The 56,931-nt window shown below is 56.7% G+C and carries 52 protein-coding genes, 1 pseudogene and 1 other annotated feature (2 of these 54 running past the window's edge); of the genes and pseudogenes, 27 read left to right on the plus strand and 26 right to left on the minus strand.

Annotated elements, in window-relative coordinates:
- Positions 1-952: pseudogene (trpD, locus tag CKF42_RS21310) on the minus strand (bifunctional anthranilate synthase glutamate amidotransferase component TrpG/anthranilate phosphoribosyltransferase TrpD) (it extends 643 nt beyond the left edge of the window).
- Complete coding sequence (locus tag CKF42_RS04020; protein WP_009089949.1) at positions 952-2,517, minus strand: anthranilate synthase component 1; 1,566 nt, start codon at positions 2,515-2,517, stop codon at positions 952-954. Before CKF42_RS04020 ends, trpD begins: the two are co-directional and overlap by 1 nt.
- Positions 2,518-2,540: 23 nt before the next feature.
- Positions 2,541-2,642: a sequence feature (Trp leader region), on the minus strand.
- Positions 2,643-2,795: 153 nt separating this feature from the next.
- Here CKF42_RS04020 and CKF42_RS04025 point away from each other — a divergent pair.
- Together CKF42_RS04025 and CKF42_RS04030 are read left to right on the plus strand one after the other, a co-directional pair.
- Complete coding sequence (locus tag CKF42_RS04025; protein ID WP_111207585.1) at positions 2,796-3,680, plus strand: PHP domain-containing protein; 885 nt, start codon at positions 2,796-2,798, stop codon at positions 3,678-3,680.
- Between the two features lie 12 nt (positions 3,681-3,692).
- On the plus strand, positions 3,693-4,313 hold the full coding sequence (locus CKF42_RS04030) for an L-threonylcarbamoyladenylate synthase (protein WP_111207586.1): 621 nt from the start codon (positions 3,693-3,695) through the stop codon (positions 4,311-4,313).
- A 10-nt stretch (positions 4,314-4,323) separates the two neighbouring features.
- Here the strand turns inward: CKF42_RS04030 and CKF42_RS04035 are convergent, their stop codons facing one another.
- On the minus strand, positions 4,324-4,971 hold the full coding sequence (locus CKF42_RS04035) for a serine protease (protein ID WP_111207587.1): 648 nt from the start codon (positions 4,969-4,971) through the stop codon (positions 4,324-4,326).
- A 780-nt stretch (positions 4,972-5,751) separates the two neighbouring features.
- Between CKF42_RS04035 and rluB the strand changes: the two genes are divergently transcribed.
- A complete protein-coding gene (rluB, locus tag CKF42_RS04040) occupies positions 5,752-6,642 on the plus strand; it encodes a 23S rRNA pseudouridine(2605) synthase RluB (RefSeq protein WP_058958472.1) in 891 nt (296 codons plus the stop codon).
- A gap of 53 nt (positions 6,643-6,695) precedes the next feature.
- Here the strand turns inward: rluB and cobO are convergent, their stop codons facing one another.
- Both cobO and CKF42_RS04050 read right to left on the minus strand, forming a co-directional pair.
- On the minus strand, positions 6,696-7,286 hold the full coding sequence (gene cobO, locus CKF42_RS04045; protein WP_111207588.1) for a cob(I)yrinic acid a,c-diamide adenosyltransferase: 591 nt from the start codon (positions 7,284-7,286) through the stop codon (positions 6,696-6,698).
- Entirely contained in the window at positions 7,286-8,047 is a 762-nt protein-coding gene (locus tag CKF42_RS04050) for a YciK family oxidoreductase (protein ID WP_046102053.1), read from the minus strand. Before CKF42_RS04050 ends, cobO begins: the two co-directional genes overlap by 1 nt.
- 173 nt (positions 8,048-8,220) lie before the next feature.
- Between CKF42_RS04050 and sohB the strand changes: the two genes are divergently transcribed.
- Entirely contained in the window at positions 8,221-9,267 is a 1,047-nt protein-coding gene (gene sohB / locus CKF42_RS04055) for a protease SohB (protein ID WP_009089960.1), read from the plus strand.
- 28 nt (positions 9,268-9,295) lie between these two features.
- Here the strand turns inward: sohB and CKF42_RS04060 are convergent, their stop codons facing one another.
- The gene (locus CKF42_RS04060) at positions 9,296-9,544 is read right to left on the minus strand and encodes a YciN family protein (RefSeq protein WP_009089962.1); all 249 of its coding nucleotides are present in this window, start codon (positions 9,542-9,544) and stop codon (positions 9,296-9,298) included.
- Positions 9,545-9,916: 372 nt separating this feature from the next.
- Between CKF42_RS04060 and topA the strand changes: the two genes are divergently transcribed.
- From topA to acnA, 4 genes are all read left to right on the plus strand, one after another.
- On the plus strand, positions 9,917-12,514 hold the full coding sequence (gene topA / locus CKF42_RS04065) for a type I DNA topoisomerase (protein ID WP_111207589.1): 2,598 nt from the start codon (positions 9,917-9,919) through the stop codon (positions 12,512-12,514).
- A gap of 184 nt (positions 12,515-12,698) precedes the next feature.
- Positions 12,699-13,673, plus strand: coding sequence for an HTH-type transcriptional regulator CysB (cysB, locus tag CKF42_RS04070; protein WP_009089966.1), 975 nt, complete (start codon positions 12,699-12,701; stop codon positions 13,671-13,673).
- Between the two features lie 495 nt (positions 13,674-14,168).
- The gene (locus CKF42_RS04075; RefSeq protein ID WP_009089968.1) at positions 14,169-14,327 is read left to right on the plus strand and encodes a YmiA family putative membrane protein; all 159 of its coding nucleotides are present in this window, start codon (positions 14,169-14,171) and stop codon (positions 14,325-14,327) included.
- Positions 14,328-14,927: 600 nt separating this feature from the next.
- The gene (acnA, locus tag CKF42_RS04085) at positions 14,928-17,609 is read left to right on the plus strand and encodes an aconitate hydratase AcnA (RefSeq protein ID WP_009089971.1); all 2,682 of its coding nucleotides are present in this window, start codon (positions 14,928-14,930) and stop codon (positions 17,607-17,609) included.
- 243 nt (positions 17,610-17,852) lie between these two features.
- Here acnA and ribA read toward each other — a convergent pair whose 3' ends face one another.
- Positions 17,853-18,446 carry a GTP cyclohydrolase II gene (gene ribA / locus CKF42_RS04090; RefSeq protein ID WP_033783243.1) on the minus strand — a complete coding sequence of 198 codons (594 nt, stop codon included), beginning with the start codon at positions 18,444-18,446 and terminating at the stop codon, positions 17,853-17,855.
- Positions 18,447-18,672: 226 nt separating this feature from the next.
- On the opposite strand from ribA, the gene pgpB reads away from it, so the two are divergent.
- The 5 genes from pgpB to yciH all read left to right on the plus strand — a co-directional run bounded on the left by pgpB (position 18,673) and on the right by yciH (position 22,290).
- Entirely contained in the window at positions 18,673-19,431 is a 759-nt protein-coding gene (gene pgpB, locus CKF42_RS04095; protein WP_009089974.1) for a phosphatidylglycerophosphatase B, read from the plus strand.
- Between the two features lie 134 nt (positions 19,432-19,565).
- Positions 19,566-19,874, plus strand: a complete 309-nt coding sequence (locus tag CKF42_RS04100) for a LapA family protein (RefSeq protein WP_046101909.1) — start codon at positions 19,566-19,568, stop codon at positions 19,872-19,874.
- A gap of 6 nt (positions 19,875-19,880) precedes the next feature.
- Positions 19,881-21,050 (plus strand): lipopolysaccharide assembly protein LapB, encoded by a 1,170-nt coding sequence (gene lapB / locus CKF42_RS04105; protein WP_111207590.1) that lies wholly within the window; start codon positions 19,881-19,883, stop codon positions 21,048-21,050.
- Positions 21,051-21,247: 197 nt separating this feature from the next.
- Entirely contained in the window at positions 21,248-21,967 is a 720-nt protein-coding gene (gene pyrF / locus CKF42_RS04110; RefSeq protein WP_199559855.1) for an orotidine-5'-phosphate decarboxylase, read from the plus strand.
- Entirely contained in the window at positions 21,967-22,290 is a 324-nt protein-coding gene (yciH, locus tag CKF42_RS04115; RefSeq protein ID WP_009089980.1) for a stress response translation initiation inhibitor YciH, read from the plus strand. Before pyrF ends, yciH begins: the two co-directional genes overlap by 1 nt.
- Before the next feature lie 77 nt (positions 22,291-22,367).
- On the opposite strand, the gene osmB is transcribed toward yciH, so the two are convergent.
- Complete coding sequence (gene osmB / locus CKF42_RS04120; protein WP_003853848.1) at positions 22,368-22,583, minus strand: osmotically-inducible lipoprotein OsmB; 216 nt, start codon at positions 22,581-22,583, stop codon at positions 22,368-22,370.
- 347 nt (positions 22,584-22,930) lie between these two features.
- Here osmB and araD point away from each other — a divergent pair, with 347 nt between their 5' ends.
- A complete protein-coding gene (araD, locus tag CKF42_RS04125; protein WP_009089984.1) occupies positions 22,931-23,629 on the plus strand; it encodes an L-ribulose-5-phosphate 4-epimerase in 699 nt (232 codons plus the stop codon).
- A gap of 357 nt (positions 23,630-23,986) precedes the next feature.
- Positions 23,987-24,853, plus strand: coding sequence for a crotonase/enoyl-CoA hydratase family protein (locus tag CKF42_RS04130; protein ID WP_009089985.1), 867 nt, complete (start codon positions 23,987-23,989; stop codon positions 24,851-24,853).
- 12 nt (positions 24,854-24,865) lie between these two features.
- Here the strand turns inward: CKF42_RS04130 and pdeR are convergent, their stop codons facing one another.
- From pdeR to CKF42_RS04155, 5 genes are all read right to left on the minus strand, one after another.
- A complete protein-coding gene (pdeR, locus tag CKF42_RS04135) occupies positions 24,866-26,851 on the minus strand; it encodes a cyclic di-GMP phosphodiesterase (protein WP_009089987.1) in 1,986 nt (661 codons plus the stop codon).
- A gap of 159 nt (positions 26,852-27,010) precedes the next feature.
- The gene (locus CKF42_RS04140) at positions 27,011-27,301 is read right to left on the minus strand and encodes a YbdD/YjiX family protein (protein WP_111207591.1); all 291 of its coding nucleotides are present in this window, start codon (positions 27,299-27,301) and stop codon (positions 27,011-27,013) included.
- Positions 27,294-29,363 (minus strand): carbon starvation CstA family protein, encoded by a 2,070-nt coding sequence (locus tag CKF42_RS04145; RefSeq protein ID WP_111207592.1) that lies wholly within the window; start codon positions 29,361-29,363, stop codon positions 27,294-27,296. The genes CKF42_RS04140 and CKF42_RS04145 overlap by 8 nt, the downstream gene beginning before the upstream one ends.
- 199 nt (positions 29,364-29,562) lie before the next feature.
- Positions 29,563-31,497: an exoribonuclease II gene (locus CKF42_RS04150; RefSeq protein WP_046101902.1), complete on the minus strand. Its 1,935-nt coding sequence runs from the start codon at positions 31,495-31,497 to the stop codon at positions 29,563-29,565.
- Between the two features lie 110 nt (positions 31,498-31,607).
- Complete coding sequence (locus CKF42_RS04155; protein WP_009089994.1) at positions 31,608-33,911, minus strand: FdhF/YdeP family oxidoreductase; 2,304 nt, start codon at positions 33,909-33,911, stop codon at positions 31,608-31,610.
- Between the two features lie 261 nt (positions 33,912-34,172).
- On the opposite strand from CKF42_RS04155, the gene CKF42_RS04160 reads away from it, so the two are divergent.
- The 3 genes from CKF42_RS04160 (at position 34,173) to CKF42_RS04170 (ending at position 38,355) form a co-directional block, all read left to right on the plus strand.
- Positions 34,173-35,759 carry a PTS transporter subunit EIIC gene (locus CKF42_RS04160; RefSeq protein WP_111207593.1) on the plus strand — a complete coding sequence of 529 codons (1,587 nt, stop codon included), beginning with the start codon at positions 34,173-34,175 and terminating at the stop codon, positions 35,757-35,759.
- 161 nt (positions 35,760-35,920) lie between these two features.
- Entirely contained in the window at positions 35,921-37,465 is a 1,545-nt protein-coding gene (locus tag CKF42_RS04165; protein WP_009089998.1) for a methyl-accepting chemotaxis protein, read from the plus strand.
- A gap of 167 nt (positions 37,466-37,632) precedes the next feature.
- Positions 37,633-38,355 (plus strand): YoaK family protein, encoded by a 723-nt coding sequence (locus CKF42_RS04170; RefSeq protein ID WP_111207622.1) that lies wholly within the window; start codon positions 37,633-37,635, stop codon positions 38,353-38,355.
- 80 nt (positions 38,356-38,435) lie between these two features.
- Here CKF42_RS04170 and CKF42_RS04175 read toward each other — a convergent pair whose 3' ends face one another.
- Positions 38,436-38,660, minus strand: a complete 225-nt coding sequence (locus CKF42_RS04175) for a hypothetical protein (RefSeq protein WP_111207594.1) — start codon at positions 38,658-38,660, stop codon at positions 38,436-38,438.
- Positions 38,657-38,803 carry a DNA polymerase III subunit theta gene (locus tag CKF42_RS04180; RefSeq protein WP_233501023.1) on the minus strand — a complete coding sequence of 49 codons (147 nt, stop codon included), beginning with the start codon at positions 38,801-38,803 and terminating at the stop codon, positions 38,657-38,659. The genes CKF42_RS04175 and CKF42_RS04180 overlap by 4 nt, the downstream gene beginning before the upstream one ends.
- A gap of 797 nt (positions 38,804-39,600) precedes the next feature.
- Here CKF42_RS04180 and CKF42_RS04185 point away from each other — a divergent pair.
- Positions 39,601-40,497, plus strand: a complete 897-nt coding sequence (locus CKF42_RS04185; protein WP_033736237.1) for a LysR family transcriptional regulator — start codon at positions 39,601-39,603, stop codon at positions 40,495-40,497.
- Between the two features lie 27 nt (positions 40,498-40,524).
- On the opposite strand, the gene CKF42_RS04190 is transcribed toward CKF42_RS04185, so the two are convergent.
- The 7 genes from CKF42_RS04190 to sapA form a co-directional block, all read right to left on the minus strand.
- A complete protein-coding gene (locus CKF42_RS04190) occupies positions 40,525-41,637 on the minus strand; it encodes an oxidoreductase (RefSeq protein WP_111207596.1) in 1,113 nt (370 codons plus the stop codon).
- Positions 41,638-41,854: 217 nt separating this feature from the next.
- Entirely contained in the window at positions 41,855-42,643 is a 789-nt protein-coding gene (gene fabI / locus CKF42_RS04195) for an enoyl-ACP reductase FabI (RefSeq protein ID WP_009090006.1), read from the minus strand.
- Positions 42,644-42,783: 140 nt separating this feature from the next.
- On the minus strand, positions 42,784-43,587 hold the full coding sequence (gene sapF / locus CKF42_RS04200; RefSeq protein WP_009090008.1) for a putrescine export ABC transporter ATP-binding protein SapF: 804 nt from the start codon (positions 43,585-43,587) through the stop codon (positions 42,784-42,786).
- A 1-nt stretch (position 43,588) separates the two neighbouring features.
- The gene (gene sapD, locus CKF42_RS04205; protein ID WP_009090009.1) at positions 43,589-44,584 is read right to left on the minus strand and encodes a putrescine export ABC transporter ATP-binding protein SapD; all 996 of its coding nucleotides are present in this window, start codon (positions 44,582-44,584) and stop codon (positions 43,589-43,591) included.
- A complete protein-coding gene (sapC, locus tag CKF42_RS04210; RefSeq protein ID WP_009090011.1) occupies positions 44,585-45,475 on the minus strand; it encodes a putrescine export ABC transporter permease SapC in 891 nt (296 codons plus the stop codon).
- Positions 45,462-46,427: a putrescine export ABC transporter permease SapB gene (sapB, locus tag CKF42_RS04215; RefSeq protein WP_009090012.1), complete on the minus strand. Its 966-nt coding sequence runs from the start codon at positions 46,425-46,427 to the stop codon at positions 45,462-45,464. Before sapB ends, sapC begins: the two co-directional genes overlap by 14 nt.
- Positions 46,428-48,050 carry an ABC transporter substrate-binding protein SapA gene (sapA, locus tag CKF42_RS04220; RefSeq protein ID WP_111207597.1) on the minus strand — a complete coding sequence of 541 codons (1,623 nt, stop codon included), beginning with the start codon at positions 48,048-48,050 and terminating at the stop codon, positions 46,428-46,430. It lies immediately after the preceding gene.
- 170 nt (positions 48,051-48,220) lie between these two features.
- On the opposite strand from sapA, the gene CKF42_RS21430 reads away from it, so the two are divergent.
- On the plus strand, positions 48,221-48,352 hold the full coding sequence (locus CKF42_RS21430; protein WP_255420958.1) for a hypothetical protein: 132 nt from the start codon (positions 48,221-48,223) through the stop codon (positions 48,350-48,352).
- A gap of 61 nt (positions 48,353-48,413) precedes the next feature.
- Here CKF42_RS21430 and pspF read toward each other — a convergent pair whose 3' ends face one another.
- Positions 48,414-49,415 carry a phage shock protein operon transcriptional activator gene (gene pspF, locus CKF42_RS04225; protein WP_111207598.1) on the minus strand — a complete coding sequence of 334 codons (1,002 nt, stop codon included), beginning with the start codon at positions 49,413-49,415 and terminating at the stop codon, positions 48,414-48,416.
- A 165-nt stretch (positions 49,416-49,580) separates the two neighbouring features.
- Between pspF and pspA the strand changes: the two genes are divergently transcribed.
- From pspA to CKF42_RS04255, 6 genes are read left to right on the plus strand one after another with little or no spacing between them, the layout of a single operon-like run.
- Positions 49,581-50,246: a phage shock protein PspA gene (pspA, locus tag CKF42_RS04230; RefSeq protein WP_009090020.1), complete on the plus strand. Its 666-nt coding sequence runs from the start codon at positions 49,581-49,583 to the stop codon at positions 50,244-50,246.
- A 35-nt stretch (positions 50,247-50,281) separates the two neighbouring features.
- Positions 50,282-50,509, plus strand: a complete 228-nt coding sequence (gene pspB / locus CKF42_RS04235; RefSeq protein ID WP_009090021.1) for an envelope stress response membrane protein PspB — start codon at positions 50,282-50,284, stop codon at positions 50,507-50,509.
- Positions 50,506-50,856, plus strand: coding sequence for an envelope stress response membrane protein PspC (pspC, locus tag CKF42_RS04240; protein ID WP_009090023.1), 351 nt, complete (start codon positions 50,506-50,508; stop codon positions 50,854-50,856). Before pspB ends, pspC begins: the two co-directional genes overlap by 4 nt.
- A gap of 53 nt (positions 50,857-50,909) precedes the next feature.
- On the plus strand, positions 50,910-51,158 hold the full coding sequence (gene pspD, locus CKF42_RS04245; RefSeq protein WP_009090024.1) for a phage shock protein PspD: 249 nt from the start codon (positions 50,910-50,912) through the stop codon (positions 51,156-51,158).
- Positions 51,139-52,536, plus strand: coding sequence for a YcjX family protein (locus tag CKF42_RS04250; protein WP_111207599.1), 1,398 nt, complete (start codon positions 51,139-51,141; stop codon positions 52,534-52,536). Before pspD ends, CKF42_RS04250 begins: the two co-directional genes overlap by 20 nt.
- Positions 52,533-53,594: a YcjF family protein gene (locus tag CKF42_RS04255; RefSeq protein WP_111207600.1), complete on the plus strand. Its 1,062-nt coding sequence runs from the start codon at positions 52,533-52,535 to the stop codon at positions 53,592-53,594. The genes CKF42_RS04250 and CKF42_RS04255 overlap by 4 nt, the downstream gene beginning before the upstream one ends.
- A gap of 45 nt (positions 53,595-53,639) precedes the next feature.
- Here the strand turns inward: CKF42_RS04255 and CKF42_RS04260 are convergent, their stop codons facing one another.
- The 3 genes from CKF42_RS04260 to CKF42_RS04270 are packed head-to-tail and all read right to left on the minus strand — an operon-like array spanning position 53,640 to position 56,414.
- A complete protein-coding gene (locus CKF42_RS04260) occupies positions 53,640-55,058 on the minus strand; it encodes a hypothetical protein (RefSeq protein WP_111207601.1) in 1,419 nt (472 codons plus the stop codon).
- Positions 55,059-55,107: 49 nt separating this feature from the next.
- Positions 55,108-56,058 (minus strand): glycosyltransferase family 2 protein, encoded by a 951-nt coding sequence (locus CKF42_RS04265; protein ID WP_111207602.1) that lies wholly within the window; start codon positions 56,056-56,058, stop codon positions 55,108-55,110.
- Positions 56,055-56,414: a GtrA family protein gene (locus CKF42_RS04270; RefSeq protein WP_111207623.1), complete on the minus strand. Its 360-nt coding sequence runs from the start codon at positions 56,412-56,414 to the stop codon at positions 56,055-56,057. Before CKF42_RS04270 ends, CKF42_RS04265 begins: the two co-directional genes overlap by 4 nt.
- Positions 56,415-56,643: 229 nt before the next feature.
- Here CKF42_RS04270 and tyrR point away from each other — a divergent pair, with 229 nt between their 5' ends.
- Positions 56,644-56,931 carry the start of a transcriptional regulator TyrR gene (gene tyrR, locus CKF42_RS04275; RefSeq protein WP_058957869.1) on the plus strand. 1,278 nt of this gene lie beyond the right edge of the window, so only the first 288 of its 1,566 coding nucleotides appear in the window; its start codon is at positions 56,644-56,646; its stop codon lies off the right edge, out of view.

A 56,931-nucleotide genomic window follows, 5' to 3' on the forward strand; every position in this document is an offset into this window, starting at 1 on the left:
GAGCCTGATTTGCTGGAGACGCTGCGGTTGCCGTGCTTCGCCACCTTCAGACCGCAGGTCGCCGCCACCAGGGCGCTGGCAGTGGAGATATTGATGCTGTTGCTGCCGTCGCCGCCGGTGCCCACGATATCGGCAAAGGTATAATCCGGGCGCGGGAAGGGGCGGGCATCTTCCAGCAGCGCGGTCGCCGCCCCGGCAATCTCTTCCGGCGTTTCGCCCCGCACCTTCATGGCGATTAAAGCGGCGGCGAGCTGCGTCGGTTCCAGTTGGCCGGTGATAATGGCGCTGAACAGCTGATGACTCTCAGCCTGATTCAGCGTCTGCGCCTGGTAAAGTTTTTCCAGTGTCTCTTGCATAGTCATTCTCCCTGTTACTTCGCCAGCGCCCAGGCCAGCGTCTGCTCAAGCAGACGCGCGCCCTGAGAAGTCAGAATGGATTCAGGATGGAACTGGAACCCGCACACCCGGTCGGTCTCATGACGCACCGCCATCACCATCCCGTTGAAACTGGCGTTGACCGTCAGCTCATCCGGCGTGTTGCTGCCCACCAGTGAGTGGTAGCGCGCCACCGGCAGCGGATTGCTCAGGCCGGCAAACATCGCCTCACCGTCGTGGTCAATAGAGGAGGCTTTGCCGTGCAGGATCTCACCAGCCTGACCCACGTGGCCGCCGTAGGCTTCAACGATCGCCTGATGCCCCAGGCAGATGCCGATAATCGGCAACCGTCCCCGCAGCACCCGCAGTAACTCCGGCATACAACCGGCATCTTTTGGCGCGCCGGGGCCGGGCGAGAGCATCAGCACCGGGTCTTCCATCCGCTGCAGCTGCTCAATTAAGAGCTCCGCAGGCAGGTTGTTGCGGTAGATCACCACGTTATGACCAAACGTCCGCAGCTGATCAACCAGGTTATAGGTAAATGAATCGATGTTATCGAGCAGCAGAATATCGGCCATCAGAAGATCTCCTTGCAGTGATGGGCAGTCGCGATAGCGCGCAGAACGGCGCGGGCTTTGTTACGGCTCTCATCCGCTTCAGCCTGCGGATTGGAGTCCAGCACCACACCGGCGCCCGCCTGGACGGTGGCCACGCCTTCTTCAACGTAAGCCGAACGGATCACGATGCAGGTATCGAGATCGCCGTGAGCCGTGAAGTAGCCCACCGCACCGCCGTAGCTGCCGCGGCGGGTGCGTTCCGCCCCGGCTATCAGCTGCATGGCGCGCACCTTCGGCGCACCGCTCAGGGTGCCCATGTTCATACAGGCGCGATAGGCATGCAGCACGTCAAGGTCGTCACGCAGCGTGCCCACAACGCGGGAGACCAGATGCATGACGAAGGAGTAACGGTCTACCTTAGTCAGGTCTGCCACGTAACGGCTGCCCGGCACGCAGATACGCGCCAGATCGTTGCGCGCCAGATCCACCAGCATCAGGTGTTCCGCCAGCTCTTTATGGTCGGTTCGCATCTCCAGCTCAATACGGCTGTCGAGATCGCGATCCAGCGAGCCATCCGCATGGCGGCCACGCGGGCGGGTACCGGCGATTGGGTAGATCTCAATCTGACGCGAGATGGCGTCATACTTCAGTGAACTCTCCGGCGAGGCACCAAACAGCGAGAAATCCTGATCCTGCATAAAGAACATGTAGGGGCTGGGATTGCTGTTCTTCAGCGTGTCATATGCCGCCAGCGGTGAAGGGCATGGCAGCGAGAAACGGCGTGAAGGGACGACCTGGAAAATTTCTCCGATGCGAATCGCCTGCTGCATGCTGCGCACCACGTCGCAATACTCTTCATCACTCTGGCTGGTGGTCAGCGTCATCTGCTCCACCTTTTGTACCGGTAGTACAGGTGCGGGCTGAAGCATCTGGCCATGCAACTGCTCAATGCGGCGCTGCAGGCGCTGGAATTCGCTGGTGGACGGACAGAACAGACTGGCCTGCAGACGTGCGCTGCGGCTCTGGTGATCGATCACCAGTAAGGTCTCGGCCAGGTAGAAGCAGTAGTCGGGGCAGCGCTGCTGATTATCCAGCGCCGGCAGGGTTTCAAAACCGGCAACCAGATCATAAGCAAACAGACCGCCCAGCAGCACCGCTTCCCGTTCGTCGGCAGGGGCGTTAACCAGTTGCGGAATCAGACGCAGCGCGTCAAACACCGACAGGGCCTTGAGGCGGGAATCTTCATCCTGCTGCTGATCGCTGCTCTGCGGGAACGTCAGGACACGGCCATCGGGACGCACCTGATTCATCACTGACGCGGGCAGGGCTTCATCCAGCAGCGGCAGCAGGGCGCGGCCATTTTCTGACAACGCCTGCACGGTGACTTCGCTGCCCAGTGCGCTGACGCGCAGCGCACTGTCGACGATCAGCAGGCTTTTCAGGTTGCGCTTGCTGTCGATATCAGCGGATTCGAGCAGCAGGGTTGCCGGACGTGCGCCGCACAGCTGGTGAAACACTGCGGCCGGATCTTCGCGGTAGGGCGCGGTGCCGGTAATCAACTTCACTGTAGGTTTCGCATTTGGCATGATGATTTCTCTGAATTTCGCTCAAAAAAAAGCCCGCTCGGTGGCGGGCTCAGGTATCTGCACAGCGTTTACGCAAAATGTGCACGACCGTGTCGCCCGGTTTCGGGAACATCGCGCCAGCCATGTAAATGCGTAATTGTAATCGCCATGATGAAATACCCGTTGCGTGTGAACTTGTGTACTAGTTAACGGGTTCGGGGCGGAAATGTCAATACACTTTTTCACTGAGCGTTAAAATCGTTATCATGCTGGCCGGTTTAGTTTAAGCAGGAGTTCTCTTGAGCGATATCGCCCGTTTCCCGGTTTATGATCTACACAGCCACACGCGCGCCTCCGATGGTTTACTGATGCCCGCCGTGCTGGTGCAGCGCGCGGTAGAGATGCGGGTTGGCGTTCTGGCGATCACCGATCACGACAGCGTGGACGGGGTGGACGAGGCGCAGCAGACCGCCCGTGACCAGGATCTGCCGATAAAAGTGCTGGCCGGTGCTGAGATTTCTACCCTGTGGGAGAATCATGAGATCCATATCGTGGGGCTGAACATCGATATTCATCATCCGGCGATGGTGACTTTTCTGGCGGGGCAACTGGCCTGCCGGCAGCGGCGCGCGGAAGAGATTGGTGAGCGGCTGGCGAAGGCACGTATTCCCGACGCGCTGGCGGGGGCAACCCGACTGGCCGGGGGCGGCATCATTACCCGCGGACACTTTGCCCGCTTCCTGATAGAGCAGGGCAAAGCCGGTGACATGGCCCAGGTTTTCAAAAATTACCTGGCGCGAGGCAAAACCGGCTACGTGCCGCCACAATGGTGTACAATTAAACAAGCCATTGATGCGATTCATCATTCTGGTGGCTGCGCCGTGCTGGCTCATCCGGGCCGGTATGGTTTATCGGCGAAGTGGCTGAAACGGCTGATCGCCCACTTCCGCGAAGCGGGGGGCGATGCCATGGAAGTGGCACAGTGCCAGCAGCCACCCAATGAGCGCACGCAACTGGCGCAGTACGCCAGAGAGAATGACCTGGCCGCATCGCAAGGTTCAGATTTTCATCAACCCTGCCCGTGGATTGAGCTGGGCCGCAAACTCTGGCTGCCCGGCGACGTTGAGCCGGTCTGGGAACGCTTTCCGGACCTCGCTCCCGCAGTGGCAATCACGGAAAGGTGACACGAGGTTTCTATGAGTCAACTGTTTCATATTCATCCGGACAATCCGCAGCCGCGCCTGATCAACCAGGCGGTCGACTACCTGAACAAAGGCAGCGTTATCGTCTATCCCACCGATTCCGGCTATGCGCTGGGCTGTCGGCTGGAAGAGAAGGGCGCGATGGAGCGTATCTGCCGTATCCGTCAGCTCGATGGCCGCCACAATTTCACCCTGATGTGCCGTGACCTCTCTGAGCTGTCGGTCTATTCTCAGGTGGGAAACTCGGCCTTTCGCCTGCTGAAAAACAACACGCCAGGTAACTACACCTTTATTCTCAAGGCGACCAAAGAGGTGCCGCGCCGTCTGATGAACGAAAAGCGTAAGACCATCGGTCTGCGTGTGCCGTCCAATCCGGTGGCGCTGGCGCTGCTGGAAGCCCTGAATCAGCCGATGATGTCGACCTCGTTGATCCTGCCGGGCAACGATTTTACGGAATCCGATCCGGAGGAGATTCAGCACACCATTGGCAAGCTGGTCGATCTGATCATCGACGGCGGAACGCTGGGGCAGCAGCCGACCACGGTGGTCGATCTGACCACCGATACGCCGGAAATTGTGCGTGAAGGTGTGGGTGATACCCGCCCGTTCCTGTAATCAATCCGGCTCAGACACCGCGCGTCGGTGTCGGGGCCAGATTTGACTGCAACCAGCTTTTAAACTGGCCGTAGGGAATATAAAGTGAAACGTCTTTCAGGATCACTTTCCCGTTACGGCCATTTTTAATGGCATCGGAATAACCGACAATCACGCCGCTCAGCGTTTCATCGCGGTTATAAACACCGCCGCCCGACATTCCCTGAACCACGCCTGCATTAGAGGCCATCGCAATACAGGGACTTTTATTCCATTTATTCCGAATAGCCGTGCGGGCTAAATTCACCCCCGTCGACTCTACCGGCATCGCGGAAATAAAGCTGTATCCGTACATTTTAACGGGATCGCCAATCTCACCACTGCGGAATTTCGCCAGGGTGGTGGCATCATTCTTGTGATAAATAATCGCAAGGTCGCAATAGGGATGATAAGACTTCACGCGCTGCACGGCGGTTTTGGCGACGTGCGCTGCGGTAAGGCTATATTCAGGCGTCAGTGGAATGCTGGTGCCCAGTGTGCCGAAACCGAGGATCGTCGGGATGCCGGTCACGCTCATATCTACGTGCTGCATCGCCGTACGACTGTACTCAGTGTGGCCCACGGAACACCCGCTCAGCACCAGTGCAGCCAGCACCGGGCACAGAAACAGGTTTCTCATGATGGCATTCTTTATTCCGGCATGTCGGAAAATCCCTGGTGAAGACTTATGACATGCAAGCAAGGTTCATCAGTGAACCGTATTAACGCAACAATTCCGGATGCGCCGGTTTATTGGATTATCTGAAAACACGATTTTTATTAACGAATAACAAAGGGCCGTACTGTTATGATGCAGGACCATGAAATTTCAGGTGCTGCTTTTTTATTGTGCTGCTGAGAGAAAGTGTATCAGCTTAATAGTGTCAGACAATTTATTAAAGCTAATAAGAATTAAATACCCCTGAAAATAGGGTTTTAACAGAATCTGCATTAGGAATAATCTTACCTGGGCCGTTTATTTGGCTTATCGAGCTGACTAAAGATAATTTTACGGTTTTTTATTCTTCCTTTGAGAGAGAAGCCAGAGGATTAGATTCGCTGATAAATCTCTGGAAGTTTAAGATAGTGTTAAGTTTTTGATCGCTGCGGCCTCTTTTTACAGCCCCGCCAGTGTTTAAAAAATTTAATTTTCTTCAGCTATAAAGTTTTCGCTAATGCCGTTTTATTCAGTATATTTCCTTAACTGAGTCTGCTGTTATTTTAATCAGGCATGTAAATAATGAGGAATATCATTATCCGGTCTCTATGCTTTTTTATCGGCTATTTACAGAAGGAGAAAGGGCGTTACATCGGGGTTAAATGCCTGTATAATGGGCCAAAGTTAATAGGTTAACCTGTTGATAAAGAAAGAATTATCACCCTGCCATGACGCCTGGGAAGGCGACAAAGAGGAAGCTCAATGAGCGAAAAGTTACAGAAAGTCTTAGCGCGTGCCGGTCATGGCTCGCGTCGTGAAATCGAATCAATGATTGCCGCTGGCCGTGTCAGCGTCGACGGAAAGATCGCCACCCTGGGCGACCGTGTCGAAAGCAGCAAATCCCTGAAAATCCGTATTGATGGCCATCTGGTTTCGATTGCTGAATCAGCAACCGAAGTCTGCCGCGTGCTGGCCTATTACAAACCAGAAGGTGAACTCTGTACCCGCAGCGATCCTGAAGGGCGCCCGACGGTCTTCGATCGCCTGCCGCGTCTGCGCGGTTCACGCTGGATTGCCGTCGGCCGTCTGGATGTGAACACCTGTGGTCTGATGCTGTTCACCACGGACGGTGAGCTGGCGAACCGTCTGATGCATCCCAGCCGTGAAGTGGAACGTGAATATGCGGTGCGCGTCTTTGGCCAGGTGGATGATGATAAAATTCGTCAGCTGAGCAAGGGCGTTCAGCTGGAGGATGGCCCGGCTGCGTTCAAAACCCTGCGTTTTGGCGGCGGAGAAGGGATCAACCAGTGGTATAACGTGACCCTGACCGAAGGACGTAACCGTGAAGTGCGTCGGTTATGGGAAGCGGTCGGTGTCCAGGTCAGCCGTCTGATGCGCGTTCGCTATGGTGATATTACCTTACCGAAAGGCCTGCCGCGCGGCGGCTGGACGGAGCTGGATCTGCCGGCGGTAAACTATCTGCGTAACCTGGTGGAGATGGATGATGAGACGGTGACCAAACTGGTCGTTGAGAAAGATCGTCGTCGCACCAAAGCAAACCAGATCCGTCGTGCGGTAAAACGCCACAGCAAAGTCAGCTCGACCCCTCGTACGCCGCGCCGCAATCCGGGCAGCAAACGCAATTCCGGTTAATTATGCCGGCAGGATAAAAAAACGCAGCCTCCGGGCTGCGTTTTCTTTTTCTGTCACCAGTCGATACCCTGCTGGGCCTGTATACCGGCATCAAAGGCGTGCTTAACCGGGCGCATCTCCGTTACGGTATCGGCCATCTCAGTCAGGATGCGGTGACAGCCGCGTCCGGTAATAATGACGCTCTGCTGCGCCGGGCGCTGCTGCAGCGCGGCGATCAGCGCCTCCAGCGGCAGATAACCCATGCTCACCATATAGGTAATTTCGTCCAGTACCACCAGATCGATCTGCGCATCCGCCAGCATCCGCTGGGCATGCTGCCAGACTGCCAGACAGGCGGTGGTGTCCGTCTCACGGTTTTGCGTCTCCCAGGTGAAGCCGGTGGCCATAACCTGAAATTCCACCCCGTGCTGCTCCAGCAGGTTTCGCTCGCCGTTCGGCCAGTCACCCTTGATGAACTGGACCACCGCCACGCGCTTGCCATGGCCGGTGGCGCGCAGTGCCGTGCCGAAGGCCGCGGTTGTTTTGCCTTTGCCGTTGCCGGTAAACACCATCAGAATGCCGCGAACCGCTGTCGCGGCGGCGATACGCGCATCCACCTGCTCTTTCAGGCGCTGCTGACGCTGCTGATGACGATCGTCAGCCACTATTCCGCGGCTCCGGGTTTTCTGCCCGGCTGCGCATCGAAGCTCATCCCGGTTTTGCGGCGGCTGTCATCGCCCATCAGATAGAGATAGAGCGGCATCAGATCGGCAGGCGTTTTCAGTTTATTTGCATCTTCCTGCGGGAAGGCGCTGGCGCGCATTTTGGTTCGCGTGCCGCCCGGATTGATACAGTTCACCCGCAGCGACTGGCTCTTATACTCATCCGCCAGCACCTGCATCATTCCTTCCGTTGCAAATTTAGAGACCGCATAAGCGCCCCAGCCTGCACGACCGGTGCGGCCCACGCTGGAGGTGGTGAATACCAGCGAACCCGCCTCTGACTTCAGCAGCAGCGGCAACAGGGCCTGAGTCAGGAAGAAAGTCGCATCCAGATTGACATCCATCACCTGACGCCAGATCTGCGGATCGAGTTCAGCCAGCGGCACGATTTCACCGAGCAGACCGGCATTATGCAGCACGCCGTCGAGACGCGGAAACTGTTGCGCCAGCTGGTCGGCAACCTGCTGGCAGCGTTCTGGTGTGGCCTCGGCCAGGTCCAGCACCACCTGGTGAGCAGGACGTTTATTGAGTTGATTGATCGACGTTCTGACCCGTTCGAGTTTTTCCGGGTTGCGGCCCATCAGGATCACTTCTGCGCCATAGCGGGCATAGGTCAGCGCCGCTTCCTGGCCGATGCCATCTGACGCGCCCGTGACCAGAATAATACGATGATTGAGCAGGTCACTTTTCGGTTGATAATGCACAGCGGGGTCCTCCGGCGAAAACAGCATGATTCCGCTTTATGCCTGAATTTACGAATGGGTGCAATCGCCAGCCCGCGCAATCTGTGCCAGCTGCTGGCATTTCAGGCGACGAGGCAGGGTAAAACGGCTAAACTGGCGAACTGTTTTTGATTCTTTTTTACTAAGGCGACCTGATGGATTTTATTTCAACGTATGGACTCTTTTTAGCGAAAGCGGTGACGCTGGTGGTTGCGGTCGCGGCGATTGTCATGATTGTGATGAATGCGGCACTGCGTAAACGCTCGCAAAGTGGTCAGCTGCGCCTGACCCATCTGGGTGATGACTATCAACAGATGAAAGAAGATCTGCAGCTGGCAAAAATGAAACCGCAGGCGCAGAAGGTCTGGCTGAAAAACCATAAAAAGAGCGAAAAGCTGAAAGCCAAAGCGGAAAAGCAGGCGGCGAAGCAGGGCGCGCGCGGGGGTGAGAAGCCGACGCTTTATGTGCTTGATTTCAAAGGTAGCATGGATGCCAGTGAGGTCACGTCGCTGCGTGAAGAGATTTCAGCCGTGCTGGCGGTGCAGCAACCGGGCGATGAAGTGCTGCTGCGTCTGGAAAGCCCTGGCGGTGTGGTGCATGGCTATGGTCTGGCCGCGTCACAGCTGCAGCGTCTGCGCGACCACGGGCTGCGCATCACCGCGGCCGTGGACAAAGTGGCAGCCAGCGGCGGATATATGATGGCCTGTGTGGCCGATCGCATTGTGGCGGCCCCGTTCTCCATTATTGGTTCAATCGGTGTGGTGGCCCAGATCCCTAACTTCAACCGTCTGCTGAAGCGCAATGACATCGATATCGAGCTGCACACGGCCGGTCAGTACAAGCGAACGCTGACGCTGTTTGGCGAGAACAGCGAAGAAGGGCGGGAGAAATTCCAGCAGGATCTCGACGAAACGCACCTGCTGTTCAAGCAGTTTGTGCATCAGATGCGCCCGTCGCTGGATATTGATAAGGTCGCGACCGGTGAACACTGGTATGGCCGCCAGGCGCTTGATCTGGGGCTGATTGATGAGATCGGCACCAGCGATGATTTAATCATCCGCCAGATGGATCAGTTCAACGTGCTGGGGGTGCACTTCGCCCGCCGTCGTAAAATGATGGATCGCTTTACTCAAAGCGCGGGCTCGGTGGCAGAGCGTCTGCTACTGAAACTCTGGCAGCGCGGCGAAAAGCCGCTGCTGTGATGCGAAACCCGGCCTGTGCCGGGTTTTTTTATTCCAGGTGATAGTGCGGCGACAGGACCACCGCCAGATGTTTGAAGACGTTAAACACCGCTGTGGTTTTAGCCGTCGGCAATCCCTGATCGTCGAGAAAAAACGGGCCGCGAAAAACCAGCACATCACCCTGCTGACTGACGTCATCCGCCTGCATGCCCGCTAAATAATCATCATGTTCTTTAATCAGGGCGTTGGCCTTTTCCAGCAAAGCCTGGCGGGAAATAGCCTGGGTCGGTGTCTGCATTTATTTGCTCCTTTTTTGACAGCACTCGAATCCTTTCTATATTACTGACGAGTCTGCTGGCATGACAACCCGCCCTGACCGATGAAAACCTGGCGTAACGACGGGCTGAATGCTAATTAAGTTGCGTAACAGATTTTATCAGGTAGAGTGTGGGCGATTCCGATTTCAGGGATTTTGCACCAGGATGTGCGAAGAGTTCAGATGGAAAAATCATGCTTTATCATGCAGTTGCATTTAGCCGGATCATCTGTTCTGAGATTGACCCCTCCGCCTTGAAATGTTAGACAGGCGCAGCAATATTGAACCCGATGGGTTTTTGGGCATCCAATCCTCTCCCGTTAAGCAGGATGTTTTCATTAGGTAAAGGTAAATATGGGTAAAGCACTCGTTATTGTTGAGTCCCCGGCAAAGGCCAAAACAATCAATAAATATCTGGGCAATGACTACGTGGTGAAATCCAGCGTGGGTCATATCCGGGATCTGCCGACCAGTGGTTCAACCGCAAAGAAAAGTGCTGACGCCTCGACAGATAAGAAAGTCAAAAAAGTTAAAAAAGATGAGAAAGCCGCCCTCGTCAGCCGCATGGGTGTTGACCCCTATCATGGCTGGGAAGCGGATTATCAGATCCTGCCCGGCAAAGAGAAGGTGGTGGCAGAACTGAAGGCGCTGGCCGCCAATGCTGACCACATCTATCTCGCAACCGACCTTGACCGCGAAGGGGAAGCCATTGCCTGGCACCTGCGGGAAGTGATCGGAGGCGATGACTCACGCTTCAGCCGCGTGGTGTTCAACGAAATTACCAAAAATGCGATTCGTCAGGCGTTTGAAAAGCCGGGCGAACTCAATATCGACCGGGTCAATGCTCAGCAGGCGCGCCGCTTTATGGACCGCGTGGTGGGCTACATGGTGTCACCGCTGCTGTGGAAAAAGATCGCCCGTGGCCTCTCAGCCGGTCGTGTGCAGTCAGTGGCCGTTCGCCTGGTAGTGGAACGTGAACGTGAAATTAAAGCCTTTGTTCCCGAAGAGTACTGGGAAGTTAATGCCGCGCTGACCACGCCAAACGGCGATGAGCTGTCGATGGATGTGACACACCGAGGCGACAAGGTGTTCCGCCCGGTCAACCGTGACGAAACTTACGCCGCAGTGGCGCTGCTGGAAAAAGCGCGCTTTGAAATTGTGGATCGTGAAGATAAGCCGACCAGCAGTAAGCCGGGTGCGCCCTATATCACCTCGACGCTACAGCAGGCGGCCAGCACCCGTCTGGGCTTTGGCGTTAAAAAGACCATGATGATGGCGCAGCGCCTCTATGAAGCGGGTCACATCACTTACATGCGTACCGATTCGACCAACCTGAGTCAGGATGCGGTGGCCATGGCGCGGGGCTACATCGAAAACAACTTCGGTAAAAAATATCTGCCAGACAGCCCCGTCACTTACGCCAGCAAAGAGAACTCTCAGGAAGCGCACGAAGCGATTCGTCCTTCCGATGTGGAAGTCGTGGCGGAAAAACTGAAGGATATGGAAGCGGATGCGCAGAAGCTCTATCAGCTGATCTGGCGTCAGTTTGTCGCCTGCCAGATGACCCCGGCCAAATATGATTCCAGCACCATCACGGCCGCCGCCGGTGAGTTTAAACTCAAAGCAAAAGGCCGCATTCTGCGCTTCGACGGCTGGACTAAAGTGATGCCTGCGCTGCGTAAGAACGATGAAGATCGCACGCTGCCTGCGGTCAGTGTGGGGGATAGCCTCGACCTGCAACAGCTGCTGCCGGGTCAGCACTTCACCAAGCCACCGGCACGCTTCAGCGAAGCCTCGCTGGTGCGTGAGCTGGAGAAGCGCGGTATCGGCCGTCCGTCGACCTACGCCGCCATTACCTCGACCATTCAGGACCGTGGCTATGTCCGGGTAGAAAACCGCCGTTTCTATGCGGAAAAAATGGGTGAAATCGTCACCGATCGTCTGGAAGAGAACTTCCGCGAGCTGATGAACTACGATTTCACCGCGCGCATGGAGGACAGCCTGGACCAGGTCGCCAATAACCAGGCGAAATGGAAAGCGGTGCTGGACCACTTCTTCAGCGACTTTACCGAGCAGCTTGAAAAAGCTGAAAAAGATCCTGAAGAGGGCGGCATGCAGCCCAATCAGATGGTGCTGACCTCGATTGACTGTCCGACCTGTAGTCGTCCGATGGGGATCCGCACCGCCAGTACCGGTGTCTTCCTGGGCTGTTCCGGCTATGCGCTGCCCCCGAAAGAGCGCTGCAAGCAGACCATCAACCTGATTCCGGAAAACGAAGTTCTGAACATTCTGGAAGGGGACGATGCCGAAACCAACGCCCTGCGTGCCCGTCGTCGCTGCCAGAAGTGCGGCACAGCGATGGACAGCTACCTGATCGACAATGAACGCAAACTGCACGTCTGTGGTAATAACCCGGAGTGTGATGGGTACGAAATCGAGAAAGGCGAGTTCCGCATTAAGGGTTATGACGGCCCGGTCGTAGAGTGCGAGAAGTGCGGTTCGGAGATGCATCTGAAGATGGGACGCTTTGGCAAGTACATGGCGTGTACCAACGAAGAGTGTAAAAACACCCGCAAAATTCTGCGCAGTGGGGAAGTGGCGCCACCGAAAGAAGATCCGGTGCCGCTGCCTGAGCTGGCGTGTGAGAAGTCAGATGCCTACTTCGTGTTGCGCGACGGGGCAGCGGGCGTCTTCCTGGCAGCCAATACGTTCCCGAAATCGCGCGAAACGCGTGCGCCACTGGTGGAAGAGCTGCTGCGCTTCAAAGATCGTCTGCCTGAGAAGCTGAAATATCTGGCAGATGCGCCAGTCGCCGATCCGGAAGGGAATAAAACGCTGGTGCGGTTCAGCCGTAAGACTAAGCAGCAGTATGTCTCATCAGAAAAAGAGGGTAAAGCCACCGGCTGGTCAGCCTTCTTTGTTGATGGCCAATGGCAGGAAGCGAAAAAGTAATCTTATCAGGCCAGCATTCGCTGGCCTTTTTCTGAGCCTTATATCAATCCGTTCTATTCTCACACTTAAACTGATATAGTTGTTATAGCATTTCCGACCTTTCCTGATGCATAGCCTTTCTTCACCCTTGCGACTGTCGGTCAAGCGGGGATGCGACTCTGTAACTTACCAGGACAAAACAGATATGAAATTACAGCAGTTGCGCTATATCGTCGAAGTCGTGAACCATAACCTCAACGTCTCTTCGACGGCGGAAGGTCTCTATACCTCGCAGCCCGGCATCAGTAAGCAGGTCCGGATGCTGGAAGATGAACTGGGTGTGCAGATTTTTGCCCGGAGCGGGAAACATCTCACGCAGGTCACGCCAGCCGGGGAAGAGATCATTCGTATTGCGCGTGAAGTGCTCTCCAAAGTGGATGCCATTAAATCGGTTGCCGGTGAGCACACCTGGCCCGATAAAGGCTCGCTCTATGTGGCGACCACCCATACCCAGGCGCGCTACGCGCTGCCCGGCGTGATCAAAGGCTTTATCGAACGCTATCCACGCGTCTCTTTGCATATGCATCAGGGATCGCCGACCCAGATTGCCGAAGCCGTTTCCAAAGGCAATGCCGATTTTGCCATTGCCACCGAAGCGCTGCATCTCTATGACGATCTCATCATGCTGCCGTGCTACCACTGGAATCGGGCGATTGTGGTTACCGCCGATCACCCGCTGGCCGGAAAAGGGCAGGTGACCATTGAAGAGCTGGCGGAGTATCCACTGGTGACTTACACCTTTGGCTTTACCGGGCGGTCAGAACTGGATACCGCATTCAATCGCGCCGGGTTAACACCCCGCATCGTCTTTACCGCAACCGACGCAGACGTCATCAAAACCTATGTCCGTCTGGGGCTGGGTGTCGGCGTGATCGCCAGTATGGCGGTTGACCCGGTGTCCGATCCCGATCTGATTCGCATTGAAGCCGCGGATATCTTTACCAACAGCACCACCAAAATAGGCTTCCGTCGCAGCACCTTCCTGCGCAGCTATATGTATGATTTCATCCAGCGTTTTGCCCCGCACCTGACGCGTGACGTGGTGGATACCGCCGTTGCGCTCCGCTCTAATGAAGACATTGAAGCGATGTTTAAAGATATCAAGCTGCCGTTTAAATAGGGTTTACCCCCTGCGCGACAACATAAGGCTGCCTGGTGCAGCCTTTTTTGTTGCCAGCCTTTAGCGCCAGATGAGACTGAAAGTTTTTATGATTTTTTTGTAAATGAAACATTGATCACATGTTTTCCGGTTCGGCTTTCTTAAATGCGAATCACAACACATTTTTAACTATGTCACTTTGCGACATGCCAGGATTATTCCCATACTCCAGTTAACCGCCTATGTTGGAAGCCAGTAAACATCAGGCTCTGGGGTTTGCTCTTTAGTTTTAAATGGATCTGAAATGGAATTAACTCAAATTGATTAGTGCTTCATTTAATTAAAGAGTGGTTCCGCTGTTAATGATTTCTGGCGTTATTTAAGACTATTGATTAATACCGTTAATCGTTTTACTCAATAAAAATAACTGGATTTTTGGCCTTAACGCGTTTAGGATTCCTCCTAAATCTTAATCGTTGTTATCAATCATTTTGTTGAGAGTGATTATCAGAAACTATGAATACACGACTGACTGTAGAACCGGGTTTCCCGGTAAAAAGCACCAAGGTTGAGCGTACTGGTAACACCCGTCGCAAAGCCTGGTTAACCGTATTCGCTGCCTCTGCGCTGTTCTGGGTGGTTGTCGCGTTAATGATTTGGCGTATCTGGGGCTAAAGCCATGTGGGCAAACACACTCAGCCATAAACGTTCTCTGACGGCGCGTCAGACCAAGCCGGTCAGCTGCAAAGCGAAAGAGCCGCTTGCAAAGGACGAGAAAGTGTCTATCCCCGAGTCATGGGATTTGAGTGATAACCAGCGACTTTTTATTGAGTCGTTTTTGCAGCCTGAAACTAAATAACGTTGTCTGACTCTCTTTAGTCACCGCTCTTTTATTACCGGACATTCCGGCGGGCTTTTTTAAATGCCCCTTTCCACATCCAGTACGACCCAAGGGTGTCGCCAGAGTAAGGTGACCGCAAAAAACTTTTACGCCCGATTCCGGCGAAGGAGTGAACCAAATGAATATGATTAAAATGTCCTGGCTTAGCGCGTATGCGTTCTCCTTTGCGTTCTGGTCTGCGGCGGTGTGGATAACGCTTTAATCTGAATTACCTCCCCTTTTTATGATGCCTCGTGATTTTCACGGGGCATTTTCGTTTATGGGCGATTGTAGCAATTTGTGTTGTAATCAAAACGTTAACGAATTTGTGGACTATCTTTAACATAAACCTTTGTCTCTCTAAGGTTTAAAGACCATGAATGAAAGGAGGAGCTATGTCGTCTACCCTACGCGAGCAGAGTCAGGAAATACTGCAGGTCGACAGCAAAAAATATCATATCTTCAGTCTTCCCCGCGCTGCTCAACACCTCGGCAATATCGATAACCTGCCGAAATCGCTCAAAGTTCTGCTGGAAAACCTGCTGCGCTGGCAGGATGGCGACTCCGTCACCGCGGAGGATATCCAGGCGCTGGTTGACTGGCAAAAAGAGGCGCATGCCGATCGCGAAATTGCCTACCGGCCAGCCCGTGTTCTGATGCAGGATTTTACCGGCGTGCCGGCCGTCGTTGACCTGGCCGCCATGCGCGAAGCGGTGAACCGGCTGGGCGGCGACGTCGCGAAGGTGAACCCCTTGTCGCCGGTCGATCTGGTGATCGACCACTCCGTGACGGTTGACCATTTTGGCGACGATGATGCGTTTGAAGAGAACGTCCGGCTGGAGATGGAGCGTAACCATGAACGCTACGTCTTTCTCCGCTGGGGGCAAAAAGCGTTCGATAAATTCCGCGTCGTGCCGCCGGGCACCGGTATCTGTCACCAGGTGAACCTGGAGTATCTCGGCAAGGCAATCTGGCATGAGACCCTGAACGGTGAAGAGTATGCCTGGCCCGATACGCTGGTCGGTACGGACTCCCACACCACCATGATCAACGCGCTGGGCGTGCTGGGATGGGGAGTAGGGGGGATAGAGGCCGAAGCGGCCATGCTCGGTCAGCCGGTTTCTATGCTGATCCCGGATGTGGTTGGGTTTAAGCTGACCGGCAAACTGCGTGCCGGCATCACGGCAACCGACCTGGTCCTGACCGTGACCCAGATGCTGCGTAAGCACGGTGTGGTCGGCAAATTTGTTGAGTTCTATGGCGATGGCCTGGCCGATCTGCCCCTGGCTGACCGCGCCACCATTGCCAATATGGCACCCGAATATGGTGCAACCTGCGGATTCTTCCCGGTGGATGATGTCACCCTGAGCTACATGACGCTGACGGGGCGTGATGCTGAGCAGGTCGCGCTGGTGGAGGCCTATGCCAAAGCGCAGGGCCTGTGGCGTCATGCCGGGGATGAGCCGCGCTTTACCAGCTCTCTGGCGCTGGATATGAACGACGTGGAGTCCAGCCTCGCCGGACCCAAACGTCCGCAGGATCGGGTGTCGCTGGGAGATGTGCCTGCCGCGTTTGATGCCAGCAACGAGCTGGAAGTGAACCAGGCGCAGAAACCCCATAAAAATGTCACCTATACCGACAGTGATACCGGGCTGACACATACCCTCTCCGACGGTGCCGTGGTAATCAGTGCAATCACCTCCTGTACCAACACCTCTAACCCCAGCGTGTTGATGGCGGCCGGTTTACTGGCGAAGAAAGCGGTTGAGCGCGGCCTGAAACGTCAGCCGTGGGTCAAAGCTTCCCTGGCTCCCGGTTCTAAAGTGGTGTCAGACTATCTGGCCGTGGCACAGCTGACCCCGTGGCTGGATAAGCTGGGCTTCAACCTGGTCGGCTATGGCTGCACCACCTGTATTGGCAACTCCGGGCCGCTGAAAGATGAAATCGAGTCCGCTATCAAAGCAGGCGATCTAACCGTCGGGGCTGTCCTCTCCGGTAACCGCAACTTTGAAGGCCGCATTCATCCGCTGATCAAAACCAACTGGCTGGCGTCACCGCCGCTGGTGGTGGCGTATGCACTGGCGGGTAATATGAAGATCAACCTGCAGACGGAACCGCTGGGCAAGGATCAGCAGGGCCAGCCGGTCTACCTGAAAGATATCTGGCCGACCCCGGAAGAAATTGCCACGGCGGTGCAGCAGGTCACCAGCGATATGTTCCATAAAGAGTACGCTGAAGTCTTCGACGGCACGCCGGAGTGGCAACAGATCAAAGTCAGCGAGGCGGCGACTTACGACTGGGACGAAGGGTCAACCTATATCCGGCTGTCGCCTTTCTTTGATGATATGGAGAAAGAGCCGAAGCCGGTGCAGGATATCCGCGGCGCGCGGATCCTTGCCGTGCTGGGTGATTCCGTTACCACTGACCATATCTCGCCAGCGGGCAGCATCAAAGCGGAGAGTCCGGCCGGACGCTATCTGCTCTCTCACGGCGTGGAGCGCACCGACTTTAACTCCTATGGTTCGCGGCGCGGTAATCATGAGGTAATGATGCGCGGTACCTTTGCCAATATCCGTATCCGCAACGAGATGGTGCCGGGTGTGGAGGGCGGTTATACCCGACACTATCCGAGTGGCGAACAGCTGGCCATCTATGATGCGGCGATGAAGTATCAGGCGGACGGTGTCCCGCTGGCCGTGATCGCCGGCAAAGAGTATGGCTCCGGTTCAAGCCGCGACTGGGCGGCAAAAGGGCCGCGTCTGCAGGGGGTCAGGGTCGTCATTGCTGAATCGTTTGAACGTATTCACCGTTCAAATCTGATTGGTATGGGTATCCTGCCACTGGAATTCCCGCAGGGCGTGACCCGCAAAAGCCTGGGACTGACGGGCGAAGAGCGCATCGACGTGGAAAATCTGCAGGCCCTGACGCCAGGCTGCAGCGTTAAAGTGACACTGACCCGCGCCGATGGCAGCAAGGAAGAGCTGGATACCCGCTGTCGCATCGACACCGGTAATGAGCTGACCTATTACCGCAACGACGGCATCCTGCATTACGTGATTCGCAACATGCTGAACTGAGTGACAAAAAAGCCGGGGAAACCCGGCTTTAATTTGCTGAAGAGCAAGTTCCAGTCTGCTGTAAGACCGGAGCGGCACAGGGAAGACGGTCAGATCGGAAAGTCGCTTAAGCCATCCATGGCCGCTCGGCCCGCGCCGTCCCTGGCGCGGGACGCTTTCCTCTTCTGACCGTCTTCCCTGCGCTTTACGTTAGCCATGGCGGTCAGGCTCGCCCGGATGTGGCTTCGTCAGCGCACTCAGTCCTTACGACTTTGGCAGCAGATGTCCCATCTTCTCGGCTTTAGTGTCGAGATAGTGCGCATTTTTCGGGTTACGACCGACAACCAGCGGCACACGCTCCACGATATTGATCCCGGCTTCGCTGAGGATCTCCACTTTGCGTGGGTTGTTGGTCAGCAGGCGCACTTCATTCACGCCCAGCAGTTTGAACATGTCGGCACACAGGGTAAAGTCGCGCTCATCAGCGGCAAAGCCAAGCTGATGGTTCGCCTCGACAGTATCGTAACCTTTATCCTGCAGCGCATAGGCGCGGATCTTATTCAGCAGACCGATATTACGGCCTTCCTGACGATGATAGAGCAGGACGCCGCGACCCTCTTCTGCGATGGCGTTAAGGGCGGCTTCCAGCTGAAAACCGCAGTCGCAACGCAGGCTGAAGAGTGCGTCGCCAGTCAGGCATTCGGAGTGAACGCGCGCCAGTACCGGCTCATTATCGTTGATATCGCCAAAGACCAGGGCAACATGGTCATGTCCGGTTGCCAGTTCTTCAAAACCAACCATCAGGAAATCTCCCCATGGCGTGGGCAGTTTGGCTTCTGCCACCCGTTTAAGCTGCATGTGACTCTCCAGAACCTTCAGAGGATGCACTATCATCATGATAGTGCACAGGCCAGTGTGGCCTGACAAACGTGCAATATTGTGCCACAACCCTGAGTCGGGCTGGTAATCTCTCATACCAATTGCATTGATAAAGCACAATTATCCAATCTGCAACAGGTATGTTATTCTTTTTTAAGCTAAAGTTATGCATGCTTTGTGACCTGACACCGGGATAAGGGAAGAGATGTTTAAGATTTCGCGCCGTACCACCCTGGGAATGCTGCTGCTGCTAATCATGCCCGTTACCGTCTGGCTTAGCGGCTGGCGCTGGCAACCCGGCGAAAGTAACGCCCTGCTGAAAACGCTGTTCTTCATGACCGAAACGGTCACCAGCCCGTGGGGCATTGTCACCAGCGTGCTGCTGAGCGCCTGGATGCTCTGGTGCCTGCGCTTTCGCCTGAAGCCGGCGATCCTGCTGCTGCTGATCATGAACGCCACTATTCTGGCGGGGCAGTACACCAAATCTTTCATCAAAGAGCAGATCCAGGAGCCGCGTCCCTATGTCATCTGGCTGGAACAGCATCACGGACTGGATGAAAAAACCTTTTATGAACTGAAGCGCAAACAGCGTGGTGAGATGGTAACGTCGCTGATCGCCGATGAGACGCAGATACCCGGCTGGCTGAAACGGCACTGGGCTTTTGAAACCGGTTTTGCCTTTCCATCAGGCCATACGATGTTTGCGGCCAGCTGGGCGCTGCTGGCCTTAGGGCTGCTCTGGCCGCGCCGTCACTATAAAACAGTAGTGGTGATCTTTCTCTGGGCCACGGGCGTCATGGCGAGCCGGATGCTACTCGGCATGCACTGGCCTCGCGATCTGGCGATGGCCACCGTGATCTCCTGGATACTGGTGACCCTGGCGACCTGGCTGGCCCAGCGCGTCTGCGGCCCGCTCACGCTGCCACCTGAAGAGCAAAAAGAGGTGGCACAGCGGGAGCCCTGATTGTAATTCCCCGCTAAGACCCCATATTATTGATCGGTCTTGCGCAAAAGCGACTCGGCCAATGCTGCTGGGAGCAGCATTTTTGCTGTAGTTTTGGCATAATTCTACCTGACAACCTCACAACAGGACGCACTGTGAAATATTTGCTGATTTTTTTAGTGGTACTGGTCATTTTCATTGTTTCCGTCACCTTAGGCGCGCATAACGACCAGGTCATTACTTTTAACTATCTGCTGGCGCAGGGTGAGTTCAGCATCTCGACCTTACTGGCATCACTGTTTGGCGCAGGGTTTGTCCTCGGCTGGGTCATCTGCGGCCTGTTCTGGTTACGTACCCGCGTCGCACTGGCGAATGCCAACCGTAAAATCAGGCGTATGCAGACGCAGATTGAACAGAGCACCGCGCTGGCGACCACGCCATCCTCTCCGGCCGGCCGGGAATAATCCCCGATGCATGAATTGCTGTTTCTGTTACTGCCGGTTGCGGCTGCGTATGGCTGGTATATGGGCCGCCGCAGCGCGCATCAGGATAAGCAACAGGAAGCCAACAGACTCTCGCGTGAATATGTTGCTGGCGTAAACTTCCTGCTTTCCAACCAGCAGGACAAAGCGGTCGACCTCTTTCTGGATATGCTGAAAGAGGACAGCGGCACCGTAGAAGCACACCTCACACTGGGCAATCTGTTCCGGTCGCGTGGCGAAGTAGACCGCGCCATCCGAATCCATCAGGCTTTAATGGAAAGTGCCTCTCTGAGCTACGAGCAGCGTCTGCTTGCCGTGCAGCAACTGGGCCGGGACTACATGGCGGCAGGCCTGTACGACCGTGCCGAAGATATGTTTAAACAGCTTACCGATGAAACCGACTTTCGGGTGGGGGCGTTGCAGCAGCTGCTGTTAATCCATCAGGCCACCAGCGACTGGCAGCAGGCGATTGAAGTGGCAGAGCGGCTGGTTAAGCTCGGCAAAGAGAAACAGAAAGGCGAAATCGCTCATTTCTACTGTGAACTGGCGTTGCAGGCGATGAGCAGCGACGACCTGGATCGTGCCATAAGCCTGCTGAAGAAAGGGGAGGCGGCCGATCGCAACAGTGCCCGCATCTCCATCATGATGGGCCGTATCCTGATGGAAAAAGAGGATTTCGCCCGTGCGGTGGGGCATCTGCAGCGGGTGCTGGATCAGGATAAAGAGCTGGTCAGTGAAACACTGGCGATGCTGGAAACCTGCTACCAGCGACTCAACCAGCCTGAAACCTGGGCGGCGTTTCTGCAGCGCTGCGTCGATGAGAACACCGGTGCGGCAGCGGAGCTCTATCTCTCCGATATTGTTGAGCAGCAGCAGGGTTCAGAGGCGGCCCAGAACTACATCAGTCGTCAGTTGCAGCGTCATCCCACCATGCGGGTGTTCCATCGCCTGATGGATCTCAACCTGCTTGAAGCCGAAGATGGCCGTGCCAAAGAGAGCCTGATGGTGTTGCGTGACATGGTGGGTGAACAGATTCGAACCAAGCCGCGCTATCGCTGCCAGAAGTGTGGTTTTACCGCTCATGCGCTCTACTGGCACTGCCCATCCTGCCGCACCTGGTCTTCCGTTAAGCCTATCCGGGGACTCGACGGCCAGTAATCCGGCCGACGCTGTCCGGTGCTTATCAGCGCATTGTAGTTACAACATACTATAGGGGTGAACTGACGCCGGGGACAGGCAGCCGTGCATTTATTGCCTGGCAGAGGGGCACGGCGATTGTGATGCTCCGGAGCCGCAGGTAGAATGCTTGCCGTTTGTCTATTGCGCCTGCGGGTGCCTACTGCAGAGGAAATGCCATGCCTTCACCCCACCACGTGACCGCCTCGCCGATTCTGGTAGCGCTGGATTATCATGACCTCGACAGCGCATTGCGTTTTGTCGACCAGATCGACCCCCGCAGTTGCCGCCTGAAGGTGGGCAAAGAGATGTTTACGCTGTTTGGCCCGTCGCTAGTCAGAACCCTGCAGCAGCGCGGCTTTGAGATCTTCCTCGACCTGAAATTTCACGATATTCCTAACACTACCGCGCATGCTGTGGCGGCTGCGGCCGATCTCGGTGTCTGGATGGTCAACGTCCACGCCAGCGGCGGGGCGCGGATGATGAATGCGGCGCGTGAAGCGCTGGTTCCTTATGGCAACGATGCCCCCTTGCTGATTGCGGTCACCGTTCTGACCAGCATGGATGCCGACGATCTGAAAGGGCTGGGCATCACGCTCTCGCCGGCTGAGCAGGCGGAGCGACTGGCGAAACTGACTCACGCCTGCGGGCTGGATGGCGTCGTCTGCTCCGCGCAGGAAGCCGTTCGCTTTAAAGAAGTGATGGGCAACGACTTCGCGCTGGTCACGCCGGGGATTCGTCCGGCAGGCAGTGAGGCAGGCGATCAGCGCCGCATCATGACGCCTCAGCAGGCGAAGCAGGCAGGCGTGGACTATATGGTTATTGGTCGTCCGATTACCCAGGCGGCCGATCCGGCTGCCGCACTGCAGGCAATTCTGCACTCTCTGGAGATACGCTAATGGCCAATGATAATCCACTGGTTTACTCAACCGACAGCGGCCGAATTACCCAGCCGCAGCCGAAAGCGGAACGCCCCAAAGGGGATGGCATTGTGCGCATCCAGCGTCAGACCAGCGGCCGTAAAGGCAAAGGGGTCTGCCTGATTAGCGGGATTGACCTGGATGATGCGGCACTGGCACTGCTGGCGGCGGAGCTGAAAAAGAAGTGCGGCTGTGGCGGATCCGTTAAAGAGGGTGTGATCGAGATTCAGGGCGATAAACGCGATCTGCTGAAAAGTCTGCTGGAAGCCAAAGGCATGAAGGTGAAACTGGCGGGCGGCTGATAAAAAATCGGGCTACAGACGTAGCCCGATTGTAACGCAGATGCTTAGCGTAGCCGATTATAGTTTTAATAAGGTCCTTAGTGGACCTGATGACCGATAATACCACCCACGGCGGCGCCGCCGACTGTTCCGAGTGCGCTACCATTGGTCAGAACTGAACCCCCAATTGCACCCGCACCCGCGCCAATCGCGGTGTTACGGTCACGTTTGGACCAGTTAGAGCAGCCGCTCAGTGCGACGGCTAAGGTGGTCGCCAGTACAACGGCAGTGATTCGTTTCATTGTTGTTGTCATACACTTCTCCTTTGATGTGCTCACAGAGGCAACACTCTTAGTATAGCTCCGATATTGACTCAGCCCGCTTGTGCCGCATCATTGCCGCGTCCGTGACGGCATCGAAATGTGATCACCATGGACAAACCGTTTGTAGCGGATGAGTAGCCATGCTGTCCCAACAGGTCCATGCATTGCCGGAGAGAATTTTAATCGTTCTGCGGAAATTCCGAAGATAGAAAATTCTTAAATCACGGCACATTTTTGCATTCACAGCCATTCCTTCTGCGTTTATAGCTAATCGCTCCATAACCCTTTGGCGGCCAACTCCGCAAAATTCAGGGACGATTGTCAGCAGGAGAAGAGGCATGCTGGAACACCTTAAACAACAGGTTCTGGAAGCGAATCTGGATCTACCCAAATACAACCTGGTGACCTTCACCTGGGGCAATGTCAGCGCGATTGACCGCGAACAGGGCCTGCTGGTGATTAAACCCTCCGGCGTGCGCTACGAGGTCATGAAGCGCGACGACATGGTCGTGGTCGATCTCACGACGGGCGAAGTGGTGGAGGGCGACAAGCGTCCCTCATCGGACACCGCGACGCACCGGGCGCTCTATCTCGCCTGGCCAGAGGTGGGTGGCATCGTCCATACCCATTCACGGCATGCGACGATCTGGGCGCAGGCAGGACGACCGATTCCCGCCTGGGGAACCACCCATGCCGATGATTTCTACGGAGAGATCCCCTGTACCCGCTCCATGCGCAGCGAAGAGATTCAGCACGATTATGAGTGGAACACCGGAGAGGTGATTATCGAGACCTTTGCGCAGCGTGGCCTGTCTCCCTCCGCGATTCCGGCGGTGCTGGTCAACTCGCATGGCCCGTTTGCCTGGGGGAAGGATGCCCACGCGGCTGTCCACAGCGCCGTCGTGCTGGAGGAGGTGGCCTACATGGGCTTATTCAGCCAGCAGCTGACGGCAAACCTGCCGCCCATCCAGCAACCGCTGCTTGACCTTCACTACCTGCGAAAGCACGGCGAAAATGCCTGGTACGGGCAGAAATAATCATCAGGACGCTTCGGCGTCCTTTTTTTTATCGGCTTTACGCCGGGTGGCACGTTCTCTGTTCTGTTTTTTTCTGACTTTTCAATAGACGAAACCTGCGGCCACCCCTTTTTAAGACGACTGCCGGATGACTGCACGCCGGTCCGCTTTATCTATTCAGTGCGCGTTAAGCATCGGCCTGGTGCTGCCTGACCGCATGCTGACAATGTGTAACGTGCCTAATCTATTTCTGACGAGCCTGTCAGGGATCACTCTGGATTTTGTGTTGTAAATCAATCTCTCATTTGGTCTGGCCTCACTCTGCATTACGCTGATGTCGCGTATTAAACGCATCAAATATAAACAGAGGATGAGACAATGACAGTAATTAACCAACCCACTTGCAGATTATTTACCGAAGCCGGCAACACCACGCAGTTAGTCGCCTATTACGAAGAAGGGCGTCGGACGATGTGGATGATGCTGCGTGCGCAGCCGCGCCCGAGTTTCAACCATGAACTGATTGAGGAGATCATGAATCTGAGCTACGCCGCACAGCGTTCTGGTCTGCCCATCGATTTCTGGGTCACCGGGTCACTGGTGCCGCAGATGTTCAACGCCGGTGGCGATCTGCGCTTTTTCGTCGAGTGCATCCGCAATAACCGCCGTGAGGCGCTGCGGGCCTATGCCCGTGCCTGCGTGGACTGCATCCACTCGGCGGCGCGCGGATTTGATACGGGGGCGGTAACGCTGGCGATGATCGAGGGAAGTGCCCTGGGCGGAGGATTCGAAGCGGCGCTGGCGCATCACTTCATTCTGGCGCAAAACAATGCGCGGATGGGGTTCCCGGAAATCGCCTTTAACCTGTTCCCTGGCATGGGCGGTTACTCGCTGGTGGCACGTCGCTCCGGCATGAAACTGGCCGAGGAGTTAATCTGTGAAGGGGAGTCCCACAGTGCAGAGTGGTATGAAACGCGCGGTCTGGTGGACAAAGTCTTCCAGCCGGGCGACAGCTACCGTGCTACCCGCACCTTTATCGATACCTTACGGCCGAAGCTGAATGGCGTGCGGGCGATGCTGAAAGCGCGTCAGCGCGTGCTGCAGTTGTCACGCGCCGAGCTGATGGATATTACCGAGGATTGGGTCGATTACGCCTTTACGCTCGAACCTAAAGACATTGCTTACATGGAACGCCTGGTTCAGTTACAAAACCGCCACAGCGCATCACTGCGTAAAGCGGGATAACCGGACTCAGCGTTAAACGCGGGCAGGATGCTTAGCCAGCCAATGCCCAAATTGCTCCGCGGGCATTGGTTTTGCGTAGTAGTAACCCTGACGCCCATCCACACCACTTTTGAGAACAAACGACTCTTCATCCGGGGTTTCAATGCCTTCCGCGATGACCTGCAAATCGAGCGCTTTGGCAACGGCGACGATGGCGCGCACCAGCGACTGGGAAACCGGCTGCGTACTAATATTGCGGATAAAGCTCTGATCGAGCTTGATGGCATTAATCGGCACACGGGCCAGCTGCGACAGCGAGGAGTAACCGGTGCCGAAGTCATCAAGATGAATCTTCGCGCCCAGATCCTGAAACTGCTTCATCAGCTTCAGCGCCTCGGTCTCATTCTCAATCAGGCAGCTTTCAGTCAGCTCGATGTCGATGGGGCAGTCGGTAAGCCCCGCCTCATGCAGCGCCTGTTTCAGGTCGGTGTAGATGCTTTGATCGATCAGCTGGCGGGCTGAGACGTTCACGGCGACGCGCAGAAAAATGCCCTCCTGGCGCCAGGCAATGATCTGCTTCAGCACGTTGAGCATCACCCAGCGGCCCAGCGGCACAATCAGTCCCGACTCTTCGGCATAGGGAATGAAATCGGCCGGCGAGACCAGGCCCCGTTCCGGTGAGTTCCAGCGAACCAGGGCTTCCGCACTGCGGACTTCGCCATCGCTGTCGATTTTGGGCTGGTAGTAGACCAGCAAGTGGTCGAGTTCCAGCGCCTTGCGCAGATTGGTGTCCAGCCAGAGGTATTCAAAAACCCGCTGGTTCATCTCGGCGGCAAAAACGCAGAATTTGCCGCGACCGTTCTCTTTGGCGTGATACATCGCGGTATCCGCATTACGAATCAGGCTTTCACGATCTTCGCCATGCAGCGGCGCGAACGCGATGCCGATTGAGCAGCCGCTGTAGACTTCGATCAGGCCGATACGGAACGGCTGACGCAGCCGCTCCAGAATGCGTGAGGCCATCGCCTCCAGCGCGGCCTGGCTGGTGTGCTCGGCCAGCACCACAAACTCGTCACCGCCCAGCCGGCCCAGCGTCTGATCTTTGCCCAGACAGCTCAGGATCGCCAGCGACACCGCCTGCAGGAGCTGGTCGCCAAACATATGGCCGTAGGCGTCATTCACTTTCTTGAAATTATCGAGATCCAGGTAAACCACACCGGTCTCATCTCCCCCGGAACGCTCCAGCGCCAGGCTAATCTGTTGATGGATGGCGTTACGATTGGGTAAACCGGTCACCGTATCGGTGTTAGCCAGTACCCGGAGCCGTTCCTGAGCCCGACGCTCCTCGGTGATGTCGGTCCCGGAACAGATGAGGAAAATTTCATTTTTGCCACTGCCGCTGTGAACAAACTTATTACGAAACAGAAAGAGTCGCTGGCCTTTGCGGGTTTTGACCCAGCGTTCGACCTCATAGGAGTTGCCGTCGCGAAAGAAGCCCGCGATGTTGCGGCGCGACTGGGACGCTTCCTGTTTGGTCATAAAGAGCTGGAAGACGTTGCGGCCAATCACCTCATGCTCATTCAGGCCGGTATATTCTTCACTGAGGCGGTTAAAACGCTGAATATTGCCGCGCTGGTCGAGGATGACAATCACCGAATTGGCTTCAGAAACCACCTGTTCGGCGAAAGAGAGTCCCAGCGTTAAATCGCGTGCAACCGCCGAGGTGTCGCCCCAGGCGGAGGCGGTGCCAGCCCAGGATGCCTGGTTCACTTTACGCCCGACAAAATGCATAGGCACATCAATGCCTTGTAAGGTCATGGTCAGGTTAATGCTTGACGTGATGACGGGCATCGCGCGAATCATCGCGGCCTGGCCGGGGGTCAGCGGCAGGGCGATATTGGTCTGTGACGACTCATCTTCAGCAAAATGTAGCGCATCGCTGTCCGCGGTCAGACGCCAATGAGGGCTGGTTGTACCAAACAGGGTGTACAACAAGGTTTGCCCTTGTTCATCGGTCATGGAAACTTCCTCCGGGAAGTGCTCTGCAGGCGTTATCTCATTATTTTAGCAACAGTATTCATCATCTGACGCCAGCACAAGATGCAAACCAAATATATTTTTCCATCCAGATAAGAATGGCACAAAAAAGCCCCGACGGTGCGGGGCATTAAGCGATGATCAGCAGGGACATTTCCCCAGTTTTCCCGCCTGACTCGGGAAGCGCGCATCCAGACAGTAACGGTGGAAATCGCGCTCGTTCATTGTCGGCTGGCCAGGATGATGCTGCCGCATATGCTGCAGATAGTTTTCATAATCCTGTACCCCGACCATTAAGCGAAAGCACTGCTGCAGGCCGCGCCAGAAGCCGCGCCAGCTGAACGCGACAGGAGCAGAGGCGGTAAGGGGATGACAGCCGATAATCTGCCATTTCCCCTGCGGCCGCTGGAACTGATGAATCGCATCAGACATGGCGCACCTCCTTGTTACGCAGCGCCACCGATGACTCATGGGTGGTTGGCGTGTCACTGCGCAGCGCCTTGCGGATAACAAAGAACGCGGCGATCAGCATCGTCACGGCCACCAGCATAAAAAAGGCACACAGCGCCGCGTTGATCTGATTGCTGAACACGATGGTCTGCATGTCCGCCACGCTTTTTGCCGGGGCGATGATCACGCCGTCCTCCACGCCTTTGCGGAACTTGCTGGCCTGCGCCAGGAAGCCGATAGCGGGTTTCTCATGAAAGATTTTCTGCCAGCCTGCGGTCATGGAGGTGATAAACAGCCAGACGGTGGGCAGGATGGTGACCCAGGCGTAGCGCTGCTTTTTCATCTTGAACAGCACGACGGTGCCGAGGATCAACGCCATCGACGCCAGCATCTGATTACCGATACCGAACAGTGGCCAGAGCGTATTAATGCCGCCCAGTGGATCCACCACGCCCTGATAAACAAAGAAGCCCCAGCCCGCAACGGCGACGGTGGTGCCCGCCATATTACCCAGCCAGGAACGGTTGTTCGCCATGGAAGGCACCACGGTGCCCACGAGATCCTGCACCATAAAACGGCAGGCGCGGGTGCCGGCATCGACCGCAGTCAGGATAAACAGCGCTTCAAACAGGATGGCGAAGTGGTACCAGAACGCCATCATCGCCCGGCTGTTAAAGATCTCGGTGATGATATGGGCCATCCCCACGGCGAAGGTTGGCGCACCGCCGGCGCGCGACAGAATTGAACCTTCGCCCACGTCACGGGCGATGCCGCTCAGCATTTCAGGCGTCACCACAAAGCCCCAGCCGTTAATCACCTGTGAGGCGCTCTCCACGGTGGTACCAATCAGCGCCGCTGGCGAGTTCATGGCAAAGTAGACGCCGGGGTCCAGCACCGAGGCGCAGATCAGCGCCATAATGGCCACAAAAGATTCCATCAGCATCGCGCCGTAGCCAATAAAGCGGATATGGCTTTCGCGCTCCACCAGTTTAGGCGTGGTGCCGCTGGACACCAGCGCATGGAAGCCTGAGATCGCGCCACAGGCGATGGTAATAAACAGGAAGGGGAACATCGCCCCGGAGAAGACCGGGCCGGTGCCGTCGATAAAGCGGGTCACCGCCGGCATTTTCATCTCCGGCATGGCAAAGACAATGCCCACCGCCAGGCCGACAATCACGCCGATTTTGAGAAAGGTCGAGAGATAGTCACGCGGTGCCAGCAGCAGCCAGACCGGCAGCACTGAGGCGATAAAGCCGTAGATGACCAGCACCCAGGTCAGCGTGGTGCCTTTCAGGGTGAAGAAGGGGCCCCAGTAGGGGTGTTGCGCCACATCGCCGCCATAGATAATCGCCGCCATCATCAGCACAAAGCCAATCAGCGATACCTCCGCGATTTTACCCGGACGGATAAAGCGCATGTAGAGACCCATAAACAGCGCAATAGGAATGGTGGCGGCTATCGTAAACAGCCCCCACGGACTGTTAGCCAGCGCCTTCACCACCACCAGCGCCAGCGCCGACAGGATAATGATCATCACGCCCAGCGCGCCGAGCATGGTCACCACACCGGCAAACGCGCCGAGCTCCTGACGGGCCATCTCACCCAGCGAACGACCATCCCGGCGGGTTGAGATAAACAGGATCAGGAAATCCTGAACCGCGCCCGCCAGCATTACTCCCACAAGGATCCAGATAGTACCGGGCAGAAAGCCCATCTGCGCCGCCAGAATCGGCCCGACCAGGGGGCCGGCACCGGCAATCGCCGCAAAGTGATGACCGAACAGCACCCATTTATTGGTCGGGACATAATCCAGCCCGTCGCTCAGCCGCTCGGCCGGGGTCATCCGGCGATCGTCCAGCTCGAAGATATTACGGGCAATAAACAGGCTGTAGAAACGATACGCGATGCTGTAACAGGCGACAGCGGCTATCACCAGCCAGACTGCGTTGACGTGTTCGCCGCGGCTGAGGGCCAGCATGGCAAAAGCGCCTGCGCCGATTAACGCCACCACTAACCAGATCGCGCTGGTTTTGACGTTTTTCATGACTAACTCCTTGTAGGGATCGAGAGGAAGGCGATCGAAAACAACGAGTTAAACTTAATGTAATGGAATGTAAGTGAAAGTTAATCAGTGGAGAAGTGTGAAGCGGGGTACAAATATAACCTGTTTGCAACCTGAACGGGGGCGGGAACGGGCGGGATAACCAAAGTTATCCCGCCAGATGGCATAAGTCAGCCGGAACTCAGACGGCGGGACGCGCCACGACGCTGCGGGTTTCCATGCGGACTTCGGCGATGGTGACATCAATCACGTCAGTCACACGGTAAACCACCTCGCCTTTAATCTGAACGCTGCCATTCTCCTGGCTGCAGACCATCTCATCACGCACCGCGTGAATGAACGGAGCAGGGATAAAGGCCACCGCGCCATACTCCAGCAGACGAACACGCATACCGCCGCGTGACACGTCGATGATCTCGGCGCTGAAGCGACGATCGGTGCCGGCAAACGGCGCAAGATAACGGGCGTAGAGCCAGTCACCCACATCACGCTCGGCCATGCGGTTCAGACGACGGCGCTCGCTCATCGTGACCGTCACGGCATCGTCCGGACGGGCGATCGTCTCGCCACGGATAATCGCTTTCAGCAGGCGATGGTTGATCATGTCGCCAAACTTACGGATGGGTGAGGTCCAGGTAGCGTACGCCTCCAGTCCCAGCCCGAAGTGCGGGCCCGGCTCGGTGCTGATCTCGGCAAAGGTCTGGAAGCGACGGATGCGGCTGTCAAGGAATGGCGTCGGCTGGGCATCGAGTTCACGACGCAGTACGCGGAAGCCTTCCAGGGTAGTAATCGCCTGAGCATCCACGGTGATGCCGTGATTCGCCAGCACTGCGGCGGCCTGTTCAGCATTGGTGGCATCGAAACCGGCATGGACGTTGTAAATACCAAAGCCGAGACGGTCACGCAGCACCTTCGCCGCACAGATGTTTGCCAGAATCATCGCCTCTTCAACGATGCGGTTAGCGATGCGACGCGGTTCCGCGACGATCTCAAGCACTTCACCTTTTTCTCCCAGCAGGAAGCGGTAGTCAGGACGATCTTTGAACACCAGCGCGTGGGTCTGACGCCACTCGCTGCGCGCCTGGCAGAGGCGATGCAGCAGACGAATCTGTTCTGCAATCGCGTCACTGTCCGGCTGCCAGCTGCCGCTGTTTTCCAGCCAGTCAGAAACGTCATCATAAGCCAGCTTGGCTTTGGACTCGATCCAGGCCGCAAAGAAGGTGACATCATCCGCCAGGCTGCCATCGGCGGCCACGGTGACGCGGCAGGCCAGCGCCGGACGGCGGACATTCGGACGCAGCGAGCAGACATCATCAGAGAGTTCGCGCGGCAGCATCGGGATGTTAAAGCCCGGCAGGTAGTTGGTGAAGGCGCGCTTCGCTGCCAGCTTATCCAGCTGACTGCCTTCCGCAACATAAGCGGTCGGGTCGGCGATAGCGATGGTCAGGGAGAGTGAGCCATCCGCCTGCGCTTCCACATAAAGCGCATCATCCATATCCTGGGTGCTGGCGCTGTCGATGGTGACAAAATTGAGCGCGGTCAGATCTTCGCGCGTCAGATTCTCATCCATCATCTCGCCAAAGCTGACATCCGGCGCTTCACGCTCAAGGTTGTGACGCGACAGCGTCACCCACCACGGCGCCAGATGGTCATCCGCTTTGACGATAAAGTCGGTGATTTCGGCGTAAAAACCGCGGTCGCCTTTCAGAGGATGACGACGCATTTCAGCGACAGCCCAGTCGCCATTCTCAAACTCATGGCTGACATCGCGCGCCGGGCGGCACGGGATAGCCTCTTTCAGCAGGGGATGGTCCGGCACGATCGACAGGCGATCGTCTTTCTTCTGTACCCGGCCGACAAAACGGCTCAGGAACGGCTCAACCAGGGTTTCCGGTTCAGCACTTTCGCGGTCTTTATCGGTGTGGATCACGGCGACGATACGATCGCCATGCATCACTTTCTTCATCTGCGGAGGCGGAATGAAGTAACTTTTCTGCGCATCGACTTCCAGAAAGCCGAAGCCTTTTTCGGTGCCTTTTACCACGCCTTCTGCACGTGGTGTCTGTGAATGGAGCTTCTCTTTCAGCTGCGCGAGCAGCGGGTTATCCTGGAACATAATTTTTACGTTTCGTGGCCTGAATGCGGCTGACAGTTTTACGCGAATCGACGCCGCGCGGCAAGGCAAAAAGCCGGACGAACCGGCTTTTCATAGGGGCTGACAGGCGATCAGGCGATGCGCTGATCGGCCTGTGCCAGGGAGAGTTCCAGCTTCACGGGCACCGATTTGGAGGTCGGTGTACCGCTGCCATCACCAAAGCTGTTCAGCGGCACCAGCGGGTTGGTTTCCGGATAATAGGCCGCCAGATTTCCGCGCGGAATATTATAAGGAACCAGTTTGAAACCGCTGACGCGACGGGTGATGCCATCATTCCACAGCGTTTCGATATCGACATTCTGGCCTTCGGTAAAGCCCAGATCCGCCATATCGTCCGGATTGATAAACACCACTTCGCGCTGACCAAACACGCCACGATAACGGTCATCGAGGCCGTAGATGGTGGTGTTGTACTGGTCGTGTGAACGCAGGGTCTGCAGGGTAAACGGCACCGCCTGCTCCAGCGCCGGGAACAGCGAGTCCGGCAGCATCGACGCATTAAATTCCGCTTTCTGGCTCGGCGTATTGAAGCGTAACTCCGCAGCGGCATTGCCCAGGTAGAACCCGCCAGGAATATCGCATTTCGCGTTAAAGTCGGCAAAGCCCGGAATGGTCGCGGCGATATGGTCGCGGATCAGGTTGTAGTCACCCGCCAGGTCGCGCCACTTCACTTTGTCATCACCCAGCACCGCCTGCGCGATCCCGGCGACGATGGCCGTTTCAGAGCGCTGCGTCTCCGCCAGCGGAATGCCGATCCCTTCGGAGGCGTGCACCATGCTGAACGAGTCTTCGACGGTAATGAACTGATTGCCGGTCGCCTGGCGGTCACGTTCCGTGCGGCCCAGGGTCGGCAGAATCAGCCCTTCATGACCTGGCACCAGGTGGCTGCGGTTCAGCTTGGTGCTGATGTGTACGGTCAGACCACAGCGCGATAACGCCTCTTCCGTGCGCGGTGAATCGGGCGCCGCCGCGGCCAGGTTGCCACCCAGCGCAATCAGCACTTTAACTTCATCACGCAGCATGGCATTCAGCGCTTCAACGGTGTTGTGGCCCGCGGCACGCGGTGGCTCGAAACCAAAATGGTTGCCCAGCGCATCCAGGAACGCCTGCGTCGGTTTTTCATCAATGCCCATCGTCCGGTTGCCCTGCACGTTACTGTGACCGCGCACCGGGCAGAGGCCTGCGCCTTTTTTGCCCAGCTGGCCAAACAGCAGCTGCAGGTTGGTGATTTCACGCACCGTGTCTACCGAATGCTTGTGCTGGGTGATCCCCATCGCCCAGGTGCAGATCACCCGGTCAGCGCTCTGATAGATAGCCGCCGCTTCACGGATTTGCGCCTGCGTCAGGCCCGACTGCGCCACAATCTGCATCCAGCTGGTGTTGTCTACGGCGTCGAGGTAGGCCTCAATGCCGTTGGTTTTGGCATTGATAAAGGTCTGATCGAACAGGCCGCTTTCACCTGCCGCCAGGCGGGCACGGTGGGTTTCCAGCAGGGATTTCACCATGCCGCGCACGGCGGCCATATCTCCGCCCAGATTCGGCTGGTAGTAGGAGGAGCTGATGGTGCCGGCTTTAGAGGTCACCACTTCCAGCGGTTTCTGTGGATCGGCAAAGCGTTCCAGACCGCGTTCGCGCAGGGTATTGAAGGTCACGATTTTTGCGCCGTGGTCGGCAGCGTGACGCAGGCTGTGCAGCATGCGCGGATGGTTGGTGCCGGGGTTCTGACCAAAGACAAAAATCGCATCCGCATGGTCAAAATCGTCCAGACGAATGGTGCCTTTCCCGACGCCAATGCTGCGCTTCAGCCCGGTGCCGCTGGCTTCGTGACACATATTGGAGCAGTCAGGAAAGTTATTGGTGCCCACCAGGCGACCAAACAGCTGATAGAGCCAGGAGGCTTCATTGCTGGCGCGACCGGAGGTGTAAAGCTCCATCTGATCCGGATTGTCCATCGCCTTAATGTGCTGCGCGATCAGCGCAAAGGCGTCGTCCCAGCTGATTGGCTCATAGTGGTCAGTTTCGGCGTTGTAGCGCAGCGGATGCGTCAGACGACCCTGATATTCCAGGAAGTAGTCACTCTGGGTGTAGAGGGTGGTTACGCTGTGGCGGGCGAAAAAGTCGGTATCAACCACCCGGCGTGTCGCTTCCCAGGTCACCGCTTTGGCGCCGTTTTCGCAGAAGCTGAAGGTACTTTTATTGTCATCACCCCAGGCGCAGCCCGGACAGTCAAAACCGCGTGCTTTGTTCATGCGCATCAGGTTGCGCATATTTTTCAGTGCCGCTTTGCTGTCAAGAACGAAACGCGTGGTGGCTTCCAGTGAACCCCAGCCGCCCGCAGCCGCGCGGTAGGGTTTGATTTGGCGTTTAAATTTCATATTGAGTGCAGGCTTTTTATAGTAGGAATAATTGTTTGATGATTGTTATCAGGTTATAGCCTGATGGTGAAGGGGAGTGTGCAATTATCGTCATACCTTGTCTAATTGATTGACATAATGGTGCGATAGCTGGCGTTTATCGTGCATCGGCCAGAAGTGTGATGCTGGTCAGATTTTACCCAGTTTTAACGCGCTGATAACGGGAGTTCTCCCGGTAACGGGCTAATACTTGCTGTTTATCATCAGAGAGGGCGCGACACCATGAAACAGCTGACCAGCCAGATCCACGCGTTCGGCAAAGCGCTAATGATGCCAATCTCAGTGATCGCCGCCGCAGGGATCTTTCTCGGGCTGGCGGCGGCGATGCAGAACCCGGCGGTGACCGGTGAGGCGTTTGTTCAGATGGCGGTGCCGCAGGTCATCATCGGCTTTATCCGCAAGATCGCCGGTGCGCTGTTTACAAACCTGCCGCTCTTCTTTGCCGTGGCGAGTGCTATCGGGCTGGCAACAGCGGAGAAGCCCACGGCCGCGTTTGCTGCGGTGATTGGCTACATCGTGATGAATGTCGGCATCAGCGCCACCCTGGCGGCCAAAGGGATCACGGCCGCCACCACCACACCGGCCGCTCTGCAGCAGGCGGGGATGGATCAGACGACGGCGATGATGACCTCGGCGGAATATATCAGCATGCTGGGGGTCTTTACCTACAACATGAGCGTGCTGGGTGGGGTGATTGCCGGGCTGATAACGGTCGCGCTGCACAACCGCTTTTACACCCAGCAACTGCCCACCGCGATCAGTTTTTTTGGCGGGCGGCGTTTTGTGCCAATCGTCACCGTCGTCTGCCTGCCGCTGGTGGGGGTACTGCTGGCGCTGGTCTGGCCGACCGTCGGCCAGGGAATCGCCTGGATCGGCGCGATGATCGGCAAAAGTGGCCAGTATGGCGCGTTCCTGCTGGGGGCATTTGAACGCATTCTGATCCCCACCGGCCTGCACCACATCCTCAACGAAACCGTCCGCTTCACCCCGATCGGCGGTATGGCCGTGGTCGATGGCCAGACCATTGTCGGTGCGCTCAACATCTTCAACGCGTCGCTGACCCATCCGGGGTCGATCCCGGATGCGACGCTGCGCACCGCCACGCAGTTTCTGGCGCAGGGCAAAATTCCGGTCATGATGTTTGGCCTGCCCGCCGCTGCCCTGGCGATCTATCACACCGCACGGCCAGAGCATAAACAGCGGGTCAAAGCGCTGGTGATGGCGGGCGCGCTGACCTCGTTCACGACCGGTATTACGGAACCGCTCGAGTTCTGCTTTATTTTTGTCTCGCCGGTACTCTATCTCCTGCACGCCTTCCTGACCGGTCTCTCCTTCATGCTGATGTCGATGCTGCACCTGATGATTGGCAATGTGCAGGGCGGCATCATCGACCTGGTGGTGTTCGGCATGCTGGGTGGGGCGAAAACGCACTGGTGGTGGACACTGGCGCTGGGGGCCATCTACGCGCCGCTCTACTACTACGCTTTCCGGCTGGTAATCACCCGGATGCATGTCGAAACGCCGGGCCGGGAATCGGAAGAGGAGAAACCGCAGCAGGTCGCTGCGGATGAGCGCACTCAGGTGATTATCAGCGGGCTGGGCGGGCAGGCCAATATCGAGGATGTCGATTGCTGCTTTACCCGACTGCGGGTCCGGGTCAGAGAGATGAATCAGGTGGTGGATCAGACGCTGATGAGCACCGGTGCCAACGGCGTCAATCGCGTCAGCGAGCATGATGTTCAGGTAATTTACGGGCCGCAGGTCGAGAAAGTCGCCAGTGAGGTAAAGCGGGCGCTAGGCGTAGCTTAGCGACAGCCTGTTTCGGGTCATCAGCGGGCGGTCTGCCGGAAAGGGGGAGAAAGGCTGCACGCTGCCGCTCCGCTTATTGTAACTAAAAAAAGTTCAGCCCTAATGGGCTGCTTTTTTTTGCCGATATAGCCACTCATCCTCCCAATTTCCGGAACGTAGCGATGTCGTTAAAAAAGTCCTCCCTGATTATTTTTTCTTTCCTGCTGGCGCTGTTTCTTACCAGCGTGGCAATCAGTACCTGGCTGCTTGTTCAGAGCAATCACTCCCTGAATGCGGTTAACAAAGAGATCCGCGTTGTGCTGTCGGTGATCGACCCTATCAACCACAGCCGTACGCTGCGTGTCCGTCTGATGGAGTACATGAAGTCGATCGAGGGCAGTGAGGCGAATAACCCGGCCACGCTGGACAGCGTTCGCACCGTTGCCGGTAAGGCGGATGCGGCGTTTGAAGCCTATATGAACGCGCCGCGTCTGCCGGGCGAAGAGGCTGAAGCGGAAGCCTATCGTCAGGCCTATCAGGCCTATCGCCAGCAGGGCCTGCAGCCGTTAATTGAGGCAGCAGAAGCGCACGACCAGCTGCGATTCAAAAACCAGATTGCCACCGTGGTGCGTCTGGATCGCCAGTATGAAATTATTCTGGATCGGGTGCTGGCGCAGCATGAAACCTACGCCAGAAAACTCAACAGTGATGCGCAGAGTCATTTCACCACCGGCATTACCCTGCTGGGACTGTTTGGCGTGCTCTTTTTTGCCATCATCATCGCGATCTATATCTTCATGAAGCGCTACGTGCTCTCTCCGCTGAATGATGCGCAGGAACACTGCAGGCTGATTGCGGCGGGCGTGCTGGACAGCAGCGTCCCGGTCAGGGCGAACTCCCGCAGTGAAATTCAGCTGCTGATGGGCTCGCTGGAGCAGATGCGCAGCGCGCTGACCTCTATCATTCTGCAGGTTCGTGACTCGACCCGATCCGTCTCCACCGCATCACAGGAAATTGCTGCGGGCAACATCGATCTCGCCTCACGCACCGAGCAGCAGGCTGCCGCGCTGACCGAGACCGCCGCCAGCATGGAGCAGCTGGGCGCAACGGTGAAACAGAATACCGAAAACGTCTTTGAAGCCTGCCGCCTGACCAGTGAAGCGGTGAAAAATGCCGAAAGTGGTGAGAAAGTGTCGCAGGAAGTGGTGGTCTCAATGGGGCTGATTAACGCCAGCTCGAAGAAGATTGAAGAGATCACCACCGTTATCGACAGCATCGCTTTCCAGACCAATATTCTGGCGCTGAACGCAGCGGTGGAAGCGGCCCGCGCCGGGGAGCAGGGGCGCGGTTTTGCGGTGGTGGCGGGCGAAGTCCGGAACCTGGCGCAGCGCAGCGCCACGGCTGCTAAAGAGATTGAGAGCCTGATTGCCGAATCGGTCGCCATCATTCACGCCGGTTCTGATCAGGTCAGCCGAACGGGTGAGGCGATGAGCGCGATTATCTCCTCGGTGAGCCAGGTTAACCTGCTGATGGAGCATATTTCTACCGCGTCAGATGAGCAGAGTCGCGGCATCGGTCAGATTGAACAGGCCGTGACCGAAATGGACAGCGTGACGCAGCAGAACTCGGCGCTGGTGCAGGAGTCTGCAGCAGCCTCAGCCTCGCTGGAAGAGCAGGTGCAGTACCTGACGCAGTCGGTATCCACGTTCCGTCTCGCCAGCCATTAACCGGCGGTTCCGCGCGGCGCCAGTGCCGCGCGAAACCTGCTGCCGGTAAGGCATGTTATCCGGGCAGCTTGCCCTGAGGTCAGTGCGCCGGGAGAGTTTGATTCAGCGCCTTGTCGCCGGCCGGGAATCGGCGGATGATAAGGCTTTCCTCTGAATATGTGGTGGTCATGCTAATCAGTACAGAAAGTGCCCGCAGCCACAGCGCCGACACCCGTCTGGCCTGTACGCTGGCGGCCGCTGCGGGGGCGCTGAACACCGCCGCCTTTGAGATTGTCGGTTTCTTTTCTGCCAACATGACCGGCAATGTCTCGCTGCTCTCCGATCATCTGGCAAAAGCGAATCCGGGAACCGGCCTCTTTTTTCTCGCCATCGTCATCCTCTTCATCGCCGGGTCGGCGCTCTCCACCCTGGTTATCAATTCCGGTCGCCGCAGAAACATCCGCACTATTTATGCCTTTGTCATCCTGGCTGAAGGCGCTGCGCTGATGGTACTGGGGGTGATAGAAAATCACTTTCCGCCGCTGTCGCCGGGCGTGGTGTTAATCCTGAGCCTGAGCTTTCTGATGGGGCTGCAGAATGCGGTGGTGACACGGATTTCGGACGCCCGCGTCCGTACCACCCATGTCTCCGGCACGGCGACCGATATCGGGATTGAGCTGGCGATGCTGTTTGAGGTGCTGCGACGTAAAATCTCCCCGAAAGAGGCACCGCTCTACCTGAGCCGGCTGCGGCTGCATGTGCTGACGCTGCTCGCATTCCTGGCGGGCGGTATAGCCGGAATAGGGCTCTACAGGCTGCTCAGCTACGACTTTCTGCTGCTGGTGGGGTTCGGCCTGATCTGCCTGGCGCTGAACGCCATTTTCCGCCGGCCGGTAAAGACGGCAAGCTGATGGCCCGGCAGTTGCTGAGCAAAATCTGATAAGCCGGGGCCGCTCACCTTAGAAAACTCATCGGCCCCATGTTGTGAACCTTAATCCTGCTTATTAAAGTCCAGCCATTCCTCCCAGCAATGTTCCGGGTCGATATCCTGATACCCGCGACGCTCAGCCACAGCTAAAACTCCTTCAGCATCCGTGACAATAGCCGTGGCATTATCACGAATAGCCAACACCTCCTCTTTAGTCAAAGGAGAGCCTTTCTCCTCGGCTTTAGAGACAAGCAGGCTGATAAGGGACGGAATGAAAAGGATGATCACTTACCTTCCTCTTTCTGATAGATCGCGTCAGTGTCGCGAGGGTAATGTAGAGAGACGTTCCTGTCATGCTGCAATCTCTGCCTGAAATATTCACGCTGGCTCTCAGGCTGCTGCATCTCCACTTCATGCGGGATAACGGGCATATCATACACTCCTTGTCTTATTTGCATACCAATTGGAAGTCTCCAGCACAACTTTGCAAGTGCCCATGATAATAACCTGTGTCAATAGGTCATTAACAGGCTTCGATGATGCTAAGTGCATACGCCCTGACATAGCCAGTTCTGCAAATCAGCAACAACATTATCCTATTAAGTCATACGACACCTTAATTCAAAATATCTCTACCTTATAAAAACCCGCCGACCGGGCCAGGTATCGCCAGGCCGTAGAAAAAATTTACCTCTTACGTCTCGCTTTTAATGGTTGTTTATCCACCGAAATCAGAGCGCAAAAAAGCCCGCGTTACGCAGGCATGAATTGGGACAAAAAGGAAAAATCTCAGTATCAGCATTCGCTGACAGTCGCACCATACAGTGTTCCGGGCCAATAGATAGTGATGAATATGGCAATAGCGAAGCGTGAGCACGTTATGTATGTTCACCTTGTAAAATGAGGCTGCGCCCGCGCTGTAGTGCACAAATTCAGCACCAGCCGTGCCTCCTGTTTCGCCTTGTTTAAATCCATCTATCGATACAGCTGTTTATTAATACACAGGTTCATGGACTACAGGGCATTATCGTGTTGGGTAAAGTTACAGCTGAAGTTCTGTCAGTGTTAAAGTCAAACCGACCCACAATTTGAAGCTCACCTGCAACAGGCATAGTATGATGTGAGAAGAAAAGAAATCTGAGGTGAAATTTCATTTAGGTCATCGCGTAGTACGTAAAACACCAGATGGAAATTTAATTAACACCTGACTAATTGATTGGTAATTAAAATCGACATTAAACAACTGATTTATTTGTGTAACCTGGAGCGCGAACGCCATTTCGGGCGCGCAGCAGAAGCCAGTTTCGTTACACAGCCAACACTCTCTATGCGCCTGAAAAATCTGGAGCGCGAGCTGGGCCTGCCGCTGATTAACCGCAGTAATAACTTCGCCGGATTTACGCCAGAGGGCGATCGCGTGCTGGCATGGGCGCGGGAAATCGTTTCGGTATATCAGGGGCTGAAGCTGGAAGTCGAATCACTGAAACATGGGGTAAACGGCACGCTGCGGGTGGGAGTGGTTCCGCAGTGCAGCATGGCCCTGCCGCTGCTGCTGAAAGTGGTCCAGGAGAGATATCCGCAACTCGACTACCGCATCGCGGTGCTGAGCGCTGATCAGCTGCTGGATGCGCTCAACAGTCACACCGTGGATGTCGGCATCGGCTTTTTTGAGATGGCGACCCTGCGCGAACTCCATTTTCAGACCGAGCTGCTGGCGGACCGCGGCGTTGAAGCGGTGTTCCATCCTGACCATTTCCCGGCGCTGGTGGGTGATACGCCGCTGGCGCTGTCGGATCTGGCGCAGCAGCCGCTCTGCCTGGCGGAGCCGACCCGCTATTTTCGCCGTTATCTCGACATGGCCTTTCGTGAGGCGGGACTGGTGCCACGGGTGATTGTCGAGAGCGCGTCCGTCATGCAGCTGATGCAGTGCGCCCAGGTCGGGCTGGGGCTGCTGGTTTCACCAGTGGGGCATCTGTTGCCCGCTTCACTTCAGGGGCTGCAGCAGCGCGCCATCACGCTGCCACCCATGGCACGTCAGGCGGCGCTGGTTATCGCCGAGCCGGGCCGTGCCACCCCGCTGGCCCAGCACTTTTTCGATGAAGCGCGCGCGCGGCTGCCGATGTAACCGGCGGCAGCCTCGCACTTTTTACGATTACTGCGCTTCGCCCAGCGCGTAAAAGAGGCGACTGTTCCAGTTGCCTATCGCGACACGCTGAATCAGCGCGAACAGCGCATCATTCTCCCAGCCCGCTTCCATGAGGGGTTGCAGATGGGCCGCGCTGAAGCGCTCCGGTGAGCGGGTCAGCTGCGCCGCCAGTGCAATAATCTGCTGTTCTGCGCCGCGTGATCCGGCATCATCGACCCCTTCAATCAGACCCGCCTGACCGTCCAGCAGCCGGAAAAGCCAGCGACTGCCGAGGATGCGGGCGGCGACCGCCTCTGGCAAGGCAGGTTCGTCAGAGAGGTGCTGACGCAGCTGCGCCCAGCCATATAACGCCGCAGGATCGTGTGCCAGCACCCAGACCGCCTCCTGCATACCCGGCAGTGACTGGCAACGGGTGATTGCTGCGAGCTGCTCCGCGCTGGCATAACGCAGCTCCAGCGGCTTCAGCACCGGCTGCCAGCGGGCGGGCTGATCGAAGCCGGTTGCCTCTGCATCGGGAGGCGCGGTGCTGCCGGGCAGCCAGCGAACCGGCTGAGCCTGCAGTGCCTGTAAGCCCGCCACCACCCGCGCCTGATAACTGACAAACCCGATCACCTGATTCAGCGTCACGATATCGGACTCGGTCAGGCCAACCCCATCCAGCGCGGTAATGGCGCTGCCGTTGATCAGCTCAGGCTGCATCGCCAGCTGACGGGCGTATTGCGTGATCTGGGTCAGGCGGTTGTTACTCTCGCGTGAAGAGTCGGGGCCGGGCAGCGGATTCAGGCGGGCAGAGTAGTGGTTACACAACCGCTGGATCCCCGCCACCTGCGCGACGGTCAGGGCGGTGCTGAGGCGGTCGTAGAGCGTTAACGTATGGGTGAGCGACGTGGTCACCCGATCGGGAAACAGCAGCTGCGCCAGATCACGTGCGGCCAGCAGGGCGGGCTGCTGCGAGCGCAACAGGAAATGCATCCCGGCGTGATCGGCGTGGCAGCCCAGCAGAAAGCGGTCATCGATATGGGCGGCCTCGGGCACCAGCGGCGCGGCCTGAGAGGTTCGTGGACTGGTCTGGCTCTCGTAAAACCAGTGGTTATGGCCCGGATAGCGGCGTTGTTCCATGATCAATCCTTTTGCAGATTCGGGTTCGGTATGCAGGCGGCAGAATCTGAAAATGTGCATAAACCGAAAGGCAGGCTTATCGTCGCTGATGGCCGGTCCGGGGCAAAAGAATGATCGGTGATAATTAATAGCGTTACGCTATAACGGCAGAAAAATCAGGGAGTGAGGCGGGGCGGGGGCAAGAAAAGAGGGCGAGCCAGGCTCGCCCTCAGGGAACTTATTTCAGTTCCAGTTCGTTCATCGCGGCGATGCTGAAGCCGCCATCAACGTGAACGACTTCACCGGTGATGCCGCCTGCCAGATCAGAGCAGAGGAACGCGGCAGAGTTGCCGACATCTTCGATGGTGACGGTACGGCGAATCGGGGTGACCGCTTCGCAATGCGCCAGCATCTTACGGAAATCTTTGATGCCTGAGGCGGCCAGGGTGCGGATTGGACCTGCAGAGACGGCGTTAACACGCACGCCTTCCGGGCCCATGGCGTTTGCCATATAACGCACGTTCGCTTCCAGGGACGCTTTCGCCAGACCCATCACGTTGTAGTTCGGGATCGCGCGCTCAGCACCCAGGTAAGAGAGGGTCAGCAGACCGGAGCCTGGATTCAGCATCTCACGGCACTCTTTCGCCATCGCAACGAAGCTGTAAGCACTGATGTCATGCGCGATTTTAAAGCCTTCGCGGGTAACGGCGTTCACGTAGTCGCCATCCAGCTGGTCGCCAGGCGCGAAGCCGATAGAGTGAACGAAACCGTCAAATTTCGGCCAGGTTTTTGCCAGTTCAGTGAACAGAGATTTGATGCTCTCATCTTCTGCGACGTCACATGGCAGCACGATGTCTGAACCCAAATCTTTAGCAAACTCTTCCACACGACCTTTTAACTTGTCGTTCTGGTAGGTGAAAGCCAGTTCTGCGCCCTGTTTGTGCATCGCCTGTGCAATACCGTAGGCGATGGAAAGTTTACTGGCAACGCCAGTAATCAGAATGCGCTTACCGGAAAGAAAACCCATAGCTGTAATCCTTATGGTCATTGTTGTTGGCGGCCGCATGATTAAAAAGTAAGCGACCGACGTTAATCGACGTGCGGATTCTAGCACGTCTCTCATAAATCAGGTAAACCGGCCCGCAATTTCCGCGACGGGCAGCAAAATCAGCGTTCGCGTCGCCAGGCTTCGGCACTCAGCGCTTCGCCGAAGTGGCTGCTGATCAGGCGTCGGGTCAGATCGTGCAGCGGCGAGGCCAGCACATCCGCGGTGCCGCCGCGCTCGACCACTTCGCCCTGATGCATCACCAGCACCTTGTCGCTGATATGTTTCATCATGCCCAGATGCTGCGTCACATAAATGTAGGAGATACCGTGTTTTTCCTGCAGCTCCAGCATCAGGTTCACCAGCTGAGAGCGCATGGTCATATCCAGCGAGGCCAGCGCTTCATCGGCCACGATCACTTTGGGCTGCAGGATCAGCGCACGGGCCAGACCCAGACGCTGCTTCTGACCGGGGGCCAGCATATGGGGATAATAACCGGCGTGATCGCGCAGTAATCCCACCTGCCGCAGGGTTGCGATGATGCGCTTCTCGCGCGCTTCCGCATTGAGATCGGTGTTGAGCCGCAGCGGAAAATCAAGAATCTGACTGATGCGCTGGCGCGGATTCAGGGAGGTGGAGGGGTCCTGAAAAATCATGCGGATGCGCTGACTGCGGTAGCCATAATCGCCGAAGGTCAGCGGATGATCGTCAATCAGAATCTCACCCTCCGTCGGCGCGACCATGCCACTGAGCATCTTCGCCAGGGTGGATTTTCCTGACCCGTTCTCACCGATGATGGCCAGCGTCTGCCTTTCACGCAGGGTAAAGCTCACCGATTTCACCGCCTCGACATGCTGACGGCGGAACAAACCGGTGCGATAGCGAAACGTTTTACTCAGGTTGCGCACTTCCAGCAGGGTTTCCATGTTACTGGCCCTCCATATTGAGCGGGAAATGGCAGGCGTAAAGATGCGTTTTGCTGCCGGTCAGCCTCGGCGTTTCAATACATTTGCGCTGGGCATAAGGACAACGCGGCCCCAGCCGGCAACCTATCGGCAGGCTCTCCAGCGAAGGGATCGCCCCGGAGAGGGTGTTGAGACGACTCTTGTGCGGCAGCGCACGCCCGAAATCGGGCATCGCCCGAATCAGCGCCTGGGTATAGGGGTGATGCGGTGTGCTCATCAGATCGTCGCTCTGCGCGGTTTCCACCGTCTGGCCACAGTACATCACGTTAATCCGATCCGCCCACTGGCTCATGGTGCGCAGGTCATGACTGATCAGCAGAATGGTGGTGTTGTTATTCTGATTCAGGCGGCTCAGCAGGCGGAAAATCTGCGCCTGCGTGGTCGGCTCCATGGCGTTGGTCGGTTCATCCGCGATCAGCAGACGCGGCTGATTCGCCAGCGCAATGGCGATCATCACTTTCTGGCACTCGCCTTCGGTCAGCTCATAGGGGAAGCTGCGCATGATATCTTTGTGGTCTTTGATACCGACGCGATGCAGCAGCTCGATGGCCCGGGTTTTGCGCCAGAACCAGAAACGTTTCAGCCACGGCCCTTTATACGTCCAGCGCGGGATTACCTGCATCAGCTGACGACCGATACTTTCGGAGGGATCGAGACAGGATTGCGGCTCCTGAAAAATCATCGAGACGTTATGCCCGATAATACGGCGGCGCTCGCGCGGCGTCAGGCGCAGCAGATCCACATCATCAAACACCATACGATCTGCGGTCACGCGCCAGTTGTCATTGGTTACGCCGCAGATGGCCTTTGCCACCAGACTTTTGCCTGAGCCGGACTCCCCGACCAGACCGCGGATTTCCCCTTCGCCCAGCGTCAGGTTTACGCGGTCCACCGCTTTGACCGGTCCGTCAGCGGTCATAAATTCGATGGTGAGATTACGGATATCGAGTAACGGCATCTATTCCACTCCCGCTTCGACGGCGCGACGGATGCCGTCACCGAGCAGGTTAACAATCAATACGCTGACCATCAGCGCCACGCCCGGCAGCATCACGGTCCAGGGGGCCACGTAGATCAGCTCCAGCGAGTCGCCCAGCATCGCGCCCCACTCGGGTGAGGGCAGCTGCGCGCCCAGGTCGAGAAAGCCGAGTGCGGCAATGTCCAGAATCGCCATCGACAGCGCACGGGTGATTTCCGTGATCAGCAGCGGCAGAATGTTCGGCATAATGGCGTAGCGCAGGATGTTGCGGCCGCTGGCCCCGTCCAGACGCGCGGCGACCACATACTCTTTTTCCAGCTCATCATGCACCGCGCTGTATATCTCACGCACCAGGCGAGGCATCAGCGCCAGCCAGACCGCCAGCAGCGCATGCTCCAGTCGCGGTCCGAGAAAAGCCACGACAATGATCGCCAGCAGCAGTGAAGGAATAGAGAGCAGGGTATCCAGTACGTGGTTCATTACCGCCGAACGGATGCCGTGGGTCATGCCGGCCAGCACGCCCAGTATCAGGGCGCCCAGCGTGGCGAACAGCGTGACCAGCATCGCTGACCCTACCGTCGGGCCTGCACCGCTCAGCAGGCGGCTCAGCACATCCCGCCCAAGATCGTCGGTGCCGAGGAAAAAGGAGACGTCGCCATAGCGTGACCACGACGGCGGCAGCAGCTGATACCCCAGGAACTGCTGATCGATGCCGTAAGGCGCGATTAGCCCGCCGAACAGGCAGAGCAGTAGCAGGGCGCCAAAGCCATACAGCCCGACCATCGAAATCGGATTGCCGTAGAAATGGTGCCAGCTCTGACGAAACGCGCTGGGCAGGCGTTTCTCGGCATAGATATTATCTAAGGGCATACCATTCCTTATGTTTCAGCGGATTCATTGCCGCGCCAATCACATCAGAGATGACGTTGACCAGGATCACCAGCCCGCCAATCACCATCACCCCGGCGGAGATAGCCGCATAATCCTGCTGACGAATCGCATTGATCAGCCAGCGGCCTAGTCCGGGCCAGTTGAACACCATCTCGGTGATCATCGCCAGCGTCAGCATGGTGGAAAACTGCAGCCCCAGACGCGGGATGACCGGCGGCAGGGCGTTATGCAGCACGTGCCGCCGGATCACCGTAAAGCGCGACAGCCCCCGGGTAGCGGCTGCTTTAATATAATTTTTATCCATCACGTCGCTGGTGCTGTTGCGCAGCAGGCGGATCACCTCTGTGGTGGGGGCCATCGCCAGCACCAGCACCGGCAGAATCAGGTGGGTCAGCGCGCTGATGATCATCTCGTGACGCCAGGGCGAAGGACTCAGCCAGGCATCGATCAGCGCAAAGCCCGTGATATTCTGCACCGGGTAGAGCAGATCGTGGCGACCCGACACCGGCAGCCAGCCGAGCGTCAGCGAGAAGAAAAGCGTGAACAGCAGCGCCAGCCAGAAAATCGGCGCGGAGAAGCCGAACAGCGCCAGCGCACTGATGGTTTTATCCTGCCATTTATTGCGCATCACCCCGGCGCAGATCCCCAGCGGGATCCCTACCAGCAGCGCGAACAGAAACGCCAGGATGCAGAGCTCCATCGTCGCCGGGAACACCTCGCGCAGCTGCAGGCCAATCTCCTGACCGTTGGTGCTGGAGACGCCAAAGTCGAACTGCAGCATTCCTTTAAACCAGAACCACCAGGCGTCCGAAAGCGCAGCGCCTTCCAGCGGGGCGTTGGGGGTAAAGTAGCTCAGGCTGAAGCTGACCAGCGACAGCAGAAACAGGGTAATGACCAGCAGCAGCAGACGCCGCAGAAGATAGATAATCACTTACTTTTCCTTATCGCTTTCACGATAAACCCCGGCAAACGAGGCGTTGCCAAACGGACTCAGCACCAGCCCTTTAATATCATGGCGGAATGCCTGCAGACGCAGCGAGGAGGCCAGCGGCAGCACCGGCAGCTCCTGCGCCAGAATCTGCTGCGCTTTGTCATAGCTGTCGATGCGGCCAGAGAGCTGCTGCGACAGCAGAGCATTCTGCAGCGTTTCATCAAAGGCGGGTGAGCACCAGTGCGCGTAATTGGTCTGGGAGCGAATTGCCGCGCAGCTGAGCAGCGGACGGAAGAAGCTGTCCGGGTCATTACTGTCTGTGGCCCAGCCAGAGAGGGTCAGATCGTGATTCATCGCCATCAGCTGCGCCTCCTGGAAGCGCCCCTCCACCGGCACAATCGTCAGCCGGACACCCACCTGGGCCAGATCCGCCTGCAACAATTCAGCCGTTTTCAGCGGGCTGGGATTCCAGGATTGCGACGCTGCGGGCACCACCAGCCGCAGATGCAGATCGCTGATGCCCAGCGCGGCCAGCGCTTCGCGTGACTTCGCGGGGTCATAGCCAGTGATGCGCGCATCATTGTCATACGCCCAGGAGGCGCGCGGCAATATCGACGCGGCCGTTTCGGCCGTTCCGTAATAGATGGACTCCATCAGGCGTTCGTTGTTGATCGCCAGCGCCAGCGCATGCCGCACCTCAGGCCGGTCCAGCGGCGGCTTGCGGGTATTGAAGGCCAGATAGGCGATGTTCATGCCAGGGCGCAGTGTCATCCGCAGACGCGGGTCATCGCGCAGGATACTGAGCTGACTGGCGGCCGGGTAGGCCAGCACGTCACACTCACCGGTTAACAGTTTAGAGAGTCGTCCGGTGCCGCCAGAACCGAGATCGATGACCGCCTGTTGCAGACGGGGCACGCCTTTCCAGTAATGCGGATTGCGCGCCAGACGAATGTACTGGCCGGTGCGATATTCGCTGAGCTGATAAGGGCCGGTGCCCACCGGCTGCCGGTCCAGCTCCTCCTGATGCCCCTGCGCCGTCAGCTGGTCAGCATACTCTTTCGAGAGGATCGGCGCATAGTGCGTGGCCATGTGCCACAGGAAAGACGCGTCCGGGCTGTTGAGCCGGAACTCGACCGTCCGGTTATCAATCTTCTTCACGCTCTGAACAGAATCGGCGAACTGCAGGCTGTCAAAGTAGGGGTAGTTGCCGCCATTCACGTTATGCCACGGGTGATGGCGATCAAACATGCGGGCGAAGCTGAAGACCACATCGTCAGCATTGAGGGTGCGGGTGGGGCGGAACTGATTCGTCTGCTGGAAGGCGACGCCACTCCGCAGGTGAAAGCGGTAGGTCGCGCCGTTATCGCGCACTTCCCAGCTGGAGGCCAGATCGGGTTTCAGCCGGTAGGTATAGGGGTCGACATCCAGCAGACGGTCATAAAGCTGAGCCGCCAGGGTATCCACCGTCAGCCCGCTGCTGGCCATCTGCGGATTAAAGGTGTTCAGCGTGCCGCTGACGCAGTAGACAAAGCCGGAATGGCGGATATCACCCGCCGGTGCTGACCATGCAGGGGCACTCAACACGCTGAGGCTGAGCAACAGCGAACTTAGTAGTTTTGACATAGAACTCAACGATTTTGAGGCATTGAACAGAGTGTATCGCAAAGCGGGCGTTGTCCCAAAACCTGCAACCGCTGTCAGCCTGATTTTCATCCTCTGCGGGGCAAAAGGGCGCACAGAAGGTGGGGTAATGAGAAATATTCTCAATTACACCTTTACAGATGATAATAAGAATGATTATTATTCATATGCACTTCGACGGTGGCTCTGCCGAAGAGGAGCACGACATTGCTCACATTGCTTCCAGTATTGTTGCCCGCCTGATGGCGGGCTTTTTTTTTGCCAGAAGCAGCCTGGGTGGGTAAGAAAGCAGGATAGTGAACCCGGCTTTACCCCGGTGCATCAATCAGCCGTGCAGCAGGCGGATCAGTTCTCGGCTTTGATATCGTGCTTTTTCATCATTGCGCGCAATTGGTGGTAGGTGACGCCGAGCAGACCGGCAGCGCGGCGCTGGTTGTAGCGTGCCTGTTGCAGACTCGCCTCCACCAGATCCCGCTCCTGCTGGTTTTGCCACTGTCGCAGATCGAGCGGCAGTCCGGGCAGCGCAGCGCTATCCGCAGCCGGGTTTAACGGCATTCTGGCGACCGGTTGCTGGCGCGAAGCAAAGGGATTAATAATGATGTTATCCAGCGGCTGCTCGCTGCTGTTATGCCGGTAGACCGAGCGCTCCACCACATTTTTCAGTTCACGCACGTTGCCGGGCCAGTGGTAATCGAGCAGTGCCTGCTGCGCGCGGGTCGTAAAGCCGGGGAAGAGTAACAGCCCCAGCTCCCGGCACATCTGGATGGCGAAATGTCCGGCCATCACCAGAATATCGCTGCGGCGTTCGCGCAGTGGCGGCAACTGCACCACATCGAAAGCCAGACGATCCAGCAGATCGGCGCGGAATTTGCCCGCTGCCGCCAGCGCAGGGAGATCTTCGTTGGTGGCGCAGACCAGACGTACATTGACCTGCAGGGAGTGGTTGCCGCCGACCCGCTCCAGCTGACCATACTCAATCACCCGCAGCAGTTTCTCCTGCACCAGCATGGGTGCGGTTGCCAGCTCATCCAGAAACAGTGTGCCGCCATCGGCCCGTTCAAAACGCCCGAGATGACGCTTCTGCGCGCCGGTAAACGCGCCCGCCTCATGGCCGAACAGCTCTGAATCCAGCAGATTCTCGTTAAGGGCGGCGCAGTTCAGCGAGATAAATGGGCCCTGCCAGCGATCGGAAAGATAGTGTAACCGGCTGGCGATCAGCTCTTTACCGGTGCCGCGCTCGCCAATCACCAGAACGGGTTTCTCCAGCGGGGCGAGTTTAGAAACCTGCTCCAGCACCTCCAGAAAATTGTTCGACTCACCGAGAAGATTATCATTAGTTCCGGTCATGATGAATTTCGCTACCCGTTAATCATTTTGACTATCTTAAAGCAGCCGGGTGAGGGTGTAAAATTTAAAAGATGATTAAAATCAATTAGATGTAAAATTGGCACGCATCTTGTATTAATCCAGCAGGGCAACACTGTTTAAGACATTTAAAAGAGGAACATCATTATGGGTATTTTTTCTCGTTTCGCCGACATCGTGAATGCCAATATCAATTCGCTGCTGGAGCGTGCGGAAGATCCACAGAAACTGGTGCGGCTGATGATTCAGGAAATGGAAGACACCTTAGTCGAAGTGCGTTCTACCTCTGCGCGGGCGCTGGCAGAGAAGAAACAGCTGTCCCGTCGTATTGAGCAGGCGGAGATTCAGCAGGCGGAGTGGCAGGAAAAAGCGGAGCTGGCGCTGCGCAAAGATAAAGACGACCTGGCCCGCGCTGCGCTGATTGAAAAACAGAAACTGACTGATCTTATCGCCTCGCTGAAGCAGGAAGTCACTCATGTTGAAGAGACACTGGAACGCATGAAGGGTGAAATTGGCGAGCTGGAGAAAAAGCTGAGCGAAACGCGCGCCCGTCAGCAGGCCTTAACGCTGCGTCATCAGGCGGCGTCGTCGTCACGTGATGTGCGTCGTCAGCTGGACAGCGGTAAAATTGATGAAGCGATGGCGCGTTTTGAATCCTTTGAACGCCGTATTGATCACATGGAAGCGGAAGCGGAAAGTCACGGCTTTGGTAAAACCAAAACCCTGGACCAGCAGTTTACCGATCTGAAAGCGGACGATGAGATCAGCCAGCAGCTTAATGCGCTGAAAGCCAAAATGAACCGCAGTGAGTAACCTTCGACGTTGCAAAAAGTGATTAAGGAGAGTCAATGAGCGCACTTTTTCTCGCCATACCGCTGACGATTTTCGTGCTGTTCGTGGCACCCATCTGGTTATGGCTGCATTACAGCAACAAACGCAACGGCGGTTCGGAACTGTCGCAAAGCGAACTTCAGCGCCTGCAGCGTGTGACCCAGGATGCGCAACGGATGCGCGAACGGATTGACGCGCTGGAAGCGATTCTGGACGCAGAGCATCCTAACTGGAGGCAGCCATGATGAAAGGCCGTAAGTTATGGCGTAAGCCAGACGAAGGAAAGCTGATGGGGGTCTGTGCAGGGCTGGCCGAGTATCTCGACATCCCGGTTCGCCTGCTGCGGATCATCGTGGTGTTATCCCTGTTCTTTGGTCTGTTTGTTTTTACGATTATCGCCTACTTTGTGCTGGGGTTTGTGCTGGATGAGAAGCCTGCCTCGGCCGCAGAAGGGGAACGCCCGCCCAGCGCCAGCGAACTGCTGGACCAGCTGGAAAGCGCACTGCAGCGTGATGAACGTAGCGTGCGTGATGTGGAACGCTACGTAACGTCTGAAACGTTCAGCGTACGCAGTCGCTTCCGCCAGATCTGAAACCGCCTGTACCGGGCCGTTTCAGGCCCGTTCGTTCACGCAATGGAGGTGTTATGTCTTTTTCGCGATCCACAATGTTCCGTCACCGCGCGGCACCTGCATTGAAGTCGGCGGCCAGATTCATCATTATCAATGCTGTTACCTATGGTCCGGCCGGTGTGACGGGCTGGGCGGTGAAATCGGTAGCGCGACGCCCGTTACGTCTGCTGCTGGCCGTGGCGCTGGAGCCACTGCTGAAGCGGGTGATGAATCGGGTTGCGTCGCGCTTCATCAGGGAGAAAGATGAAAAGACTGCAAACTGAACTACTGGCGTTAATGAACCGCGGCGTCGATCGCCATCTTCGTCTGGCGGTCACCGGATTAAGCCGCAGCGGTAAAACCGCCTTTATCACTTCTCTGGTTAACCAGCTGTTAACCGTTCACAGCGGCGCTCGTTTGCCGCTGTTTTCCGTTGTGCGGGATGAGCGTCTGTTAGGTGTTAAGCGCGTGCCGCAGCGCGACATGGGCACCGCACGCTTTACCTACGACGAAGGGCTGGCACAGCTCTACGGCACGCCACCCGCCTGGCCTCTGCCCACCCGTGGCGTCAGCGAAATGCGTCTGGCGCTGCGTTACCGTCCCAGCGATTCCCTGCTGCGCCACCTGAAAGAGACCGCGACCCTCTATCTGGAAATTGTTGATTATCCTGGTGAGTGGCTGCTGGATCTGCCGATGCTGGCGCAGGACTACCTCGCCTGGTCCCGGCAGATGAACGGACTGTTGCAGGGCGACCGCGCGGAGTGGGCCGCGCCGTGGCGCGCCCTCTGCGAGAACCTGGACCCGCTGGCACCCGCCGATGAAACCCGGCTGGCTGAAATCGCCGCCGCCTGGACCGACTATCTGCACCGCTGTAAAGCCGAAGGCTTACACTTTATTCAGCCCGGCCGCTTTGTCCTGCCCGGTGATATGGCGGGCGCGCCTGCGCTGCAGTTCTTCCCCTGGCCGACCACCGATGAGGCCCGGCTGACGAAGCTGGCCCAGGCGGACAAGAGCAGTAACTTCGGCATGTTGCAGCAGCGGTTTAACTACTACTGTCAGCATGTCGTGAAAGGCTTCTATAAGAACCATTTTCTGCGTTTCGACCGCCAGATTGTTCTGGTTGACTGCCTGCAACCGCTGAACAGCGGGCCGCAGGCGTTTAACGACATGCGTCTGGCCCTGACGCAGCTGATGCAGAGTTTTCATTACGGCCAGCGCACGCTGTTTCGCCGGCTCTTCTCGCCGGTAATTGATAAATTGCTGTTTGCTGCCACCAAGGCCGATCACATCACCAGCGATCAGCATGGCAATATGGTTTCGCTGTTGCAGCAGCTGGTGCAGGATGCCTGGCAGAACGCGGCGTTTGAAGGGATCACGATGGAATGCATCGGACTGGCTTCGGTTCAGGCGACGCAGAGCGGGCTGGTCGATCACCGTGGCGAAAAGATCCCGGCACTGCGCGGCAACCGGCTGGATAATGGCGAGCCGCTGACCGTCTATCCTGGCGACGTTCCGCCGCGTCTGCCCGGCAATGCCTTCTGGCAGCAGCAGGGTTTTCAGTTTGAACAATTCCGCCCGCAGCAGCTCGACGTCGATCGTCCGCTGCCTCATATCCGCATGGATGCCGCGCTGGAATTTTTGTTGGGAGATAAATTGCGATGAGTGATCCGCTGAAGCCACGTATCGATTTTGCCCGTCCGCTGGAGGAGAGCCGCGCCGCGCCACTGCGCCCGGCACACGCCTTTGATGCAGAGGCCGATGCCGCCTTTCTGGCAGTAAAGGATGAAGATGTCGCCGTTGAAGAGGAGGGCGCAGGCGAACGGGCAGTGGAGGCCGCGCTGAAACCGAAGCGCAGCCTGTGGCGTAAACTGGTGACTGCAGGCGCACTGCTGTTTGGCGTCAGCGTCATTGCCCAGGGCGTGCAGTGGACCCATGACGCCTGGCTGGCCCGCGACTGGTTCTCACTGGGCAGCGGTGTAGCTGGTGGCCTGATCGTCCTGGCGGGGGTGGGTGCCCTGACCACGGAGTGGCGTCGTCTCTATCAGCTGCGTCAGCGCGCTGAAGAGCGGGATGTCGGCCGTGAACTGCTGCACAGTCATGGCATCGGCAAAGGCCGGGCCTTCTGTGAAAAGCTGGCGCAGCAGGCGGAACTGGACCAGGCGCATCCGGCTTTGCAGCGCTGGCACGCGTCCCTGCATGAAACCCAGAACGACAGTGAGATTGTCCGTCTCTATGCGCAGCTGGTGCAGCCGGTGCTGGATCGCCAGGCGCGGCGTGAAATCAGTCGCCATGCAGCCGAGTCCACCCTGATGATTGCGGTCAGCCCGCTGGCGCTGGTCGATATGGCGTTTATCGCCTGGCGCAATCTGCGGCTGGTCAACCGCATCGCTGCCATCTACGGCATCGAGCTGGGCTATTTCAGCCGTATCCGCCTGTTCCGTCTGGTGCTGCTTAACATGGCTTTTGCCGGGGCGTCAGAGCTGGTGCGGGAAGTGGGGATGGACTGGATGTCGCAGGATATCGCCGCCCGGCTCTCAACGCGTGCCGCGCAGGGCATTGGTGCCGGTTTACTGACCGCACGTCTGGGTGTGAAAGCGATGGAGCTTTGCCGTCCGCTGCCCTGGCTGGAGCAGGATAAGCCCCGGCTGGGCGATTTCCGGCGTGAGTTGCTGGGACAGATGAAAGAGGCGCTACAGAAGGGCAACAACAAATCCTCCTGAAGCGCGTCTGCAAGCATAAAGGCGGTCAGGCCGCCTTCATGCCGATTACGGTGTCTGACGCAGAACCTGACGAGAATCGATAATCAGACAGTCACCCGGGCAATGTCCTTCATCTGTGATAACCGGATTTTCGGGTAACGTATAGGCCATGCCATTTTTCTCACGGATAAAATGGGCCATCCCGGCAAAGGTCCATGACATGCTCAGGCCCAGTCCGCCAAAATCATCATATTTCCGCAGCGTAGCGACTTTCGGTAAATACTCCCCGGTCAGGCGATAGTAGAGTGCCCCGTTGAACGCTTTCGGCACCTGCTGCGTGATCGCCCGTTCGAGCAGGGCAAACTCCTTGCGGGCAGGTACGGAATAACCGTTGATAAGGTGACTGATGGACAGTGAGGCCGCCGCGATAACCAGCAGGGCATAGAATGTCTTTTTCCACTTCAGCTTTTTACTGAGTTCAAACAGGCCCAGAATAAAAGCGCTGGTAGTCATCAGCGCACCGGCAATAAGCGTCCGGTAGGCCGCCATGCTCTCACTGACAATCAGGTTAGGCAGAGCGGCGATAACCAGTAAGATAAACATCAGATAAAATTTGTCGTTACCGGCTGCCTTAATTTTCTTCAGCCCAAAACCGATAATGATCGACGAGATGATGACTGAAACCGTTTTTGCGCCGAGGTCAAAATTGCAGATCACGTTCTTAAGGTATTCCGTGAAAAACCAGCTGAGCTTAGCCGGGACGTTATAGCTGAAGGCGGAGCGCGGCAGCGTGTGGCCATAAAGCTGGACCGGGAGGACCTTTGATGCGAGCAGCGCCGCAAACATACCGGCACCCAGTACGATCAGAGAGATTGCAGCCCGCTTCCTGTCAATTCTTCGTGCTGAAAGGCAGAGATCCAGCGCGGCAAAAAAGGTAAAGCTCATTGCGGCTGGCTGATAGAGACAAAAGGCAACGGTCAGCAGGCACACCGCTGACACGCGCCCTGACACGCCGGGTTTAGTCGAGAAGTGGTAGCTGGCACCTGCCAGTAAAATGGCCGCGATGTAAGGGAAGCAGGATGCCCAGGCAATATAAACCTGAAAGGAGGGAAGCAGGCAGAGTAATAACGCAAAGGTTATCCGCTGAGCCTGGTTTTCCATCAGCTGATATTTCTGGCAAAGGGTATAGAGATAATAGCCGGTAAAGATAAGCAGAATAATGGCGACAGCACGCAGGAGTGCCAGTCGTTCTATGCTCGCGACCAGGAATGAGGCGCTGTACTGAATAATGCCATAGACCGGTCTGCCCGACAGGGTGTCCCAGTTTAAAATACTGAGCCTGTCAAAATTGGCCCAGTAGAGATTGGTCCAGTCATCGGTATAGGCGTATTGGGTCAGCCAGGCGGGACTGTAGGCCACCAGAAAAATTAACGCAAAAAGTAAAAAAACCTGACGGCGGGTCAGGCCGTTATCGGTGGCGATCATCTGTCATCCTTTTATTCTGACCATTATCTCTGCCCGTTTACCGGACAATCTAATCGATGTTTTCGGGCGGGCTTGATTTATTTTCCACGGGTTTTCGCAAAATATAGCGAGGCCGGTTTTTGGTTTCCATATAGATGCGGCCAATATATTCACCCAGTACACCAATGCCAATCAGCTGAACTCCGCCAAGAAACAGGACGGAAACCAGGATAGAGGGATAGCCAGGCACAGGATTACCGAACAGGAGTTTATCTGCGATCATCCAGAGCCCATAAAGGAAGGCCAGCGAGGCAACCAGGAAACCCAAGTAAGACCAGATACGTAGCGGTACGGTTGAGAAAGAGGTCAGCCCCTCCAGCGCCAGATTCCACAATTTCCAGCCTCCGAATTTACTGTGCCCCGCGACCCGCTCAGTCCGGACATATTCAACAATGTCAGTCTGTCCGCCGACCCAGCTCAGAATGCCTTTCATAAAAAGATTTTTTTCGGGCAGCCGTTTAATGTTCTCAACCACTTCCCGCGACATCAGCCGGAAATCACCCACGTTCTCTTCAATCTGCGGATAGCTGATTTTGTTATGCAGCTTGTAAAACCAGCGGGCGGTTTTGCGCTTCAGATGGCCATCAGCACTTCTGTCAATCCGTTTGGCTAAAACGATATCGGCACCCGCCTGCCATTTACGGACCATTTCGGGAATTATCGAAATCGGATCCTGTAAATCGACATCGATTGGAATTATGGCCTCGCCGGTTGCCGCTTCCAGTCCGGCAAACAGCGCCGGCTCTTTGCCAAAATTACGAATAAACGACAGGCTGCGCACCAGCGGATCACGCTGGCTCAGTTGAGTAATCAGCGCACGCGTTGCGTCCGTGCTGCCATCATCGATAAAAACAATCTCAACCTGCCAGGCCGCAAGCGCCTCATCTTTTCTCACGGCCTGATAAAAATGGGGAATAGCCTCTTCTTCATTGAATACCGGTACCACCAAAGAGATGTTCATGACTCTCCTTTAAAGACGATAAAGCGGGAAAAAAGGAAGCCACACGCCAGACTCAGGGCGGATGAGGCGATCAGCGTTATCAGAGGGTAGAGGCCGAGCCGGTCAGCGAGATAACCCACGCTAAAGGCCATTGCCCCCATAAACAGGACGTAAAGAAGATAGCGCCAGGCTGTTGCCTGCTGATTAAAGGTCCAGCGTGCATTCACAAAGAAAGAGAAGGTGACGGCCAGACAAAACGCCAACAGATTAGCGGTTGACTGGAAAAGACCCAGGCTAAGGCAGATAAAGAAGGTGACCCAGTGAAGCAGGGTATTGATGACACCTACCGTCAGATATTTTGCGAAGAAAGTCAGCATTTTATAGTGGTTTTTATTCGGTTTTGAAAAATATACAGCAAGTCGGATGGGATAAAAACTTCGGCGCTGACAAATCCTGACACTCTGAGACAGAATCATGATCTCAGCGGCGCAGTACAAAACGCCATCATCCACGCCAGAAGTGTCAACTTTTCCTGACAGAGTCCTTTCTGCCGGTGCGCGACTTAGCGTATCATTGCACCATCTGAACCTGATTAAGGCGAACGCAATGCGTCTGGAAGTGTTCTGTCAGGACCGCATCGGTCTGACGCGTGAACTGCTCGACCTGCTGGTGGCACGCAATATTGATTTACGCGGTATCGAAATTACGGCGATTGGGCGCATCTATCTCAACTTTGCTGCACTGGAATTTGATGCCTTCAGCAATCTGATGGCTGAAATCCGGCGTACGCCCGGCGTGACAGATGTGCGCACTGTCACGTACATGCCTTCTGAGCGGGAACACCGTGCGCTGAGTGCGCTGCTGGTGGCGATGCCCGATCCGGTGTTCTCTGTC

This window comes from Pantoea sp. ARC270, assembly GCF_003236725.1.
GTDB lineage: Bacteria > Pseudomonadota > Gammaproteobacteria > Enterobacterales > Enterobacteriaceae > Pantoea > Pantoea anthophila.

What these genes read in the sequence shown, in the direction of transcription:
- CKF42_RS04035 (WP_111207587.1), bottom strand. Translation starts at nt 4,971, where the DNA reads ATGAGAAACCTGTTTCTGTGCCCGGTGCTGGCTGCACTGGTGCTGAGC.
- CKF42_RS04180 (WP_233501023.1), bottom strand. Translation starts at nt 38,803, where the DNA reads ATGCCCGTTATCCCGCATGAAGTGGAGATGCAGCAGCCTGAGAGCCAG.
- araD (WP_009089984.1), top strand. Translation starts at nt 22,931, where the DNA reads ATGCTGGAACACCTTAAACAACAGGTTCTGGAAGCGAATCTGGATCTA.
- CKF42_RS04165 (WP_009089998.1), top strand. Translation starts at nt 35,921, where the DNA reads ATGTCGTTAAAAAAGTCCTCCCTGATTATTTTTTCTTTCCTGCTGGCG.
- pspC (WP_009090023.1), top strand. Translation starts at nt 50,506, where the DNA reads ATGATGAAAGGCCGTAAGTTATGGCGTAAGCCAGACGAAGGAAAGCTG.
- CKF42_RS04265 (WP_111207602.1), bottom strand. Translation starts at nt 56,058, where the DNA reads ATGAACATCTCTTTGGTGGTACCGGTATTCAATGAAGAAGAGGCTATT.
- CKF42_RS04020 (WP_009089949.1), bottom strand. Translation starts at nt 2,517, where the DNA reads ATGCCAAATGCGAAACCTACAGTGAAGTTGATTACCGGCACCGCGCCC.
- pspF (WP_111207598.1), bottom strand. Translation starts at nt 49,415, where the DNA reads ATGACCGGAACTAATGATAATCTTCTCGGTGAGTCGAACAATTTTCTG.
- acnA (WP_009089971.1), top strand. Translation starts at nt 14,928, where the DNA reads ATGTCGTCTACCCTACGCGAGCAGAGTCAGGAAATACTGCAGGTCGAC.
- yciH (WP_009089980.1), top strand. Translation starts at nt 21,967, where the DNA reads ATGGCCAATGATAATCCACTGGTTTACTCAACCGACAGCGGCCGAATT.
- sapC (WP_009090011.1), bottom strand. Translation starts at nt 45,475, where the DNA reads ATGCCCTTAGATAATATCTATGCCGAGAAACGCCTGCCCAGCGCGTTT.
- CKF42_RS04270 (WP_111207623.1), bottom strand. Translation starts at nt 56,414, where the DNA reads ATGCTGACTTTCTTCGCAAAATATCTGACGGTAGGTGTCATCAATACC.
- CKF42_RS04060 (WP_009089962.1), bottom strand. Translation starts at nt 9,544, where the DNA reads ATGCAGACACCGACCCAGGCTATTTCCCGCCAGGCTTTGCTGGAAAAG.
- CKF42_RS04250 (WP_111207599.1), top strand. Translation starts at nt 51,139, where the DNA reads ATGAAAAGACTGCAAACTGAACTACTGGCGTTAATGAACCGCGGCGTC.
- pyrF (WP_199559855.1), top strand. Translation starts at nt 21,248, where the DNA reads ATGCCTTCACCCCACCACGTGACCGCCTCGCCGATTCTGGTAGCGCTG.
- CKF42_RS21430 (WP_255420958.1), top strand. Translation starts at nt 48,221, where the DNA reads ATGATTATTATTCATATGCACTTCGACGGTGGCTCTGCCGAAGAGGAG.
- pspD (WP_009090024.1), top strand. Translation starts at nt 50,910, where the DNA reads ATGTCTTTTTCGCGATCCACAATGTTCCGTCACCGCGCGGCACCTGCA.
- sapD (WP_009090009.1), bottom strand. Translation starts at nt 44,584, where the DNA reads ATGCCGTTACTCGATATCCGTAATCTCACCATCGAATTTATGACCGCT.
- CKF42_RS04150 (WP_046101902.1), bottom strand. Translation starts at nt 31,497, where the DNA reads ATGTTCCAGGATAACCCGCTGCTCGCGCAGCTGAAAGAGAAGCTCCAT.
- osmB (WP_003853848.1), bottom strand. Translation starts at nt 22,583, where the DNA reads ATGACAACAACAATGAAACGAATCACTGCCGTTGTACTGGCGACCACC.
- CKF42_RS04190 (WP_111207596.1), bottom strand. Translation starts at nt 41,637, where the DNA reads ATGGAACAACGCCGCTATCCGGGCCATAACCACTGGTTTTACGAGAGC.
- CKF42_RS04170 (WP_111207622.1), top strand. Translation starts at nt 37,633, where the DNA reads ATGCTAATCAGTACAGAAAGTGCCCGCAGCCACAGCGCCGACACCCGT.
- pgpB (WP_009089974.1), top strand. Translation starts at nt 18,673, where the DNA reads ATGTTTAAGATTTCGCGCCGTACCACCCTGGGAATGCTGCTGCTGCTA.
- fabI (WP_009090006.1), bottom strand. Translation starts at nt 42,643, where the DNA reads ATGGGTTTTCTTTCCGGTAAGCGCATTCTGATTACTGGCGTTGCCAGT.
- CKF42_RS04140 (WP_111207591.1), bottom strand. Translation starts at nt 27,301, where the DNA reads ATGTCTGATGCGATTCATCAGTTCCAGCGGCCGCAGGGGAAATGGCAG.
- cysB (WP_009089966.1), top strand. Translation starts at nt 12,699, where the DNA reads ATGAAATTACAGCAGTTGCGCTATATCGTCGAAGTCGTGAACCATAAC.
- CKF42_RS04255 (WP_111207600.1), top strand. Translation starts at nt 52,533, where the DNA reads ATGAGTGATCCGCTGAAGCCACGTATCGATTTTGCCCGTCCGCTGGAG.
- topA (WP_111207589.1), top strand. Translation starts at nt 9,917, where the DNA reads ATGGGTAAAGCACTCGTTATTGTTGAGTCCCCGGCAAAGGCCAAAACA.
- pspA (WP_009090020.1), top strand. Translation starts at nt 49,581, where the DNA reads ATGGGTATTTTTTCTCGTTTCGCCGACATCGTGAATGCCAATATCAAT.
- ribA (WP_033783243.1), bottom strand. Translation starts at nt 18,446, where the DNA reads ATGCAGCTTAAACGGGTGGCAGAAGCCAAACTGCCCACGCCATGGGGA.
- CKF42_RS04160 (WP_111207593.1), top strand. Translation starts at nt 34,173, where the DNA reads ATGAAACAGCTGACCAGCCAGATCCACGCGTTCGGCAAAGCGCTAATG.
- CKF42_RS04130 (WP_009089985.1), top strand. Translation starts at nt 23,987, where the DNA reads ATGACAGTAATTAACCAACCCACTTGCAGATTATTTACCGAAGCCGGC.
- CKF42_RS04260 (WP_111207601.1), bottom strand. Translation starts at nt 55,058, where the DNA reads ATGATCGCCACCGATAACGGCCTGACCCGCCGTCAGGTTTTTTTACTT.
- CKF42_RS04030 (WP_111207586.1), top strand. Translation starts at nt 3,693, where the DNA reads ATGAGTCAACTGTTTCATATTCATCCGGACAATCCGCAGCCGCGCCTG.
- CKF42_RS04155 (WP_009089994.1), bottom strand. Translation starts at nt 33,911, where the DNA reads ATGAAATTTAAACGCCAAATCAAACCCTACCGCGCGGCTGCGGGCGGC.
- lapB (WP_111207590.1), top strand. Translation starts at nt 19,881, where the DNA reads ATGCATGAATTGCTGTTTCTGTTACTGCCGGTTGCGGCTGCGTATGGC.
- rluB (WP_058958472.1), top strand. Translation starts at nt 5,752, where the DNA reads ATGAGCGAAAAGTTACAGAAAGTCTTAGCGCGTGCCGGTCATGGCTCG.
- sapA (WP_111207597.1), bottom strand. Translation starts at nt 48,050, where the DNA reads ATGTCAAAACTACTAAGTTCGCTGTTGCTCAGCCTCAGCGTGTTGAGT.
- sohB (WP_009089960.1), top strand. Translation starts at nt 8,221, where the DNA reads ATGGATTTTATTTCAACGTATGGACTCTTTTTAGCGAAAGCGGTGACG.
- CKF42_RS04145 (WP_111207592.1), bottom strand. Translation starts at nt 29,363, where the DNA reads ATGAAAAACGTCAAAACCAGCGCGATCTGGTTAGTGGTGGCGTTAATC.
- CKF42_RS04075 (WP_009089968.1), top strand. Translation starts at nt 14,169, where the DNA reads ATGAATACACGACTGACTGTAGAACCGGGTTTCCCGGTAAAAAGCACC.
- pspB (WP_009090021.1), top strand. Translation starts at nt 50,282, where the DNA reads ATGAGCGCACTTTTTCTCGCCATACCGCTGACGATTTTCGTGCTGTTC.
- sapF (WP_009090008.1), bottom strand. Translation starts at nt 43,587, where the DNA reads ATGGAAACCCTGCTGGAAGTGCGCAACCTGAGTAAAACGTTTCGCTAT.
- pdeR (WP_009089987.1), bottom strand. Translation starts at nt 26,851, where the DNA reads ATGACCGATGAACAAGGGCAAACCTTGTTGTACACCCTGTTTGGTACA.